Genomic DNA, 57,217 nt, shown 5'->3' with positions numbered 1-57,217 from the left:
AAAAATTGTTTTTTGCGGCTCCAGATTTTACCGAAGACCATTTTGGCCCGGGCTGGGCTTGGGGAGATTACAACTGGTATTATTCTGTAGAAAGAGGTGCCTTTCCAATGTATGGGAATTATGTGAATTTCACTTTTACACCGGAAGATTCCGTTCCTCTGGTATATCCCGGCTACTTTCAGGAGAAGATAGAGTTTGCAAAGGATCTTAAGACAAAACGTTCGGGAGCTACACGAAATCTTTCTGAAAATATTTTTGTTCTGAAACATAATCCTGGAAACCCCCAACGAGAACAATCGGTACCTTTTAAGTATTCTTCAGAAATAATTGTAGCACTGCTGAATGATACGCTGCCAAAAAATGTGCAATTGATTGAAGAAATTCCTTCTTCCTTTAAGGATTTTAAAACTCTGTACAGCATCCCTGCAGATAGTCTGTACAGGAGAATGCTTCAGGTAAGCGATAACTTTATCGCTGAACAGATCCTGTTACTGAGTGCGAATGAGATTTCTGACACTCTCAAATCTTCCATAGCCATAGATCACATAAAATCTGAATATTTTCAGGATCTGCCAGATGAAATTCAATGGGTGGACGGTTCAGGCTTATCAAGATACAATCTTTTCACCCCAAGAAGCGTAGTAAAAATCCTGGAAAAAATACAACAGGAAGTACCACAACCACGTTTATTCAGTCTAATGGCCGCAGGCGGCGAATCGGGCACCATTAAAAATCTGTATAAAGGAGAAGAAGAACCTTATATTTATGCAAAAACAGGAACGCTGAACAATAATCACAGCCTTAGCGGCTTTCTTAAAACACAGTCGGGAAGGGTGTTGATTTTCAGCTTTATGAACAGCAATTATACAGTTCCCACTTCGATGATCAAAGAAGAAATGGAACATATTCTAAAAGAAATCTACCTGAAATATTAATTAACAGGGAAAAGAAAATATACTATGGAAAGAAGAAAATTTCTTAAAAATATGGGTTTAGGAAGCATCATACTTCCTTTTGCACCAGCTTTAACGGGCTTTGAAAAAGATATTTTTAGCAACAATAATTCCGCAGTGCTTCCAAAAGCTTTAAAACCAGGAGATACCATTGGAATAGTAAGCCCTTCGAGTGCAATTTTTGAAACCGAACCTTATGAAATTGCAGTAGAATCTATGGAAGCCATGGGTCTGAAAGTAAAATTAGGGGCACATGTAAAAAACAGGTATGGTCATTTAGCAGGGTTGGATGAAGAAAGAGCTCAGGAATTTAATGACATGTTCAGGGATCCTTCCGTGAATGCTGTAATTGCACTTAGAGGAGGATCGGGTGCTGCGAGAATTATCGATAAGCTGGATTATGAGGCCATTGCAGCTAATCCTAAAATTTTTATTGGATACAGCGATATCACCGCACTGCATATGGCTATTTATGAAAAGACAGGCCTGATAACTTTTCACGGACCCTTAGCGACCTCCACCTGGAATGGCTTTGCCGTAGACCATTTTAAACGACTGCTTTTTGATAAGGAAGCTCTTTTCTTGCAAAATCCTTCTGAAAAAGGGGGACTCTTAACTCAGGTGAAAAACCGTACAAGAACAATGACCCCGGGCACAGCAACAGGAAACCTCCTTGGCGGAAATCTTTCTGTTCTCACCGGAATTATGGGTTCTGAATATTTCCCTTCAGACTGGAACAACAAGATCCTGTACCTTGAAGATGTAGGAGAAGCAATTTATGCCGTAGACCGAATGATGTCACAGCTCCAGCTGGGAGGGGTACTGGATAGTATTAGCGGTTTCGTTTTCGGAAAATGTACCAACTGTGACCCTGGAAATGGTTATGGCTCCCTTACCCTGGAAGAGGTGCTGGACCATTACATAAAGCCCCTTGGAATTCCGGCTTTTTCGGGAACCATGATAGGTCACATAAATGATAATTTCACCATTCCAAACGGAATAGAAGCCGAAATAAATGCCGAAAAGGGCACCATCAGGCTCAAAAGTCCTGCTGTCACCTAGAATTTATCAGGATCTTTTTCGTTTGTAAAATATTTATTGGTTGAGGTTTATGGTTTTTAAGGATTTTCAGAAGTAAATAATACCAAATCCGTGAAACTTCTTCCATTCAGTTCATTATTTTTACCTTCCATTAATTTCAGAAAATTTTAAAATCCATATAATTTCTTTTCACGTTATGAAAAAAGCATCCTTTTTAATTCTCATTGCACTGCTGTGCTTTACCTCATGTGACAAAGACGAAGACCCTCACCTAATAGACAAGGACCGGGTAGGACTTTTAAAGAAAAGTACACGCGTTTATGAGCTGGATTCGATTTTTGCCAATGATTCAGTGGTAAGACAAATGAGTGAAGGAGATTTGTTCAGGAACAGTAATGAAATAAAGATCTACGACCAAAGCGGAAAACAGTTGCTGCTTCTTGAGCCGGTACAGGCTTTTGATACTACCAGTACTATTGGGTACATCCAGGTCATGGATCCCAGGTTTGAAACAGCCAAAGGCCTAAGTACTGCCAGCACCTTTAAAGACATTGTAGAAAATTACAACATATCCAGAATTGAAAACACGTTATCTGCTGCGGTGATTTTTATTGACGACATCAATACCTATATAACAATTAGTAAAAAGGAGCTCCCCGCAGAACTTCGTTACGACACCCAAACCCGCATCCAGGCTTCCCAAATTCCCGATGAAGCGAAGATCAAGTATTTCATGATTGGTTGGGATTGATCTTAAATAATTTTTGAAAAACAACATTTCCATGTCTTCTGAAAATCTTACCAGACTCAACAAATATTTAAGCGAAGCAGGTTATTGCTCCCGCCGGAAAGCCGATGAACTGATTGACCAGGGAAGAGTAACCATTAACGGAACTGTTCCTGAAATGGGAACCAAAGTATCTCCTGAAGATGTTGTACGTGTAGATGATGTTGTCATAGATTCCAGGAAAAAAAAGAATGTTTACCTGGCTTTCAATAAGCCTGTGGGAATTGTTTGCACCACCAATCCCGAGGAAAAGAAAAATATTGTGGATTACATCAATTTTCCCACGCGCATTTTTCCTGTAGGCCGCCTAGATAAACCTAGCGAGGGCCTTATCATCATGACCGATGACGGAGATATTGTGAACAAAATTTTACGGGCCCGCAACAATCACGAAAAGGAATATATTGTAACAGTAAACAGGTTGATCAACACCGATTTTATTGAACGTATGGGCAATGGAATACCTATTCTGGATACGGTAACAAAAAAATGTGAAGTAGAACAGCTTAGCAAATATTCCTTCAGGATCATACTAACCCAGGGACTTAACCGGCAAATAAGGCGGATGTGTGAATATCTCGGATATGAAGTAGTAAAGCTGAAGCGCATAAGGATCATGAATATCAAACTGGATGTTCCGGTAGGGAAATATCGCGATATCACTCCGGAAGAGCTGGAAACCCTTGACAAATTAACCGGGGATTCAACCAAAACCGAAGAAGCCTCTCTTCCACCGAAGGAAAAAAAGCATTCACAAACCAGCAGCGACAGGAATCAGAAATTCGTGGAAAACCGAAAAAAACGGAAGCCCTCCAGTGGTAACCAGCGTTCGGGAAACAGAAACAGAGGCTCAAAATCTTAACAGAGCATTAGGGTTAATTTGCGCTAGTTCTTCCTATTTTTAAAAGAAAAAATGGGAACTAACAGCAACAAAATCAAAAACGAAGACCAATACGAAGCACTTCGGGATAAAGGTGCCAGTAAAGAAAAAGCCGCAAGGATTGCCAATACATCAAACTCTGGCAAGAAAGGTGGCAAAGCTGATACCTACGAAGAAAGAAGTAAAGACGACCTTTACAAAAAAGCAAAGGAAGTTGGTATTGAAGGACGTTCCAATATGAGTAAGGATGAACTTATCAATGCCTTAAGAAATCACTAATAAATTATATGCAACACGTAGTACGACCATTTCATTTAGCCGTTCCAGTAGACAACCTTGAAGCGGCAAGAAAATTTTACCGCGATACCTTGAACTGTGAAGAAGGCAGAAGCAGCGATCATTGGGTAGATTTTAATTTTTTCGGACATCAGTTTGTAATTCATTACAAAGAGAATTCAGGTACAGATTCTGTTAAAGGCAGTAATCCTGTAGACGGAAAAGAGGTTCCTGTTCCACATTTTGGGGTAGTTCTCGAATGGGATACCTTTCATCAATTTGCTGAAGATCTAAAGAAGAAAAAGATCAATTTTGTGATCGAGCCTTATATACGTTTTGGAGGAAAAGTAGGAGAACAGGCGACGATGTTCTTCAAAGATCCTTGTGGAAATGCTCTTGAATTCAAGGCTTTTAAAGACGAAAGCCAGTTATTTGCCAAATAGTCTTAATTAAAGATCTTTCATGGATAAACTAAAACCTTCCCTGGTACGACAGTTGTTCGTGCTGTTACTCATACTATTTCTACTGGTTTTAATTTTCCGTGAGATAATTCCTTACCTCACCGGAGTCTTAGGAGCAATAACTTTACATGTCATCCTGCGAAAATGGATGGACCGCCTGGTGAACAAAGGATGGAAGGAATCCATTGCAGCAGGTTTTCTCATCTTTCTTTCTTTTATAGGAATACTGGTTCCTATATCTCTAACGATCTTAATGCTCTCCTCAAAAATCGGGAAGGCAGTGGCAAACTCAGAAAGAGTGGTGGCTGCCATAAAAACCCAGGTTCGGGAAGCAGAAGCCTATATAGGCTACGATCTCAACAACACCATTGATTCTTCCCGAGTGACCAACTGGATCTCCAGCAATCTCCAGGATCTGGGTGTGGGTACTTTCAATGCATTTATTGCTATTGGGATCATGTATTTCATGTTGTACTATATGCTGATTAACCGCAACAAATTAAAATGGATCCTCATTTCTTATATTCCTATTGGGGAAGAAAACCTGCAGATCATTGGGCACGAAGGTGATGAATCTGTAAAATCCAACGCTCTTGGAATCCCTTTAGTTGCTTTTTTCCAGGGGGTTATTGCCCTGGTAGGATATTTAATTGTTGGAGTTCCCGATCCCTTCTTCTGGTTTGTCATTACCGCCATTGGTGCAATGGTACCATTTGTAGGAACCACCCTTGGTATATTACCAGTGGCTATTCTGCTTTTTTCAATGGATATGGACTGGCAGGCTATCTTTATTTTGATCTACGGAGTAACCATTGTAGGCTTAACCGATAACATTTTAAGGTTATACATCCTGCAAAAATTATCAAGTGTACACCCTCTCATAACGCTTTTTGGGGTCGTAGTGGGAGTACCCTTATTCGGATTTATCGGACTTATTTTTGGTCCGCTGCTTATCTCCTTATTTTTACTTATCTTAAAGATATACAAGCATGAATACGGAAATGAACAGGACCGACTTTAATTATTAACTAAAAAAAACAAGAAATGCTGAAGAATGTGAAAAAGAAAATCAATGATGAATATGTAAACAGCGAGATCTCCAAAATTGATGAAGGAGACCTTGATCTTGTCATGGATAACTCCAAAGAGATCAATCAAAAGATCTCTAACGCAGGTTCCCTGAAGAAATTTACGGAACTGGGAAAACTTATGTTTGGTTTACTGAGTGATTTCAGAAAGGGAGATTATACTAAAATACCCTGGTTTTCTGTAGCCGCTATAGGAATGGCGCTTTTATATGTTTTTAATCCGTTAGACATCGTCCCGGATTTTTTACCAGGAGTAGGCTATGTAGATGATTTCTTAATTCTCACCGTAGTCCTGCGTTTTATTGAAACAGATCTGCATGAATACCTGGACTGGAAAATTGCAAAGAAAGAAGCTTAAACAGCATACCTTAAAACTGAAAAAGCAGGTTTGAACATTCAAGCCTGCTTTTTTTGTATATGGTTAATTTACCTGTTGCCTCGGTGGTTTTCCCTTGCCAGAAGGGTATTCTTAAGAAGCATTGCAATAGTCATGGGCCCTACTCCACCGGGAACCGGTGTAATATAAGACACCTTCTTGCTCACATTCTCAAAATCCACATCTCCGGAAATATAATATCCTCTTTCCTCAGATTCATCCGGAACTCTTGTGATACCAACATCAATGATCACGGCATCATCCTTCACCATTTCGGCTTTCAGGAAATTCGGAATTCCGACGGCTATAATTATAATGTCTGCCTGGGAGGTGATCTGAGTAATATTTTTGGTAAACTCGTGGGTTAATGTAACCGTAGAATTTCCTGGGAACCCCTGGCGTCCCATCAGGATGCTCATTGGCCGCCCTACGATATAGCTTCTTCCAATCACCACGGTATGCTTTCCTTTTGTCGGGATATTATAACGCTCCAGCAATTCCAAAATTCCAAATGGTGTGGCCGGAATAAAAGATGTCATATCCAGTGACATTTTTCCAAAGTTGGTAGGGTGAAATCCGTCTACATCTTTGTTGGGATCTACCGCTAAAAGCACCTTTTGAGTATCGATTTGCGGAGGCAGTGGCAACTGAACAATGAATCCGTCGATGTCGTCATTGTTGTTCAGTTCGTCAATTTTTTTCAGGAGTTCAAGCTCACTGGTAGTGGAAGACATTCGGTACAAAGAAGATTCGAAGCCTACTCTTTCACAGGCCTTCACTTTACTGGAAACATACGTAAGGCTGGCGCCGTCACTTCCTACAATTATTGCCGCTAAATGGGGAACTTTCTCCCCACGGCTTTTCATTTTTTTTACTTCTAAGGCTATTTCATCCTTAATCTCGTTACTTAGTTTTTTACCGTCGAGGATTGTCATTTCAGTGAGCAGTTTATTAGTTGGCAGCTGGCAGTCCTTCTAAACTCCAAACTTACCCGGATTATTGATCATATAGTTGAGAAGCTTTCCTGCTTCTTCACTTTGATGCTGTAAATTTAGTTGTTCTTTTTCTGAAATTTAATTACACGCCAGGGCAAAATCCAGCCATAGTTGAGTTTCAAAATTTTCTCTCTGCATCCGTCATCTTACTTTAAAAGTGTTTTTTCATATTTCCTTTTCTGTAAGCCTCAGCACCTGCAAAAAATTCCCCTGGATGATCTAATGATTTGAGAAGTCAAAGCAAATTTTTCTTCAGCAGGAAAAGTTTGAGATCTGAAATACCTTCACTGCCAAATCAAAAGCTTTCTGGTAAGCAAGTAAAGTTTTAAAATCCATATTTTTTACTCAAGACTGAAAACTGAACCACTGAAAACTTTATTGCATTCCCTTCATCATCTGCATCATCTTGCGGCCGCCGCCTCCCTGCATCATTTTCATCATCTTGCTCATCTGGCTGAACTGCTTCAGCAACTGATTTACCTGCTGAACGGAAGTACCAGATCCCTTTCCGATCCTTTTCTTCCTGCTGGCGTTAATAAGTGAGGGTTTTGATCTTTCTTCCGGGGTCATGGAGTGAATAATGGCTTCGATGTGCTTAAAAGCATCATCATCAATATCCACATCTTTCAGCATTTTTCCGGCTCCCGGGATCATGCCCATAAGGTCCTTCATGGACCCCATTTTCTTTATTTGCTGTAACTGATTCAGGAAATCATCAAATCCGAATTCATTTTTGGCGATTTTCTTCTGGAGTTTTCTTGCCTCTTCTTCATCATACTGCTCCTGGGCTCTTTCCACAAGGGAAACAACATCCCCCATCCCGAGGATCCTGTCTGCCATACGGGAAGGATAGAAAACATCAATGGCATCCATTTTCTCACCGGTACCAATAAACTTGATCGGTTTATTGACTACAGATTTAATGGAAATTGCAGCTCCACCACGAGTATCACCATCCAATTTAGTAAGGATCACCCCGTCAAAATTCAGGCGCTCGTTAAAGGCTTTTGCGGTATTCACCGCATCCTGACCAGTCATGGAATCCACTACAAAAAGTGTTTCCTGAGGCTCGATAGCCTGACGGATATTGGCAATCTCTGTCATCATCGCCTCATCTATAGCTAAACGACCTGCGGTATCTATAATAACAACATTGTGTCCGTTTTCCTTTGCGTGGGCAATAGCGGCCCTGGCAATAGCCACCGGATCCTGGTTTCCTTCATCGCTGAAAACCTCAACCCCAACCTGATCTCCAACCACGTGAAGCTGATTGATCGCTGCCGGACGATACACGTCACAGGCTACCAATAATGGTTTTTTGGTCTTTTTTGTTTTAAGATAATTTGCGAGTTTTCCGGAGAATGTGGTTTTACCACTTCCCTGTAGCCCGGACATTAAAATTACAGAAGGATTTCCGGAAAGGTTGATCCCTTCAGCATCGCCACCCATTAGCTCTGTCAACTCGTCCTTTACCAGTTTCACCATTAACTGGCCCGGTTTCAGAGCGTTTAAAACATCCTGCCCCAAAGCCTTTTCCTTCACCACATTGGTAAATTCCTTGGCAATCTTGTAGTTAACATCTGCATCTACCAATGCCCTTCTCACCTCTTTTAAAGTCTCGGCTACGTTGATTTCCGTAATTTGTCCGTGACCCTTAAGTACGTGTAAGGCACTATCTAACTTATCGCTTAAACTATCAAACATACTCTTCTGTTGTTTATTAAAATCCTGCCGTTCAACCCGGCAGTTGCAAATTTAATGATTTGAAGCCGAAGTGAAAATTTTTATTTCATCTATGCTTCCGAAAAATCAGGGACTGGAAAAAGCGACAAATGCACGAATTTTTAATGTTAATGATACCTTTAGGTATCAATCTGAATTCGAACTTTATGCTTCTATCTTCATCCTTCGAATTACATCCTCTCCGGCACCTGGATTCCAAGCAAAGCAAAAGAAGATTTTATTACTTCTCCCACCATTTTCGCCAGTTGCACCCTGAATTTTTTTTCGGTTTCATCTTCGGTTCCCAATATGGTCACATTCTGATAAAATGAATTAAATTCCTTTACCAGATCATACGTATAATTGGCAATCACCGCCGGGCTATGAGCATCGGCTGCTGTGGAAACTACTTCAGGATACAACTCCAGCTGCTTGATCAGCTCTTTTTCTTTGTCATTCAGTGTATACTCAGAAATTTGCTCTTCATAATCAAATTCTGCCTTGCGCAGAATTGATTGGATCCTTGCATAGGTATACTGAATAAATGGACCTGTATTTCCCTGGAAATCCACCGATTCTTCAGGATTGAACAGGATTCGTTTTCTTGGATCCACTTTCAGGATGTAATATTTCAAAGCTCCAAGCCCTATGATTCGGTATAATTCTTCTTTTTCTTCCTTAGAATAACCGTCCAGCTTTCCAAGTTCTTCAGAAATTTTTCGCGCCGTACCGGTCATCTCCTCGATAAGATCATCGGCATCCACTACCGTTCCTTCACGACTTTTCATTTTTCCGCTGGGAAGGTCTACCATTCCGTAACTGAGGTGGTAAAGGTTATCTGCCCATACATATCCCAGTTTCTTCAGGATCAAAAAGAGTACTTTAAAGTGGTAATCCTGTTCATTCCCTACAGTGTACACCATCCCGTTGATCGCAAAATCCTGAACCCGCTGAATCGCAGTTCCAATGTCCTGCGTCATATAAACGGCCGTACCATCGCTTCTCAGGACAATTTTTTCGTCCAGACCTTCATCTGTCAGGTCAATCCATACACTGCCGTCTTCTTTCCTGAAGAAAACCCCTTTTTCAAGACCTTCAGCAACAACATTTTTTCCTAAAAGATATGTTTCACTTTCGTAGTAATTTTTATCAAAATCAACTCCGAGTTTTTCATAAGTTTTTTCGAATCCGTCGTACACCCATCGGTTCATCGTAGACCACAGCTTCACTACCTCTTCATCGCCGGCTTCCCATTTTCTTAACATATCCTGAGCCTCCAGTAAAACTGGAGCCTGGGTTTTTGCTTCTTCTTCAGTTTTCCCCTGTGCTATGAGATCAGCGATTTCCTGCTTATAAACCTGATCGAATTTCACGTAATAATTTCCAACCAGCTTATCGCCTTTTAAGCCCGTCGATTGCGGAGTCTCTCCATTTCCATAGCGTTTCCACGCCAGCATGGATTTGCAAATGTGAATTCCACGGTCATTGATGATCTGGGTTTTATAAACCTTTTTCCCAGAAGCCTTCAGGATTTCGGCCACCGAATACCCTAAAAGGTTGTTCCTGATATGTCCCAAATGCAACGGCTTATTGGTATTGGGTGAAGAATATTCCACCATGACCGCTTTTTCTTCCGGAGCAATTTTTCCATAATCTGGATCATTTTTTGCATTTCCGAAGAAATCGAGGTAGTAACGATCATCCAGAACAATGTTCAGAAATCCCTGCACCACATTGAACTTGCTAACCGCACGGTTTTTCTCCACCAGGTAAGCACCAATGGTCTCTCCCAGTTGCACCGGATTGGTTTTCACCTGGCGCAGCATAGGAAAAGTCACTAATGTAATGTCACCCTCAAAATCTTTGCGGGTAGGCTGAAACTCTATCTGGTCAATTTCAACATCGTATTTATTTTTCACAGCTTCTTTTACGCCTGCTGAAAGTATGCTTAGGATGGACATTTATTCCTGGATTTTAAATTAAAAATTCTAATGCCTGCAAAGATAATAGAAATAAGGCTTTTGGCTATCTGGAATAAAACCAAATCGCGTACTACTTGAAAAAAATAAGGGATTATCTTCTTTTAAAAGCCAGGCCTGCGAGAATAAGCAGTACCCCAAATATTACCATAGCGTAGGCCTGGGTGTGGTCTCCTTGTGCTTTTACCTCCAGAGGGCCTGCTTCCAGGTAAAATTCCGGGGTAAAAATCGTGTAGATGCCGTAAATGCTAAATGCAGCACCAAAGATAATCAGCGCAATTTTAAGGGTATTATTCAACATAAAAGAATCATAAGACTGCCGGAAAGTTACAATTAATTTATACTTTAAAGAAAAATTCTGAATGAGAATATTGCTTACAGGCGCCAATGGCTACATTGGGATGAGATTGCTTCCAGAACTTCTGGAACAGGGGCACGAGGTTGTGTGCGCTGTAAGAAACAGAAACAGGTTATCCCTGGACAAAATGCTTCTGAAACAAGTGGAGATTGTAGAACTGGATTTTTTAAAAGACAGTAAGACACCCGATCTTATTAAGTCCATTGATGTTGCTTATTATCTCATTCATTCCATGTCTGCATCGACCAATGATTTTGACAGCCAGGAAGCTGCTGCTGCAGAGAATTTCAATAAGATCATGCAGGGTACCCGAGTAAAGCAGGTAATTTTTCTTAGCGGGATCATTAACCAGAACGAGCTTTCAAAACACCTGGAATCCAGGAAGAAAGTGGAAAATATTTTATATGAAGGAGATTTTAATCTTACCGTCATACGAGCAGCAATCATTGTAGGATCTGGCAGCTCTTCCTTTGAGATCATTAGAGATCTCTGCGAAAAACTTCCAGTTATGATCACGCCTCAATGGGTAAAAACTAAGTGCCAGCCAATATCCATCAGGGATATTCTTCAATTTCTCACGGGAGTCATCGGGAAAGAGGAATGTTATAATCTTTCTTTCGATGTAGGAGGTCCGGATGTGTTAACCTACCAGCAAATGATGGAGCAATATGCAGAAGTTCGCGGACTCAAAATTGTCATTCTCGGTGTACCCGTTATGTCCCCTAGACTTTCTTCTTATTGGCTGTACTTCGTAACCTCAACGTCTTATAAGCTTGCGCTTAATCTCGTAGACAGCATGAAAATTGAGGTCACTACTAATGACACAAGATTACAAAGCATCCTTGGAATTGAGCCCATCCCCTATAAAAAAGCTATAAAACTTGCCTTTGAAAAGATAGAACAAAATCAGGTAGTTTCCAGCTGGAAAGATTCCCTTAGCAGTGGCCGCTTCAAAAAGGACATCAACAAATACATTCAGGTGCCTACCTACGGCTGCTTAACAGATAAACAGACTGCAGCGCTGGAAAATCCTCAAGAAGCTCTAAACCGGATCTGGGCCATCGGCGGAATGAAAGGCTGGTATTACGGGAACTGGCTATGGAAATTCAGAGGTTATGTAGATAAAATATTTGGGGGCGTGGGATTGCGTCGCGGAAGAACTAATGCAACAGAAATAAATGCCGGGGATTCCCTCGATTTCTGGAGAGTGCTTCTTGCCGACAAAGAAGAAAAACGGCTTTTGCTCTTTGCTGAAATGAGAGTACCGGGGGAAGCATGGCTGGAATTTAGAATTGACGAGAAGAACACCTTACACCAAACAGCTACCTTTAGGCCTAAAGGAATCGCAGGCAGGTTATACTGGTACTCCATGTACCCTTTCCATTATTTCATTTTTGAAGGTATGATCAATAAAATAGCTAAGGGATAAGGAACATGATGTGAAAAGCGGCAGATGATTAAATTTTGAACAAGACATTGAAAAATTTATATGGTTTTATACTCCGGAATTTCATTTTCTTAATTGCCGCTGCTGTTCTGGTGATATTTTCCCTCTTCATCTTTATTGCTACAGATTTTTTTTACGAACTTATTGACAACGGATCCATCTGGGTACGCGAATTTTTTGGCGGCTTCTATTTATGGCTGGGATTTAGCTGTGTTCTTTTCTTACTCTTTATCGCCTTCTCCAGGTTCGGAAGAATTCGCCTGGGGAATTCCCCGCCGCAATTTAACCGACTATCCTGGATCGCCATGCTTTACAGTGCAGGAATGGGAGCGGGAATCCTGCTTAGGGCAGTTCAGGAGCCGGTATTTATGTTTATAAATCCTCCCCTGGAAACAGGAAATCCCCCGGAAATTATTGCACTGGAATACACCTTTTATCACTGGGGATTCACGGCATGGGGTTTTTATGGAATTTTTGCCCTTTTGATCGCGTACTCCCTGTTTGTCAAAAAGAATACCATCACCTTAGGCACCAGTTTACCCCAATTCAGAAAAATTAAATTCCTGCCACAGGCAATAAACCTCCTTACCATTCTTACCACGGTTTTTGGTCTTGTGGCCGCAATTGGCCTCGGCACAACCCAAATTGAAGGAGGAATAAGTCACCTTACCTCCACCCACCCGGGAAATACTGAACTAACTCTTTTTCTTGTACTCCTAATCTGCCTTCTTGCCTTCCTTTCTGCATGGGCCGGTGTCGAGAAAGGCATCAAAAAAATATCTGACTGGAATATAATGGTCACAATCATCATCCTGATGTTCGTTTTTACTCAAGCAGATATATCTGCAGTTTTTAAAGAATTCCTTCAGTCCCTGTTTTATTACCTGAGAGATTTCATTCCAATGAGTCTGGCGCTGGGAAATTACGATCCGGGTAAAATTTTTCTCACAGACTGGACCTACTACTACTGGGCTTTCTGGCTGGCCTGGGCTCCTTTTACGGGAATTTTCATTGCACGCATTTCCAGAGGACGAACTATAAGAGAAATGGTCCTGGGACTTTTATTGATCCCTTCGCTGGGAAGCTTTTTCTGGTTCAGTGTTTTTGGATCGACTTCTTTTGATCTTATAGATCAATGGGGAAGTTACCATGGTGAATTTGATAATGTCTTCACCTCCATTTTCATGTTTTTTGAAACTCTGCCCTTTTCAGGAGCAAGCAACTTCATCATTGTACTTCTCCTAATAGGATTTCTTGTTACATCTGTAGATTCAGCTATTTATGTACTAAGTATGTTCAGTGACAAAGGAAGAGGAAACCCTCAGAAGAAATTCAGGCTTGTATGGGCACTGGTAATCCTTATATTTTCAGAAGCTATTATTGTATTGGGCAATATAAAACCGGAAAGCGATGTACTCACCGCCATGCAAAAGCTGCTCATCATCAGCTCCCTTCCATTTGCATTTCTGACCGCGGTCATGATGCTTCTGCTTCTGAGAGATCTCATAAAAACTCAAAAACAGGCCGCAGGAAAACAATTTTAACTGCATTTTCTTATCTTTATAAAAAAGCAAAAATGCTCCTGAATATTTCCCACGACTACTCTTCAAAAAAACCTGTAATAGACGCTGAAGTTGGCAAGACCTTTACCTTAGCGCAACGCCAGGAATGGAAGGGAATTAGTCACCAGAACATAAACATCACTGCTGCCAGTCTGGATATCTACAACCTGCTCACTGCCAACGGAAAAGAGAATACCTGCAATATTGAAATGCGCCCCAATGGGATTATTATTAGTTTTAGAAGTATGCAGGAAACCTATGCGCTGGTAATTGCCAATTATAAGCTCAAGGTGTACAAAGGGAAAGCCGAAGAATATTCTTTTTACAAGGATCAACATTTTATTAAGATCTGGGCAGGATCAAACGACCCTGAGATCCATCAGTTTGTCAAAAAGATCATTAAAAACAAATCCGATAATGCGCCTACGCGTGTAGATGATCTATAACATCAGAATCAATTTACTGCTATTCCCTCTACCTCACGGGTTTTAAGCAGTAGACATGCTTTTAACTAATCCCCGAAAGGTGTTAAATTTGAAGTGTTTTCCTACAAATACATTTTTATTTATCTATTTTAGCATCCCTACTCAGCAAAATGTAAAACGTTTTTGACATTTTAGTGAACTATTTATACCCACTACTGTTACTTTTATCCATTTCTGCCTGCACCTCTCATCAGGAATCTGAGGAGGAAGAACTGCATGGTTATTTCCAGGGAACCTTTAATTCTAAAGAGCAGTCGCAACAGGACAGCACTTACTATGATATCACGATTAACATTGTTCCAATATGGGAGGAGAGTGAGGACTATTGGGTTTATGCAGAGCAGGCACTGAGTAACTCGGTCGAAAATCCTTACACGCAGAAGATCTACCGAATTGATAGGGATGAAGAAGAAGGATTGATCATGGAGTCTTTCGAAATTGACAACCCAAAGGAATACCACGGTGGCTGGAAAGCTTCGGAAATTTTTGATTCTCTCTCACCGGAAGATCTGATTCCTATGCCGGGCTGTACCATCTATTTCCGGAAAAAAGATGATAAATTTCTGGGAGAGACCAGGGGAAAGGAATGTATATCCCTATCCACCAGCTCCCACTATTCTACCGTGCAACTTATAATTTCTGAAGATAAATTAATTAGCTGGGGCCGTGGATACAATGTGGAAGAACAGCAGGTTTGGGGAAAGCTTGAAGAAGGCTATCACCTGAAAAAAATACCATAGAAAAAGCCCGCTTTTTTGAAGAGGGCTTTTGATTATTTTCGAAAATTTGAAACTATTTCTTCTTTGGAAGAAAAACCTCTGCCATCATACATCTGGCACTACCTCCGCCACAGGTTTCAATGGTTTCGAGATCACTGCTCAATATTTCGCAATGTTTTTCAATGGAAGCTATTTGCGCCGAAGTTAAACTCTGGCGGGCATCTTCACTCATCACAAGATATTTTTTTCCATTTCCTCCCTGCACCTGCAGCATGTTCCCTGCATAATGATGTAGCTGGGTTTCGGTAATTTCGATAATTTCTTTCCCGTCTTGTTTTAAATGTTTCAATACATTTTTTCGTTCTTTGGGATCATCAATACTGGCAAGACAAATAACCGCAAAATTCTCTGCCAAGCACATCATCACGTTGGTATGATATACAGGTAACCTTTTTCCATCCACATCCTGGTAAGCGGTAAAAATTACCGGAATAAAATGAAAATCTTCACAGAACTCAATAAGCAGCTCTTCATCTGCACGGGCAGACAAGGCACAATAAGCTTTTTCATTTACCCGGTCCAGCAACAGACTTCCTGTTGATTCCAGAAAAACTTCTTCCTCTTCGGCATCTGTATAATCAATCACATTTTCAATATGAAAGCCCTCCTCTTCTATCTTCTCAAAGATCTCAGCCCGACGTTCCCTTCTTCGGTTTTCGGCGAAAATAGGGTAAATAGCCGCTGTGGCATCTTCGTGGAAAGAAACCCAGTTATTTGGAAAAATGGAATCTGGTGTGTCCAGGCTTTTATCATCATCCACGACAATCACATACACACCAACAGCCCTCAACTTTTCTACAAAGGCATCAAATTCTTCCTGAGCCTTCAGGTTGATCTGCTCATTTTCCAGCTGTAAGCCTTCCTGAAAAAAGTTGTTGACCGCGGTTTGCTCATTCATTCTGAAAGCCACGGGGCGCACCATTAATATTGTATCTGTAATTTGTTTCATGTATTTCTTTTTCAATCTCTTATTAAAGGCAGCGTTGAGCACCTCAACAAACCTTCCTGTTTGGCAATTTCGGCGTAAGGAACTTCCTCTACCGTAATACCGTTTTCTCTTAACCAGTTATTCAGCCTTACAAACTTCTTTTCAGATATGACCACTTCTTCAGAAATAGAAAAAACATTAGAATACATGTTATACATTTCTTCCCGCTCTATCTCAAAAATGTTTTGTTTTCCGAAGTGATCTACCAGCCATTGATACTCTTTTTCGTCCAGAAATCCGCCTTTATAAATAATGGCTTTGTCTTTACCTACCGGCTGAAAACAACAATCCAGATGCAGGGCATTGTCGCGTGGCTCTGTATTAGATTTCCGAAGATCAAAAGTCTTTACGGTTTTGTGTGGAAATAAAGCTGTAATTGCTTCTACTGCTTTTAAATTCGTGCGGGCCGTAACATATTCTGGATAATCCTCGCCGTAGTAAGTCCCAATGAAGATATGATCGTTATGCACCATAACATCCCCTCCTTCGGCATGTGCTTCTTCGGGAAGAGTGATGACATTTTCTGCCGGGATCTGGTCTATTACATGTCGTATGGCTTCTATCTCTTTCTCCCTGTCTGGCAGAATATTGGCTTTTATAAACTTATCTTCAATCACAAAGGCTATGTCACGAGTAAAAATCTGGTTATAATCTTCAAGCACCTTAGGCCGAAAAACCTTCACCCCATACTTCTCCAAAACCTTGCCAACTGCCTCAATTTCGGTAATCATGTCCTCCTCTTTGGGATAGGTCCCGGCAATTATATGTTCCCTGGATTTAGGATCGTAAGCTTCCGAAAGATCTGGGATCCCTCCTGTACTTTCTGCAGTACCAAGAACCACAGCCCTAAGCCGGGAAGTTTCATTTTTCACATTAAGCTTCATAGCAGTCTAAATTTTTGCAAATATAAAAAAAGCTTCATAGGATGTATGAAGCTTTTAATGAGGTTAAAAAGAATTATTTATCTATTCTCGATTTCCTTGAATTTTCTATGGTTTTCACCAATGTAAACCTGTCTTGGACGTCCAATTGGTTCTTTGCGCAGGCGCATTTCCCTCCATTGTGCGATCCATCCCGGTAAACGTCCCACTGCAAACATTACAGTAAACATTTCAGTAGGGATTCCCATTGCACGATAAATAATACCGGAATAAAAATCTACGTTTGGATAAAGTTTTCTTTCAATGAAGTATTCATCTTCAAGAGCGGCTTTTTCAAGTCCTTTTGCAATTTCAAGAATTGGATCTTCAACACCTAGCTGTTCAAGAACTTCATCGGCTGCTTTCTTGATGATCTTAGCACGTGGATCAAAGTTTTTATAAACCCTGTGTCCAAAGCCCATTAATCTGAAAGGATCATCTTTATCTTTTGCTTTTGCAATAAATTTTGAAGTATCACCACCATCGGCTTTAATTTCCTCCAGCATCTCGATCACTGCCTGGTTTGCACCTCCGTGAAGTGGCCCCCACAGAGCAGAAACCCCTGCAGAGATAGAAGCAAAAAGTCCGGCGTGAGAAGAACCTACAATTCTTACCGTGGAGGTAGAACAGTTTTGTTCATGGTCTGCATGCAGGATCAATAATTTATCCAGTGCATTTACAACTTTTTTGTTCAGCTTATACGTTTTTCCTTCCTGGAACATCATTTTAAGAAGACTCTCCACATAGCCAATATTCATATCTTTATTGTAGAGCGCCTGGCTTTTCTTTTGACGAAGTGTCCATGCCGCAAGCACAGGGAATTTAGCAAGGATCTTAACAATAGCACGGTACATATCCTCTTCAGACTCTACATTAACAGATTTTGGGTTGAAGGCAGTCAAAGCACTTGTTAAAGATGACAGAACACCCATTGGATGCGCAGATTCAGGAAAACCATTGAGCACGGTTTTCATATCTTCATTTACAATGCTTTGGTCAAGAATATCTGTATTGAATTTTTGCAGCTGAGATTTATTTGGAAGCTCCCCAAAGATAAGCAGGTAACATACTTCAAGGAAATCGGCTTTTTCTGCCAGTTCTTCTATGGAGTATCCTCTGTACCTTAGAATACCTTTTTCTCCATCAAGGAAGGTGATCGCACTTTCACATGCTCCGGTATTTTTATACCCTGGGTCCAGGGTAATAGCACCCGTTTGACCTCTTAATTGCTTAATATCAATGGCCAGTTCATTTTCGGTTCCAACAACAACGGGAAATTCATATTTTTTCCCATCTATCTCTATAGTAGCTACTTTTGACATATTTTATATAACTTTTCGTGAATATTTTATCGGATTGCTAATTTACGAAATTCTCCCTTAATTTCCCGTTAACAGAAGGATTCCTTTGGTTGAATCAAGACATTTTCACAATAAAATACCATTTAAAATAAAAAATCCCCTAAAGAACATTTTCAATAGGGGATTCCGTTTAAGATATTACAATCTATTTCTTCAGTTTAAAGGCTTTTTCCTGAGGGTAATAGGCTACAGAACCAAGCTCTTCCTCGATCCTAAGCAATTGATTGTATTTCGCCATCCTGTCACTTCTGGAAGCAGAACCGGTTTTGATCTGGCCTGTGTTCAATGCCACTGCAAGATCGGCAATGGTATTATCTTCAGTTTCACCAGAACGGTGAGACATTACAGAAGTATAGCCTGCATTGTGCGCCATATTTACGGCAGCAATAGTTTCGGTTAGAGTACCAATCTGGTTTACTTTGATCAAAATAGAATTGGCGATGTTATTCTCAATTCCTTTTGAAAGCCTTTCCACGTTGGTAACAAATAAATCGTCTCCTACCAACTGCACCTTATTTTTTGTTTTTTCGGTAAGATATTTCCAACCATCCCAGTCGTTTTCATCCATTCCGTCTTCGATAGAAATAATAGGATATTTTTCAGCAAGACTGGCAAGATAATCTGCCTGTTCTTCACTGCTTCTCACCTTTCCTTTATCACCTTCGAACTTGGTATAGTCATATTTCCCATCTTCATAGAATTCGGCCGCAGCACAATCCAGAGCGATCATCACCTCTTCTCCCGGTTTGTACCCGGCGTTCTTGATAGACTGCAGGATGGTATCCAGTGCATCCTCTGTACCATCTAAGGTAGGCGCAAAACCACCTTCATCACCCACAGCGGTACTAAGACCTCTTTTGTGCAACACCTTTTTAAGGTTGTGGAAAATTTCCGTCCCCATCTTTAATGCTTCGGAAAAATTCTTAGCCTTAACAGGCATTACCATGAATTCCTGAAATGCAATAGGTGCATCACTATGCGATCCGCCGTTGATGATGTTCATCATTGGCACCGGAAGAGTGTTTGCACTCACGCCACCAATGTAACGGTAAAGCGGCATATTCAATTCGTTTGCAGCAGCTTTTGCCACTGCAAGAGAAACACCTAAAATGGCATTTGCACCTAATTTTGATTTATTTGGAGTACCATCGAGCTCAATCATTGTTTGATCGATCAGATTCTGATCAAAAACTGAAGAACCTAACAATTCTTCTGCAATGATGTCATTTACATTTTCGACTGCTTTAGAAACACCTTTTCCCATGTAGTCACTTCCACCATCTCTTAATTCGACAGCTTCATGTTCTCCCGTTGATGCTCCCGAAGGTACTGCTGCCCTACCCAGGACTCCGTTTTCGGTAATTACATCTACTTCTACTGTTGGGTTTCCTCTGGAGTCAAAAATTTGACGTGCGTGAATGTTGATTATGATACTCATAGTAACTTTTATTGATTAAATTATACGAATAGCAATATACGAATACAAGGCGAAAAAAACGAGGAAAAGCAGGTGTTTTAAGGCATTTATTAGCAAAAATTCACTTAATCGTTTGCGGGAGGAAAAGAATTTAAATAGAACCTCACCCCGAATCCTATAGTATTGCTATGGCCCATTGAAAACCTGCACCTAATCATCTGAAAATTCCATTTGCCGAAAAGCTTCTCTGGTATCCATGCGTGTATAATTAAAAAATAAGGGGGAACCAGTACTTCTCAGTTTGAACTGAAAACCTTCAAATCCCAGTGAAAAATTCCAAAAGGAAATCCCAGCAGATTTCTTTGCCTTTCCGTAAATCCATAAGTTTCGTTTCCTGTATTATAAATATAACACCAACCTCTTGCACTTAATTTTCCGTTATGATATGTTGGACTAAATGAAATAAAAGCATCTTCCTTTCCTATTTTGATTTTGGTTATTAGCGTATAAACCACCGCAAAAAAGCACTCTTAAACAAGGCGTTTGAAAACCGACCCAAATCCACCGGGTTTTAGCATCCAGTAAATATCGTGATCCCGAATGCTTCCATAATAGGTTTCCACACCCAATTCCGGAGCAAGGAACTTCCAATGGTAAAGTTGAACTCCGGCAATTAATTTTCCGAAGTAATGATTATCAAATTGAGTTTGATGTTAATTATCAAAACCTGCATTGAGAACAGGATTTCTCAGCGCATATACCTGCGGGAATCCGGCGATAAAAAAGAGCAGAAAAGCTCCTAATTGAAGAGGAGCCATCCTAACCTGAAGCTTATTAACGAAGAAAACCCTGAATTTCCAAGGTCGTTGAAGGAGTAGCCAAGCCCCAGATGCAGATCTAATTTAAACCCACTTTTATAGACCCTCTGTATCCCCCAAACCGGTCCAATTTCTGCACCGTAATTCATATTGTATTCAATTTCACCTATAAGAGGCTTCCCCCCATATAAGCCACCATTAAGCGCAAAATAATTTCCACTGTTGTTACTGGTATTTTTTCCTTTGTCAGCACGTTTTTCAAAGTTGTAATAATAACGATACTGGGTATGAAAATTGGGGTAAATTCCGAATTGCGTCCCGATTGATTTTCCCATAGCAAAGGTAAAACCGGTCCCAACTCTAAAATCAATGGTGGTTTTATCAGAAAGAACTGTTTCATATTCCAGCCCCGGAAGTAAAAAAGACACAGAAAACTGGTTTTGTGTCTTTCCAGGATTATGTTGTGCGCTAATAGAAAAAGAAAGTAAAAATACTAAAAGTAGTAGTAGGTTTTTCACACTAGTAATTTAGCCCGCTAAACTAATAGATTTACACAGATTAAAAAGAAAAAAGCCTAAATTTCTCATTTTAGGCTTTTTACACTTCTTATGCTTTTTCTTTGATAAGATTATGAATGAACTCATCAAATAAATAATGAGCATCATTAGGCCCCGGACTCGCCTCTGGGTGATACTGCACTGAAAAGCAATTTTTATTCTTCATCCTTATTCCTGCAACTGTATGATCATTCAGGTGCGTGTGCGTGATACTTACTTCAGGATGAGATTCTGTCTCTTCTTTGTTAACAGAAAACCCGTGGTTTTGGGAAGTTATTTCTCCTTTTCCGGTTTCCAGGTTCAGGATTGGATGGTTGATTCCCCTATGCCCGTGGTGCATTTTGTAGGTTGAAATTCCGTTAGCCAAAGCAATGATCTGATGTCCTAAACATATTCCGAAGAGAGGTTTATCCTCTTCCATTATATCTTTAGCTAATTGAATGGCATTTACTAGTGGCGCAGGGTCTCCAGGCCCGTTAGATAGAAGATAACCATGAGGGTTCCACTCCTTCATTTCCTGATAAGAGGTATTGTATGGAAAAACCTTGCAGTATACGTTCCTTTTTGCCAGGTGCTTCAGGATATTTCTTTTCACTCCAACATCCAGAACGGCCACTTTATAATCAGCTTCTTCACTTCCGAAGAAATAAGGTTCTTTGGTAGAAACTTTAGAAGCCAGTTCCAGTCCATCCATGTCAGGAACTTCTGCAAGTTCTCTTTTCAGTTGTTCAATATTATCAACCTCTGTGGTGATCACAGCATTCATAGCTCCATTTTCACGAATATAGGTAACCAGTGCCCTGGTATCTACATCCGAAATGGCAAACAGGTTACTTTTTCCCAGGAAATCCTGCAAAGACATATCGGCACCAGGCCTAGAATGATAGTAACTGAAGTTTTTACAAATTAGCCCGGAAATCTGGGCAGTATCTGCTTCCTCTTCATTTTCGTTGGTGCCATAATTTCCAATATGTGCATTGGTGGTCACCATGAGCTGGCCAAAGTAGGAAGGATCTGTAAAGATCTCCTGATAGCCGGTCATTCCCGTGTTAAAACATACTTCTCCAAAGGCTTTACCTTCTTTGTCGCCCACAGCTCTCCCATGAAAGATAGTTCCATCTGCCAACAGGACAATTGCTTTTTTTCTGGTTTGATACTTCATATGATTATTATACCGAATTATTCTATTTTAAACTCCTGGGTTTTTGACCTTCCCAGATACAAAACAACTTAAAAAAATGATATAAAAAAAAGGATAAGCTACAAATGCTTATCCTTTTTAAAATATCTAGAAAATTTCATTTCTATTCTTCTTTACCTTCATCTGATTTTTTTTCAGAAGCTTCAGGTGCCGGAGCAGCCTGTGCAGTATCGGTAGCTTTCTTTCTACCAGCTCTACGAGTAGATTTTTTCTTCTCTGGCTTGTTCACGTTGTAGATCTCGTTGTAATCTACCAGTTCAATAAGTGCCATATCAGCATTATCTCCTAAACGGTTACCAAGCTTAATGATTCTTGTATAACCTCCGGGACGATCTCCTACTTTGGGCGCTACTTCACGAAATAGTTCAGAAAGTGCATTTTTGTCACGCAGTTTACTGAAAACGATTCTTCTGTTGTGAGTAGTATCCTCTTTAGATTTAGTCACTAAAGGCTCTACGAACTGTTTAAGGGCTTTCGCCTTTGCTACAGTTGTATTAATACGTTTATGTTCAATTAGGGAACAGGCCATATTGGCTAACATAGCCGAACGGTGTGCTGTTTTTCTTCCTAAGTGATTTATTTTTTTTCCGTGTCTCATGACATTTTTTGTTTCATCATCTTGCTACTACCCTTTTTGAGGAGCAAACTATGATGGTTATTATATAAGATATATTGACTTTTGCTAAATAAAAGCAACTAGTCTTTATCAAGTTTATATTTCGAAAGATCCATTCCAAAGTTCAATCCTTTGTTGTTAACCAACTCTTCAAGTTCGGTTAACGATTTCTTACCAAAGTTTCTGAACTTCATCAAATCATTCTTGTTGTAGGATACCAGGTCTCCAAGAGTATCAACTTCGGCTGCTTTTAAACAGTTCAAAGCTCTTACAGAAAGATCCATATCTACCAGTTTGGTTTTAAGCAACTGGCGCATATGAAGTGATTCCTCATCATACGTTTCTGTTTGGGCAATCTCATCGGCCTCCAGCGTAATGCGTTCATCAGAGAACAACATAAAGTGGTGGATCAAAGTTTTTGCCGCTTCAGTAAGCGCATCTTTTGGATGAATAGAACCATCTGTACTGATCTCAAAAACCAGTTTTTCATAGTCTGTTTTCTGTTCAACACGGTAGTTTTCTATACTGTACTTTACATTCTTTATTGGAGTGTAAATAGAATCTGTATAGATTGTTCCTAATGGAGCATTGGCTTTCTTGTTCTCTTCTGCAGGAACATACCCTCTACCTTTTTCTACAGTAACTTCCATGTTCAGGTTCACCTTCTTATCCATGTTGCAAATCACCAACTCTGGATTAAGGATCTGGAATCCCGAAATAAATTTTTGAAAATGCCCGGCAGTAAGCTGGTCTTCTCCTGTAACAGAAATTGTAACGGCCTCGTTGTCTATTTCATCAATTTGCCTTTTGAACCTGATCTGTTTCAGGTTCAAAATTATTTCTGTTACATCCTCTACAACCCCAGGGATTGTTGAAAATTCGTGATCAACCCCTTCGATACGTACCGATGTGATTGCGAATCCTTCAAGTGAAGATAACAGTACTCTTCTTAAAGCGTTACCAACGGTCAATCCATACCCGGGTTCCAAAGGACGAAATTCAAATTTCCCTTCGAAATCGGTTGAATCAATCATTATAACTTTATCGGGCTTCTGAAAATTTAATATTGCCATATTACGACTTCTGTGAATTATTATTTCGAATATAATTCGACGATGAATTGTTCATTTATATTTTCTGGAATCTGAACTCTTCCAGGTACAGAAACATATGTTCCTTGTTTGGTCTCATTGTTCCAGGTAATCCATTCATATACACTGCTACTGTTGGAAAGTGATTCCTGAATAGCAGTCAAAGATTTTGACTTTTCTCTTACACCTACAACATCACCCGCTTTTAGCTGGTAAGATGGGATATTTACCAATTCACCATTTACAGTAATATGTCTGTGAGAAACCAATTGTCTTGCTCCTCTTCTGGAAGGTGCAATACCCATTCTGTAAACTACGTTGTCTAAACGAGATTCACACAATTGTAAAAGCACTTCCCCGGTAATACCCTGAGCACTCGTTGCTTTTTCGAACATGTTTCTGAATTGACGCTCCAAAATACCATAGGTATATTTTGCTTTTTGCTTTTCCATTAACTGGATAGCATATTCAGATTTTTTACCACGACGACGGTTGTTACCGTGTTGTCCCGGAGGATAATTTCTTTTCTCAAAAGATTTATCGTCTCCGAAAATAGCTTCTCCAAACTTACGAGCTATTTTAGTCTTAGGACCAGTATATCTTGCCATTTAAAATTTGATTATTAAGAAAGCGATCAGGAATTAAGGTCACTGTCCTTCGCAGATCTTTTTGCTTTCTTTGTTATACTTATTAATTAATTAAACTCTACGTCTTTTAGGAGGACGACATCCGTTGTGTGGTAGTGGAGTAACATCGATGATCTCGGTTACTTCAATTCCTGCATTGTGAAGGGAACGAATAGCAGATTCTCTACCATTTCCAGGACCTTTCACATATACTTTAACTTTGCGCAAACCAGCTTCGTGAGCTACTTTAGACGCATCTTCTGCTGCTAACTGTGCAGCATAAGGAGTGTTCTTCTTAGATCCTCTAAAGCCCATTTTACCGGCAGAAGACCAGGAGATAACATCACCTTTCTTATTTGTTAATGAAACGATAATGTTGTTGAAAGAAGCAGTAACATGCGCCTCTCCAATAGACTCAACATTAACCTTACGTTTCTTTTGAGTTGCTTTTGCTTTTGCTTTTGCCATCCTACTTATTATTTAGTTGCTTTCTTCTTGTTGGCAACTGTTTTTCTTCTTCCTTTTCTGGTTCTGGAGTTGTTTTTGGTTCTTTGCCCTCTCAACGGTAATCCCGCTCTGTGACGAATCCCTCTGTAACTTCCAATATCCATTAAACGTTTAATGCTCAACTGAACTTCTGAACGTAGTTCACCTTCAATCTTATAGCCACCAACAGCTTCACGGATTCTCCCGATTTCATCATCGTTCCAATCTGAAACTTTTTTGCCTTCCTCAACATTGGCTTCCTGAAGGATCTCTTGCGCCCTGCTTTTTCCAATTCCGAAGATATAGGTCAACGCTATAACGCCTCGCTTTTGTTTTGGTATATCAACACCTGCAATTCTAGCCATAACTACCCTTGTCTTTGTTTAAATTTTGGATTCTTTTTGTTTATCACGTACAGTCTGCCTTTTCTTCGTACAATTTTGCAGTCGGCACTTCTCTTTTTAATTGATGCTCTAACCTTCATAGTTATTAGTATCTGTAAGTTATTCGAGCCTTAGATAAATCATAAGGACTCATTTCTAATTTCACTTTGTCCCCAGGTAACAACTTAATGTAATGCATACGCATCTTACCTGAAATATGTGCAGTCACAATGTGACCATTTTCTAATTCTACCCGGAACATTGCGTTAGACAATGCTTCAACAATTGTTCCGTCCTGTTCTATCGCCGGTTGTTTTGCCATTATGCTACTGCTTTTCTGTTTTTACCGGTTTTCATCAATCCATCATAGTGTCTATTTAACAGATAAGAATTCACCTGTTGCATAGTATCTATTGCAACTCCAACCATAATTAATAACGAAGTACCTCCAAAGAACAACGCCCAACCTTGCTGTACACCCAACAAGGAAACAATAATAGCAGGGAACACTGCAATTAATGCCAGGAATATTGACCCGGGAAGGGTAATTTGAGACATAATCCTATCTAAAAAGTCGGCTGTTTCAGACCCTGGACGAATCCCTGGAATAAAACCACCACTTCGTTTTAAATCATCTGCCATTTTATTGGTAGGTACTGTAATCGCGGTGTAAAAGTACGTAAAAATTATAATTAACAACGCAAACACTAAATTGTACCAAAATCCGAAGATATCACTGAAGGCAGCAGTTACTCCTTGTGCAGTTTCAGACTCAGAAAGTCCGGCAACCGCTGCAGGTATAAACATTATTGCCTGTGCAAAAATAATCGGCATCACCCCTGAAGCATTAAGCTTTAAAGGAATGTATTGTCTTGATCCAAAAACATTCTTCTCATATCCTCCCGAAGCTGTTCTTCTGGCATATTGTACAGGTATACGTCGTACAGCCATCACTAACATTACAGAAGCGAGAATAATTGCAAACCAAATCACCAATTCAATAAGGATCATGATAGCTCCTCCATTTGATTCGAACACTCTGGAAGCAAATTCCTGAATGAAGGCCTGTGGCAAAGTGGCTATAATACCCACCATAATCAATAAAGAGATACCGTTTCCAATTCCCTTATCAGTGATCTTTTCACCCAACCACATCGCGAAGATGGTACCGGTTGCAAGTATGATCACCGAAGAAACAACAAAAGTCACTTCATTTCCAAGCAGGAATGCACTTGAAGGAAGTGTAGCAAAAAGGTTGTAAATGTATCCGGGACCCTGTACAAGCGTAATGGCAATGGTTAACCATCGGGTGATCTGGTTGATCTTTCTCCTGCCGCTCTCTCCTTCTTTTTGTAACTTCTGAAGGTAAGGAACAGCAATACCCATTAACTGGACCACAATAGAAGCAGAGATATAAGGCATAATTCCCAACGCAAAAACAGAAGCATTCGAAAATGCTCCTCCTGTAAATGCATTAAGAAGCCCCAAGAGCCCCCCATCTGTTTGATTGGCCAGATTGGATAATTGAGATGCATCGATTCCTGGAAGCACAACCTGTGCTCCAAACCGATACACCAACAACAAACCAAGGGTTACTAAAATTCTGTTTTTTAGTTCCTCAATTTTCCAGATATTCTTTATTGTATTGATGAATTTCATTGTTTATCTATTATAAAGTAACAGCTTCACCACCAGCCGCTTCAATAGCTTGCTTTGCTGAGGCAGTAAATTTATGAACAGATATCTTCAACTTAGCCTTTAATTCCCCTCTACCTAATATCTTAACTAATTCGTTTTTACGGGCTAATCCGTTTTCAACCAACACATCCATATCAACAGTATCGGTAATTCGACCTTCATCAACCATCGATTGAAGAACATCTAAATTTACCCCCTGATACTCCTTACGGTTTATATTAGTGAAGCCAAATTTTGGAACCCGTCTTTGAAGTGGCATCTGCCCTCCTTCAAATCCAATTTTCCTGGAGTAACCAGAACGTGATTTGGCACCTTTGTGACCACGGGTGGCAGTACCGCCTTTCCCTGATCCTTCTCCACGCCCAACACGCTTACTGTTACTTTGAACTGAACCTTTTGCAGGTTTTAAGTTACTTAAATCCATGTGAATTTATTATTTTGTTTCCTCTGCGGAAACCAAGTGTTTAACTTTATTTACCATACCAAGGATGTTTGGCGTATTCTCGTGCTCCACAACCTGTCCTATTTTCTTAAGGCCAAGTGCTTCCAAAGTACGTTTTTGGTTTTGAGTGCGTTTAATAGCACTTTTTACCTGAGTAACTTTTATCTTTCCCATTTTTCCCTGTATTATCCTTTAAAAACTTTTTCAAGAGAAATCCCTCGTTGCTTGGCAACAGTTTGAGCACTTCTCAACTTTAGTAAAGCATCAAAAGTAGCTTTTACCACGTTGTGTGGGTTTGAAGATCCCTGGTTCTTTGAAAGTACATCATGTACACCAACAGACTCCAATACCGCACGAATCGCACCACCGGCAATAACTCCGGTACCAGCTGCAGCCGGAAGTAACATTACTCTGGCTCCACCATACTTACCTTTTTGCTCGTGTGGCAATGTACCCTTATTCAAAGGGATACGTACCAAGTTTTTCTTAGCGTCCTCAACAGCCTTAGAAATAGCATCTGCAACTTCTTTAGACTTTCCTAACCCCTGGCCTACAACACCATTTTCATCACCAACCACTACAATAGCAGAAAAACCAAATGCTCTACCACCCTTTGTAACTTTAGTAACACGTTGTACACCTACCAAACGATCTTTTAATTCAAGTCCGCCCGGCTTTACAAGTTCTACGTTTTTATAATCCTGATACATATCTTCTAGAATTTAAGTCCTCCTTCGCGAGCACCTTCTGCTAATGATTTAACTCTTCCGTGGTATAGGTAACCGCTTCTGTCGAAAGAAATGGTTTCTATTCCGGCTTTCAAAGCTTTTTCAGCAATAGCTTTTCCAACTAATGCTGCCTGCTCTCTCTTATTTCCTTCTTCCGAAGTAACATCTTTATCTCTTGAGGAAGCAGATACTAATGTTTTACCATCCACATCATTCACTATCTGAGCATAAATCTCTTTATTACTTCTAAATACTGATAATCTTGGACGCACATCAGTTCCGGTGATATCCCTACGGATTCTCTTCCTGATCTTATTTCTTCTATCTTGTTTTGATACTGACATAATCTAAACTTATTAAGCTGATTTACCTGCTTTTCTTCTTAATTGCTCTCCTCTAAACTTGATTCCTTTTCCTTTGTAAGGTTCAGGAGCACGGAAAGACCGAATTTTCGCAGCAACCTGGCCTACCAACTGCTTATCATATGAAGTCAATTTCACGATAGGGTTTTTACCTTTATCAGAAATTGTTTCCACCTTAATTTCAGGGGCCAAATCTAATACAATGTTATGAGAGAACCCAATTGCAAGGTCTAATTTTTGACCCTGGTTAGAAGCTCTGTATCCAACACCTACTAATTCCAGCTCTTTCGTGAAGCCATTAGCTACACCTTCAATCATATTACTGATTAAAGAACGGTATAAACCGTGCTTAGCTTTAAGATCTTTTTTATCTGAAGAACGCTCAAAGGTAATCACTCCGTCTTCGATTTTAACATCGATATCTTCGATCTTTTGAGTAAGTTCTCCTAATTTTCCTTTTACCGTAACAACTCCGTCTTTAAGGTCTACTGTAACACCTTCAGGAATTGTGATTGGATTTTTACCTATTCTTGACATTTCTTTTCGTCTTTAAATATTAGTAAACGTAGCACAATACCTCGCCACCAACTTTTTCCTGCTGTGCCTGTTTCCCTGTCATCACACCGTGAGAAGTAGAAACGATAGCGATTCCTAAACCATTTAGGATCCTTGGAAGCTCGTTGGCACCGGCATACTTACGCAAACCAGGTTTACTTATTCGTTGAATTTTCTTGATTACAGACTCTTTAGTAGTTCTATCATACTTAAGAGCTATCTTGATAGTTCCCTGAGCGGTAGTATCTTCGAATTTGTAACTAAGAATATATCCCTGATCGAATAAAATTTTAGTGATTTCCTTTTTAAGATTAGAAGCCGGGATCTCAACAACTCTATGGCTGGCAGCAACGGCATTTCTAATTCTTGTTAAATAATCTGCAATAGGATCTGTATTCATCTATTTGAATTTGCGAAAGTGGTTTTCGTTATTACACGAACCTTCCTCCAATTTATAATTTTACCAACTAGCCTTTCTAACACCAGGAATTAATCCATTGTTAGCCATTTCCCTGAAAGTAACACGGGAAAGACCAAACTGTCTCATATACCCACGAGGTCTTCCGGTTAATTTGCAACGATTGTGCAAACGTACCGGTGATGAGTTTTTTGGAAGTTTTTGTAATGCTTCGTAATCGCCGGCTTCTTTAAGAGCCTTGCGCTTCTCTGCATACTTTTCTACCAATTTTTGTCTCTTCACCTCACGGGCTTTCATTGATTCTTTAGCCATAATTAATTCTTTTTAAAAGGTAATCCTAGTTCAGTTAACAATGATTTTGCTTCTTTATCGGTACTGGCAGTGGTTACGAATGTAATATCCATCCCGTTGATACGGTTCACTTTGTCAATATCAATCTCAGGGAAAATAATTTGTTCTGTTACACCCAAATTATAATTTCCTCTTCCGTCAAAACCTGTCGCCTTGATCCCGTTAAAATCACGTACACGTGGAAGTGCCGAAGTGATCAAACGATCCAAAAATTCGTACATTCTTTCTCCACGTAAAGTAACTTTTGCGCCAATTGGCATTCCTTTACGAAGCTTGAAAGAAGCAACATCCTTTTTAGATATGGTCGCTATCGCCTTTTGACCTGTAATTGCAGTCAATTCATCTACTGCATGATCAATAAGTTTCTTATCTGCAACAGCTGCACCAACGCCACGGCTCAAAACTATTTTTTCAAGTTTTGGGACCTCCATTACGTTAGAGTAGCTGAATTCTTCTGTTAGAGCAGAGATTACTCTCTCCTTATACTCTTGTTTAAGTCTTGGTACGTACGCCATAACTAAATTACTTCATTGGATTTTTTGGAATACCTTACTTTCTTATCGTTCTCTTCTCTATATCCAACTCTGGTAGTGTCACCATTTTTATCAATCAATGACAAGTTAGAAATATGGATAGGTGCTTCCTTCTTTTTTATTCCTCCCTGTGGATTTGCTGCACTTGGCTTCTCATGTTTGGAAACCTGGTTTACACCTTCCACAATGGCTTTGTTTTTATCCAGAAGAACCTGTTGCACTTTACCTTCCTGACCTTTGTGGTCTCCGGCAATAACACGTACGGTATCTCCTGTTTTTATCTTAAGCTTTCTCATTTTTTCTCTGTATTAAAGCACTTCAGGCGCTAATGATACAATCTTCATGAACTGCTTATCACGAAGCTCACGTGCTACAGGACCAAAAACACGAGTTCCTCTCATCTCCCCGGTAGGGTTCAAAAGGACACATGCATTATCGTCAAAACGGATGTAAGATCCGTCTGGTCTGCGCACTTCTTTCTTGGTACGAACAACAACTGCTGTTGAAACTGCACCTTTTTTAACATTCCCGTTAGGTGTAGCTTCTTTAACGCTGACAACTATTTTGTCTCCAACAGAAGCGTATCTTCTATTTGTACCGCCCAATACACGAATCACTAAAACTTCTTTAGCTCCGGTATTGTCTGCTACTCTTAATCTAGACTCTTGTTGTACCATTTTTACTTCGCTCTTTCAATTATTTCTACTAATCTCCAACACTTAGATTTACTCATAGGTCTTGTTTCCATGATCCTTACAGTATCTCCTTCGTTGCAGTCATTTGTTTCGTCGTGTGCCACATATTTTTTCGTTTTCAAAACGAATTTTCCATACATGGGGTGTTTTACTTTTTTAGTTTCAGAAACCACTATTGATTTCGTCATCTTATTACTGGTAACAACACCTATACGTTCTTTTCTTAAGTTTCTTTTTTCCATTTTCAGCAGAATAACACTTATTGTTGTTCTCTTTTAGTTAACTCTGTAGCAATACGCGCTATAGATCTTCTTACAGCTCTAAGCTGTATTGGGTTCTCTAATGGCGATACTGCGTGAGCCATTTTCAAATCGGAATATGCTTTCCTTGATTTTCCAAGTTCTTCCTGTAATTCTGCTACAGACAATTCTCTTACTTCTGATTGTTTCATAACGTCTCTTATTAAGCTTGATAATCTCTAGCTACGATGAACTTAGTTTTTACAGGTAATTTTTGTGCTGCAAGACGCAATGCCTCTTTTGCAACATCAAATGGAACCCCTCCTATTTCGAAAAGAATTCTTCCTGGCTTCACAACTGCTGCCCAATATTCTACGGCACCTTTACCTTTACCCATACGTACTTCAAGAGGTTTCTTTGTGATAGGTTTGTCTGGAAATATCTTAATCCATAATGAACCTTCTCTTTTCATATAACGGGTAGCAGCAATACGCGCAGCTTCTATTTGTCTTGCAGTCACAAAACTCGAATCTAAAGACTTGATTCCAAAAGTTCCGTTAGAAAGTCTATGCCCTCTTTGAGCATTTCCTTTCATGCGGCCCTTTTGCATTTTGCGATATTTTGTTCTTTTAGGCTGTAACATTTTTCTTTACTTTAAAAAATTACTTTCTACGACGTGATTTGTTTGCACCACCTCGTCCGGCTCCGGTTTTTCCTCCTTGTTTTTTGGCCATGCCAACAAGTGGAGAAAGTTCTCTTTTACCGTAAACCTCACCTTTCATGATCCATACTTTAACACCTAGTCTACCATAGGTAGTGTGTGCCTCAACCAAAGCATAGTCAATATCGGCTCTAAAAGTTGACAATGGAATACGACCATCTTTGTATCCTTCAGAACGCGCCATCTCAGCACCGTTTAAACGGCCTGAAATTTGAACTTTAATTCCTTCAGCATTCATTCTCATTGCAGCCGCAATAGCCATCTTAATTGCACGACGGTAAGAGATACGATTCTCTATTTGTCTTGCAATACTTGATCCTACTAAATGAGCATCAAGTTCTGGTCTTTTGATTTCAAAGATATTGATCTGAACTTCCTTGTCGGTAATCTTCTTAAGCTCTTCTTTCAACTTGTCTACCTCCTGTCCACCTTTCCCAATAATAATACCAGGACGGGCAGTGGTGATAGTAACGGTTACAAGTTTAAGCGTACGCTCAATAATTACCCTTGATACACTCGCTTTAGATAAACGAGCATGGATGTATTTTCTAATCTTATCGTCTTCGGCTAATTTATCGCCGTAGTCATTTCCTCCGTACCAGTTGGATTCCCATCCTCTAATGATACCAAGGCGATTCCCGATTGGATTTGTTTTTTGTCCCATACTCTTACTTAGCTTTGTGTATTATTGTTCTCTCCAAGCACTATTGTAACGTGATTGGAACGTTTTCTAATTCTGTGTGCGCGACCCTGCGGTGCAGGACGTAGTCTTTTTAACATACTTCCTCCATCTACACGAATCTCTTTTACAAACAATTCTGCATCTTCGATACTCGCATCCTCATTCTTAGCCTGCCAATTAGCAATAGCCGACAATAATAGCTTTTCTATGCTTTTAGATGCATCCTTAGAATTGAATTTCAAAATATGAAGCGCTCTTTCTACTTTTTCACCACGAACTAAATCTGCAACTAAGCGCATTTTTCTTGGTGAAGTAGGGCAGTTATTCAGTTTAGCGAAAGCTACTTGCTTCTTAGCTTCTTTTACCTGCTCTGCTCTTTCTCTTTTACGAACTCCCATAGCTTCAATTATTTTTTACCTTTATTTTTAGCACCAGCATGACCTCTAAAAGATCTTGTTGGCGAAAATTCACCTAATTTGTGACCTACCATGTTCTCGGTAACATACACAGGAACGAATTGACGTCCGTTATGTACTGCAATAGTTTGCCCAACAAAATCTGGAGTGATCATAGAGGCTCTAGACCAAGTCTTGATAACCGTTTTCTTTCCAGACTCAGTGTTCTGAGCTACTTTTTGCTCTAACTTATAGTGAACGTAAGGTCCTTTTTTTAATGAACGTGCCATATCTTATTATTTCTTTCTACGTTCTACAATATATTTATTACTCGATTTCGTTTTAGAACGGGTTCTAAATCCTTTAGCAGGAATACCTTTTCTAGAACGAGGGTGACCTCCAGAAGAACGGCCTTCCCCACCACCCATTGGGTGATCTACTGGGTTCATAACTACCGGTCTTGTTCTTGGTCTTCTACCCAACCATCTATGTCTACCAGCTTTACCTGATACTAACAACTGGTGATCACTGTTAGATACAGCGCCAATTGTAGCAATACAGGAAGCCAATACCCTACGAATCTCTCCTGAAGGTAATTTAATGGTTGCATACTTCCCTTCTCTTGCCATTAATTGAGCAAAAGCACCGGCACTACGAGCCATTACAGCTCCCTGTCCGGGTCTTAACTCGATACAAGAGACAATAGTACCCAATGGAATGTTCGCCAAAGGCATTGCATTTCCAATTTCCGGAGCAACTGCTTCGGCACCAGATACTATATTCTGCCCAACCTGAAGTCCATTTTGAGCAATAATATATCGTTTTTCGCCATCCTGATAATTCAATAGCGCGATAAAAGCAGTTCTGTTAGGATCGTATTCTATAGTAGCGACAGTAGCCGGAATCCCGTGCTTGTCCCTTTTAAAATCGATAATTCTGTAACGCTTTTTATGACCACCACCAATATAGCGCATGGTCATTTTTCCCTGACTGTTTCTACCACCTGATCTTTTGTTCGGAGCTAATAAACTCTTCTCCGGCTTATCAGTAGTAATCGCGTCAAATCCGTTTACTACTCTAAATCGCTGACCAGGGGTGATTGGTTTTAATTTTCTAACTGACATTTTTTAATCTTAGAGATTACTGTACAAATCAATAGTTTCACCTTCCGCCACCTGTACTAGTGCTTTTTTATAAGCACTGGTTTTACCAGTAACAACACCCGTTTTTGTATAACGGGATTTTCTGTCTGGACGGACATTTATCGTACGAACTTTAGTAACTGAAACACCATAAGCAGACTCAACTGCGTCTTTTATTTCAATCTTATTCGCCCGATTACTTACCACAAAAGCAAAGCGATTATTAAGTTCGCTATCTGCAGTGGCTTTTTCTGTAATAATAGGTTTTATTAAGATACTCATAATGCTTATTTACTTAAATTCGACTCAATTCCTTCTAGAGAGCCCTCTAAAAACACAAGATTACTTGCATTTAGTATTTTGTAAGTACTTAATTCTGAAGCACTTACAACCTCAGAAGTCTTTAAATTGCGTGAGGACAAATATACGTTTTTATTTGAGTCACCCAACACTATCAAAGATTTTTTATTGTCTAGTCCTAAGGCCTTTAAAACCTCTGTGAAGTTCTTGGTCTTTGGAGTATCGAATGAAAAATCTTCCACAACTACAATAGAGTTGTCATTGGCTTTAATCGACAGAGCCGATTTACGAGCCAATCTTTTAAGGTTCTTATTCAATTTGAAAGAATAGCTTCTTGGTCTTGGACCAAAAACTCTACCTCCACCTTTGAAAATTGGAGACTTGATACTTCCCGCACGGGCAGTACCTGTACCTTTTTGTTTCTTGATCTTACGGGTTGAACCTGCAATCTCTGCACGTTCTTTCGCCTTATGTGTTCCCTGACGTTGGTTAGCCAGGTATTGTTTTACATCAAGATAAACAGCATGGTTATTAGGCTCAATCGCAAAAACAGCGTCAGAAAGGTTTGCCTTTCTACCTGTTTCTTTTCCTTTTATATCTAAAACTGCTATTTCCATTACTTCTGAATGATTACATAAGAGTTCTTATGTCCCGGTACGGCTCCACTTATAACAAGTAGATTCTTATCGGCTATTACTTTAAGAATTCTCAGGTTTTCTACTTTTACTTTATCACCACCCATTCTACCGGCCATTCTCATTCCCTTGAAAACTCTTGCAGGATATGAAGCGGCACCAATAGAACCAGGAGCTCTTAAACGGTTATGTTGACCGTGAGTAGCTTGTCCTACACCGCCAAATCCATGACGCTTTACAACACCCTGGAAACCTTTACCTTTACTAATACCGGAAACGTCTACAAATTCGCCTTCAGTAAAATGCTCAACGGTGATACTATCACCTAGTTTGTGCTCTCCTTCAAATCCCTTGAATTCAACGACTTTGCGCATTGCTGCGGCTCCGGCTTTTTTAGCGTGCCCTTCAGCAGCTTTATTAGCAGTCTTTTTGTCATCGAAACCAAGTTGAAGAGCTGTGTACCCGTCAACCTCCTCGGTTCTGACTTGGGTAATTACGCATGGTCCTGCTTCAATAACGGTACAGGGAATGTTTTTTCCGTTCTCGTCAAAAATGCTGGTCATGCCAATCTTTTTTCCTATTAACCCAGACATAGTTTAATTATTAATTAATATTACTTATTTAAAAATATTCAGGATTGAAAATACTTCCAATCCTGAATGTATTTTTCTCCGTTTTTCCCTCGCCAACAAGCTCAGGACATGTTAGACATCCCTTTGAAAGGATGCAGCATCATCACACTTTGATCTCCACTTCTACTCCACTTGGCAATTCAAGTTTCATAAGAGCATCAATCGTTTTGGATGAAGAACTGTATATATCAAGTAACCTTTTATAAGAGCTTAACTGAAATTGTTCCCTGGACTTTTTATTAACGTGCGGAGAACGCAATACGGTAAAGATCTTTTTATGTGTTGGCAACGGAATTGGACCCGTTACTACAGCACCCGTACTTTTTACGGTTTTTACAATCTTCTCGGCAGATTTATCTACCAGGTTATGATCGTAAGATTTTAGTTTTATTCTGATTTTCTGACTCATTTTCCTGATAATTATTCGTTAGCGGTTCCCTTTTCTGCCTTCATGATCGCTTCTGAAATATTAGAAGGAGTTTCAGCATAGTGAGAGAATTCCATAGTAGAGGTTGCACGTCCCGAAGATAGGGTACGCAAAGTAGTTACATATCCAAACATCTCAGATAATGGCACTTCAGCTTTGATCACTTTTGCACCAGACCTGTCTGACATGTTGTTTACCTGTCCACGACGTCTGTTCAAATCTCCTACTATATCACCCATATTCTCTTCCGGGGTAACCACTTCTACTTTCATGATTGGCTCAAGGATTACAGCACCGGCTTTTTTAGCCGCCTCTTTATATCCCATTTTTGCAGCCAACTCAAAAGAAAGTTGATCGGAATCCACAGGGTGGAAAGAACCATCCAAAAGATTTACTTTTAAAGTATCCATGGTGAAACCTGCCATAGGACCGGTTTTCATCGCCTCTCTAAATCCTTTTTCCACTGAAGGAATAAATTCTTTAGGAATACGACCACCTTTAATCTCATCAACAAATTGAAGACCAGGACCTTTAAAGTCTTCGTCTGCAGGTCCAAGTTTGAATACAATGTCACCAAACTTACCACGACCCCCAGACTGCTTTTTGTAAACCTCTCTATGATCTGCTACTTTTGTAACTGTTTCCTTGTACTCAACACGAGGCTGACCTTCATTTACTTCAACCTTAAATTCTCTTTTCAAACGATCTACCAGGATCTCAAGGTGAAGCTCACCCATTCCTGAAATAATTGTTTGTCCGGAAACTTCATCAGTTTTAACCTGGAAAGTTGGATCCTCTTCAGCTAGTTTTGCCAAAGCCATACCCATTTTATCCACATCTGCCTTTGTTTTAGGCTCCACAGAAATACCAATTACAGGCTCAGGGAAAGACATTGACTCCAATACGATTGGATGTTTCTCATCTGTTAAGGTATCTCCTGTTTTAATATCTTTAAACCCAACAGCCGCACCAATATCTCCAGCCTCAATTCTATCAATTGGCTGTTGTTTGTTTGCGTGCATCTGGTAGATACGTGAAATACGTTCTTTTTTCCCGGAACGGTTGTTCTGAACATAAGATCCAGCATCCAACGCTCCCGAATAAACTCTAAAGAAAGCCAAACGACCTACGAAAGGATCTGTAGCAATTTTAAAAGCTAAAGCTGAAAATGGAGAATCTACGTTAGGCTTACGTTTTTCCTCTTCTTCTGTATCTGGATTTACACCAACAATGGCTTCAACATCTACAGGTGAAGGAAGGTAACGCATTACTGCATCCAACATAGCCTGAACCCCTTTATTCTTAAAAGAAGACCCACACATCATCGGGATAATAGACATGTCTATTGTCGCAGCCCTAAGCGCGGCAATAATTTCATCTTCAGTAATAGAGTCCTCATCTTCGAAGAACTTCTCCATAAGAGCCTCATCATATTCGGCAACTGCCTCTACAAGTTCCGCTCTGTATTTATTTACGTCTTCCATTAATTCCTCAGGAATATCAATGGTTTCGTAAGTCATTCCAAAATCTTCCTCGTTCCAGATGATTGCTTTCTTAGAGATAAGATCAACAACCCCTTTAAAGTCAACTTCGTCACCAATTGGTACCTGCAAAGGAACTGGGTTCCCTCCAAGCATTTCCCTAACCTGGTTACATACTTTAAAGAAATCTGCACCCTGACGGTCCATCTTATTCACGAATCCAAGTCTTGGAACTTTATATTTGTCTGCCTGTCTCCAAACAGTTTCAGATTGTGGCTCAACACCATCAACCGCACTGAAAAGAGCAACCATCCCATCAAGCACACGTAAAGAACGCTCCACCTCAACAGTAAAGTCAACGTGACCAGGAGTATCAATGATATTCACTGTAAATTCCTGATCGCGGTACATCCACTTACAGTGAGTCGCTGCAGAAGTAATGGTGATACCCCTCTCCTGCTCTTGCTCCATCCAGTCCATGGTTGCAGCTCCATCGTGAACTTCACCAATCTTATGGCTAATCCCCGTGTAGAACAGAATACGCTCTGTCGTTGTAGTTTTACCCGCATCAATGTGCGCAGCAATACCTATATTTCTTGTAAATTTTAAATCTCTTTGTGCCATGTTCTAGAATCTAAAGTGAGAGAATGCTTTGTTAGCTTCAGCCATTTTATGAGTATCAACCCTTTTCTTAACAGCCGCACCTTCTTCCTTAGCCGCAGCAAGAACTTCAGCAGCCAGTCTTTGCGCCATAGATTTCTCGTTTCTTTTACGAGAATAGCTAATCAACCATTTCATTGCAGTTGATACTTTACGATCTGGTCTGATTTGCATCGGGATTTGAAAAGTAGCACCTCCAACTCTACGACTACGTACTTCTACGTGAGGCATAACGTTAGATAAAGCATCTTTCCATAATTCCAGGGCAGTCTTTTCGTCATCTTGTTTCTTCTCTTCCACAATTGCAATTGCATCGTAGAAAACCTTGAAGGCAACCGATTTTTTACCATCCCACATCATCATGTTAACAAACCTTGTTACTAACTGATCGTTGAATTTTGGATCCGGTAAAAGTGGCCTTTTCTTTGCCTGTCTTTTTCTCATTTCTTTACATTAAAAGTTTTTAATTACTTCTTAGGTCGCTTTGCACCATACTTAGATCTACGCTGCGTTCTACCTTCAACACCAGCGGTGTCTAAAGCTCCACGCACGATATGATACCTAACTCCAGGCAAATCTTTAACCCTTCCGCCTCTAACCAATACTATCGAGTGCTCTTGCAGGTTGTGCCCTTCTCCGGGAATGTAAGCGTTCACCTCTTTACCGTTAGTCAACCTTACCCTTGCAACTTTACGCATTGCAGAGTTAGGCTTCTTAGGTGTAGTGGTGTAAACACGTGTACAAACCCCTCTTCTTTGAGGGCACGAATCCAAAGCAGCCGATTTACTCTTCTTGGTAATCTGCGCTCTTCCTTTTCGTACTAATTGTGAAATTGTTGGCATAATTTCTTTTACACTATTATTTAATAAATATAATCTCCCATTTTTTAGGGTTTGCAAAGGTAGAATTAAAAACCAAATATTCAAATCTTAATTCATTAATTTTCAGAGGTATTATTTTAAAGAGGGTTTTTTCTGAACTAAATCAAACAAAAAAAGATCTTTCTCACATCCGGCATTGCATTACATATTATATAGGTGTGTTTCTTTTATAATAAAATCCACTCCCCACCAAAGACTATTATATCCTAAAGCTCTCTCCTTTTACACCCTATTCACCCCGGAAATTACGTTTCCAGCAGAAGTTAGCTATTAAAAGACTTATCTATTCCTGAAGATTTGGCAAATTAATCTGAAATAAAAAGAAAATAATATTAAAAATCAGTTCACCTGAAGAAGTACGAGGACAGGAGCGGCGAAAGCAGCGATAGACTGGCACGAGGGAGGATCCAGCAACACATCAAAAGCGTTAAAAAAAGCCTAAATAACATAAACTAAATGCAATAAACGTGAAGTTTAACTGAAAAAAAGTTGTTCGGTTAACAATTAATTATCAAATTTGGCACTGGCTAATTCAAACAAATTTAAAAAATGAGAACAAAGTTTAGTGGAATTCTAACGCTATTACTGGCGTTAGTCGTGCAAATAACTTTTGCGCAGGAAAGCATGACGGTATCGGGGACGGTGACCGACGGAAATGGAATGCCTCTCCCGGGGGTAAACGTACTTATTAAAGGTACGACCAGGGGTGAACAAACCGATTTTGACGGAAATTACTCTATCCAGGCAGAGCAGGGCGATGTGCTGGTATTCTCTTATCTGGGAATGCAGACCGTTGAGTATCCTGTTACCAACGTAAATACCATCGACGTGGTACTGGAACAGGACGCTGCCCAACTTGAAGAGGTAGTAGTAACTGCCTTAGGTATTTCCAGGGAAAAAAGATCTCTTGGATATGCTACTGAAGAAGTTTCAGGAGCAGAAGTAAACACTGCAAAAGAAGGAAACTTCATTAACTCCTTATCAGGTAAAGTATCTGGTTTGGATATTAAGAAGAGTAGTACCCTTGGTGGATCTTCAAACATCATCATTCGTGGGTATACTTCTTTGACTGGTAACAACCAGCCACTTTTCGTAGTGGACGGAGTGCCAATTAGTAACCAGAACACCAACACATCTGACCAAACCAGTGGTAGAGGAGGATATGATTATGGAAACGCTGCTATGGATATCAATCCAGATGATGTTGCTTCTGTAAACGTCCTTAAAGGTGCTGCGGCATCTGCTCTTTATGGTTCTCGTGCTGCAAACGGGGTGATTCTTATCACTACCAAAACAGGACGTAAAAATGAAGATATTGGTGTGACCATCTCTTCAGGTATTACCTTCTCTCAAATGGATGATGATACTTTTGTTGAGTATCAGAAAGAGTACGGTGCAGGTTACGGACCTTTTTATGGTCCAAACGAAGATGCTTACTTTAATGAATGGGATGTAGATGGTGATGGCAACGACGATTTAGTAGTTCCATTTACCGAAGATGCTTCCTTTGGAGGAAGATTTGATCCAAGCTTAATGGTTTTCCAGTGGGATGCTTTTTATCCTGAATCTCCAAATTACCTGCAGGCTACTCCATGGACAGCTGCAGAAAACGGACCTGAATCTGTATTCAGAACAGGAGTTACTTATAACCACAGTATCTCACTTGACGGAGGTACAGATCAAAGTACTTACCGTTTAGGTTACACCTTATTCGACCAGGAAGGGATCCTCCCAAACAGTAACATCAAAAGAAATACAGTAGATGTTAAAGCTACTCATGATTTCACCGACAAACTTTCTGCCGGGGTTACTGCTACCTACACAAATACAGATGGTAAAGGACGTTATGGTACTGGGTATAGTGGAACCAACATTTTCCAGTCTATGCGTCAGTGGAACCAGAACAACGTAGATTTTGAAGCTCAAAAGGATGCTTATTTCACAACCGGAAGAAACATCACCTGGAACTATGCAAATGCAGAAGCAGGAAATTTCAGCCCAATCTATACAGATAACCCATACTGGCAGCTATATGAAAACTACCAGACAGACGTAAGAGACCGTTTATATGGTAATTTCAATCTTAACTATGAATTTACCGACTGGTTTTCAGCCACAGGACGGGTGTCTATGGATACTTATAATGACCTAAGGGAAGAGCGAAGAAATGTAGGTAGCAATGGTGTTTCTGCATATCAGAGATATGATGCAAGCTATACTGAGCTGAACTACGATTTACTTTTAAACTTCGATTATGACCTTTCCGAAGACCTTAACCTTTCAGGATTATTAGGTGCTACTGCGAGAAGACAAACATTCCGCGAAATGAGAGCCAGTACTACTGGTGGATTGGTAATTCCGGGGCTGTATTCTCTATCAAATTCACAGAACTTACTTGTACCTCCAACCGAAAATTTTGAGGAACTACATACAAACGGTTATTTTGCAAGTGCCTCTTTTGGATATAGAAACACTTTTTTCCTGGATGCAACTGCAAGGGTTGACGAATCTTCTTCTCTTCCAGAAAGTGATAATACTTATTTTTATCCTTCAGTTTCCACAAGTATTGTTTTCTCAGAATTGTTTAACAACGACTGGATGTCCTTTGGAAAACTTAGGGCGAACTATGCAGAAGTAGGTAATTATGCACCACCACTATCGGTTCAAAACGTTTATTCAAATCCTACCAACTTCAGGACTCCGCTTTACTCTGTAAACAGTACAGCTAATAACCCAGACCTTAAAAACGAAACAACGAAGAGTTGGGAAGTTGGTTTGGAGATGGAGTTCTTTAACAGACGCTTAGGGTTTGACCTGGCTGCATACCAATCTAATTCTATTGACCAGTTAATGCCTGTTACTGTTACGGCTGCAACCGGATACACAAGAAGATGGGTAAATGCCGGAGAAGTTGAAAACAAAGGTATTGAGGCAAGTTTACATGTAAGCCCAGTAAGAACAGATGATTTTGAATGGAGGATCAATGCCAACTGGTTTACTAACGAAAGTGAAGTTTTATCCCTTTACGGAGATAACCAAAACCTTCAGATAGCATCTCTTCAGGGAGGTATTTCAGTTAATGCTACAGTGGGACAACCTTATGGTACTATCTGGGGAACTAATTATACTTATTTAGAAGATGGAAGTGGACCTGTGATCAATCCAGATAACGGAAGATTTGTTGTAGATGGTACTCCACAACCAATTGGTGATATTAATCCAGACTGGAAAGCCGGTATTAGCAATACTTTGTCCTACAAAGCTGTTTCTTTTAGCTTCCTAATTGATATTCAAAAAGGTGGAGATATATTCTCCCTTGATACATGGTACGGTTACGCAACAGGGGTAACAGCAAACACAGCCGGACTTAATGAACTTGGAAATCCTGTAAGGGATCCTATTTCTGAAGGTGGTGGTTTACTTCTTGAAGGAGTTAATCCTGATGGTTCTGCAAACACTACCAGAACCCAAATGGGGAACTATGCAAATGCGATTGGGTATGGATATGCTCCAAATGCATACCACACCTATGATGGAAGTTTCGTTAAACTAAGAGAGGCTACATTATCCTATTCTCTACCAACCACTTTAGCTGAAAGACTTTCATTAACTAACGTCACTCTTTCTGCAGTAGGTAGAAACCTATGGATCATCGACAAGAACATTCCTTACTCAGATCCTGAAGCAGGATTAAGTTCAGGAAACATCCAGGGAATCCAGTCAGGAGCAATCCCAACTGCAAGAGAATATGGATTTAACGTAAGACTACAATTCTAAAAAAAAAATCATGAAGAAACTATTTTTAATTATTTTACTGGCTGCAGGGGTTGTGGCGTGTTCTGATGACTTATCAGACGTCAACGTAGACACCAAAAGCCCCACAGAAGTACCGGCAGATGTACTTTTCTCAAATGCAACCAAAGGTTTGGTTGACCAGATGGTCAGCACAAATGTTAACAGAGGTATTTTTAAGCTTGTGGCCCAGTACTGGACAGAAACAACTTATACCGATGAAGCGAACTATAATCTGGTTGAAAGAAACATTAACGGTGCACAATGGACTATTTTATATCGTGATGTATTAAAAGACCTGGACGAAGCTGCTATGATCTTATCTGAAAATCCCGATGCTTCCCTTTCTGAAGCTCAAATTCAGAATCAGCTTGCGATGATCGAAGTACTACAGGTTTTCACCTGGCACGTATTGGTAGATACCTTTGGAGACATACCTTATACCGAAGCTCTGGATCTTGAAAATGGTACTCCGGTTTATGATGATGACGCTGCCATCTATGCTGATCTTGTGAACAGACTGGATGGTGCCATTGCACAACTTGATGCAGGTTCCGCAGGATTTACCGGAGGAGCTGACTATCTTTATAATGGTGATGCTGGTCAATGGTCTAAATTTGCCAACTCTTTGAAGTTACGTTTAGCTTTAAGATATGCTAACGTAGATGATGCAAAAGCGTCTCAAATGGCAACTGAAGCTATTGAAGCAGGAGTCTTTGAATCTCATGCAGACAATGCTGCTATGCAGTACGAAGCATCAGCTCCAAACACCAACCCTATCTGGACAGATCTTGTACAATCAGGTCGGGCAGATTTCGTTGCAGCAAATACTATTGTTGACGCAATGAATGAACGTGATGATCCGAGAAGGGACGATTATTTCGCAGAGAATCTTGGAGAAGGAGTATACGAAGGAGGAACTTATGGTGCCACCGGAAATACTCAATCAAACAGCACTATCTACAGTGAGCGTTTAGAAGATCCAACTCTAGAAGGTGTATTATTAGATTATACTGAAGTTGAATTCCTTATTGCTGAAGCTGCTGCAAGAGGTTATGTTTCTGAAGACGCAGAAGCTCATTATAATGAGGCTGTTACTTCTTCCATCATATACTGGGGAGGAACAGAAGCTGAAGCCGATACATATCTTGCACAACCTGAAGTTGCTTATGATGAAGCTAACTGGGTAGAAAGAATCGGGGTTCAGAAATGGATCGCTCTTTACAACCGTGGATTTGAAGCATGGTCAACCTGGAGAAAACTGGATGTTCCGGAATTGCCAAATGCGGCACAATCTGGTCTACCTGTACCTTTAAGGTTCACATATCCTGCAAGTGAAGCTACTTTGAACAGTGACAACTGGGCTGCAGCATCAAGTGCAATTGGTGGTGATGAGCAACAAACTCCTGTATTCTGGGATGTAAACTAATCATTAGCAGATAAAGCTTTCTTAAGCTACATTATAAGAAACCGTCTGAAAAATTTTTAGACGGTTTTTTTATGCAATGATTCTATTTATTAAATAAACCATAACATTTAATTCAAAATTTTAAAATTAATGCTTCACTTCTCTTGTTAATTCCCGAAAAATTTTACATTTACATAATAAATGTATGTATAGGCTTTAACTCTTTTACTATTCTACAAGCAAAAATCCTGATGATGAAAAACTCTGGAACGACCGTACTTTTCGGAGTCATTTTTTTACTTTATGGAACTACTGGATTTTCCCAGTCCTCCGTTAGGTCTGCCTATGAATCCTTTGACACTGCAATTCATGTTCAGAATACAGGACTTGCAAATGGCACCGAATATGTCGAACAACATATTGTCAAAAACAATAAGCACAAATATCTGGATACTCCGGAATATAGAACGGGAACCGTTGTTTATGACGGCCAGCCATATTATAACGTTGATTTAAAATATAATGTTTACGATGATCTACTTCTCGTAAGGATACCCACCACCGGTGGAACTGCAGCTTTTGAGTTGCACAAAGAAAAAGTGAATTCTTTTGAAATAAATAACTCGAGTTTTATTTCTGTAAAAGAGAATCCCGAGAACAAATCTCAATTTTTTGAAATTTTGATTGACGGCAGCCATTTTCTCTTGTTAAAAAAACATTTGAAAAAGGCTAGAAAACATCTGGACCAGAATTTTACCTATTTCGAATTTGAAAAAGATTCTCCGGAATATCTTCTTTCGTTTAATGGTGAGTATTATGAAGTGAATTCCAGAAGATCCATTCGCAGATTATTTCCCAATCAGGAAGAACAAATAAGAGATTTTTACAGATCCAATTCATCCCTACAAAAATCAGATCCCGATACATTTCTAACCCTTCTATTTAAAGATCTGGCATCATCAAATTCAGAATTAAAAATTAAGTAGATTGAAAAAACTTTTTACTCTGGTTTTCCTCCTGTCATTGCACTGCATCATAGCTCAGGAAAACCTACCTACAGTCACCTTTTCTCTGGAAAATGGCACTTTGGAAGATGTTATTCAGAAAATTGAACAAGAGACAGATTTACATTTTTTCTACGTGGAAGACTGGATGAAACAGTCAAAGGTTACTGTAAACTTTAAAAACACACCTGTTGATACAGTATTGGAACAGGTTTTTGAAGAAACCCTGCTCAATTTTCACTTGCTGGACAATAGCAGAATCGTGATTACCCGAAGCAACATCATTTATGATCGTTTGCCTCAGGGATTCTTTCCTGATACCACAGGAGTAGCTGTTGAACAACCCACGGCAAGCACAAAATACAATCCTGTGTTCTACAACAAGGAAACCCGTTCCAATACAACGACCGAAACGGTTTATATCGGAAAAGAAACCCAGGCTACCGGCTCGGGCTATTTCAACCTAAGCGGCAGGGTTACCACTCACGAAACAGGTGAGCCCATTTCGAACCTGGCCGTGCTTATTAAGGGCACCGAAATAGGCACCGTAACAGATCAAAATGGTCAATACAGCTTAAGGTTACCGGCAGGAGAACATCTTCTTGAAACAAGATCTTTTGGAAATGAGGATATTTTAACCCGAGTGGTCATTTATAACGATGGGGTCTACAACCTAAAACTTCGTGAAGACTACGAGCTTCTGGGAGAGGTACTCGTAGATTCAGATCAGGCTCAGAATGTAGAGGATGCGATTGGCGGGACCGAAAATATCAATGTAGAGGAAATTAAAAATATTCCGTTGATTCTTGGAGAGAGAGATGTGATGAAAGTTGCAGTAACGCTCCCCGGAATCTCCACCACGGGAGAAGGATCTGCCGGATTCAATGTAAGAGGCGGCAAAACCGATCAAAACCTTATCCTGATCGATGATGCTGTCATATATAATCCTGCACATTTCTTCGGAATCTTTTCTGCCATTAATCCTTTTACCACCGGGGATATCACCATCTATAAAGGCAATATTCCGGCTCAATTTGGAGGAAGGTTATCATCAGTCTTTGACATTACCTCCAAAGATGCGAATACCGAAAAGTTTGCCGGGGAAGTATCTGTAGGACCCGTTACCAGTAATGTAGCTCTGGAAATACCTGTCATCAAAGAAAAATCTGGATTATTGATCGGAGGAAGAAGTACTTATTCAGACTGGATCCTGAAAAACCTGGACGACGAATCTCTTAAAGATAGCAAGGCATCCTTTTATGATGTCATTGCAAAATACCATCACAATTTTAACGACAAAACCAGTTTACGAACTACCGGATATTATAGCCGGGATAATTTCAGCATTACTTCAGATTCTTTGTTCAACTATCAAAATCTGCTGTTTTCAATGAAACTGAATCACAAGCTAAACGAAAAAAATGACGGTAGCCTTATCGTCTCCAACAGCAACTATAATTTCGATATAGATTATGAAAGTGATTTTAACGACAACTTTACTTCCGGTTATAAAATAAACGAAACTGAAATTAAACTGAATATGCGCTACCTTCACAGTGCAGCACATAAGTTTGATTACGGGATTTCCACAAAACTGTATAATGTCCATCCTGGAGAATTGGAGCCTCTGGGTAGTGAATCAATAGTAGAACCCCTCCAGATTCCGAAGGAAAAAGGTTTAGAATCTGCCATTTACATCGCCGACAATTTCAAGGTCAATGACAAGCTGCTCCTTAGTGCGGGTCTTCGCTATTCACATTATGCTGCCCTGGGCGAGAAAACTCAGAAAATTTATGAAGAAGGCCTTCCACAATCTGAGGCTACAGTTATCGATTCAATACAATACGGAAAAAATGAAGTCATTGAAACCTATGGCGGACCTGAAGTACGACTATCTGCCCGATACTTCCTGCTACCCGATCTTTCTCTAAAGCTTAGCTACAATAATGCTTACCAGTACATTCATACGTTATCCAATAATACTACCGTCTCCCCCACCGACACCTACAAATTAACCGATAAGAACATAAAACCTCAACGAGCGGACCAATATTCCCTGGGGCTCTATAAGAATTTCGATAACAACATGTATGAGGTAAGTCTGGAGGGTTATTATAAAAAATCAGAAAATATCCTGGATTACAAGGTGGGCGCACAACTTTTCCTTAATGAAAATATTGAAACTGAAGTGTTACAGGGAGAAGGTCGTTCATTTGGTGCAGAATTTCTGCTGAAAAAAACAGAAGGCCGGCTTAACGGCTGGTTGGGATACACCTACTCCCGATCTGAACTAAAACTGGATGGAAATTACCGGGAGCAAATCGTAAACAGCGGAGAATATTTTCCTGCCAATTACGATAAACCACATGACTTGAGTGTGGTAGCCAATTACAAAGTCACACAGCGTTTCAGTTTCTCAGCCAATTTCGTATACCAAACCGGAAGACCGGTCACCTACCCCACCGGAAAATATATGCAAAACGGAATTGAATATGTGCTGTACAGTGATCGTAATCAATTCAGGATTCCTGATTATTACCGCCTGGATCTAAGTTTTAATGTAGAAGGAAACCACAAGATCAAAAAGTTTGCACACAGTTTCTGGAATATTTCCGTGTACAACGTGTTGGGTAGAAACAATCCATACTCGGTATTTTTCGTCACAGAGCAAGGGGAAGTAAAAGCATATAAAAGTTCTATTTTCTCGATACCTGTACCTACCATTACCTATAACTTCAGATTTTAAACGGAAAGGATATGAGATCAACAAACATCAAAATTATAGTCCGTTTTTTTCTAATGCTGGTTTCTGCAACAGCTATAAATTCCTGTGTGGAACCTTATGAATTTGAAACGGAGACCTTCGAAGACATGCTGGTGGTAGAAGCCCTCATTACAGATGAAGTTAAACGGCAGGAAATCATCCTTTCCCGAACCTATAGACTCGAAGAGGAAGTGCCTGCTGCCGAGAGGAATGCTTCTGTTTCTATTACAGATGATACCGGGAACGAATTTACTTTCTTTGAAACAGTAACACCGGGAGTATATGCATCCAATATGATATTTGGTCTACAACCCAACCGCAGTTATCAGCTGCACATCCAGACGCAGGATGGAAGATCCTATGAATCGGATACTGCAGCATTCTTACCCGGGGCTGAAATAGATGAACTCTATGCCGAACGCACTTTTCTTAATGGTGAAGATGGTGTTGCCCTTATGGTCGACAGTGAAAGTTCCTCTGCAGCTTCTAATTTTGCTCTTTATGAGTATGAGGAGACCTACAAGATTGTCTCTCCATACACGGTACGCAACACCATAGAGTTTGAAGGAAATAACTGGAGCATTGTCCCAAATACCCGTAATGAGACCGTTTGCTACAACACCATTCCTTCCAATGAGATCATACTCTCAAATACAAGTTCCCTAAGTGAAAATAACCTCAAGTCTTTTGTGGTGCGTTTCTTAACGAAGGACAATCCCGTTCTCGCCCATCGTTACAGTATCCTGGTAAAGCAATATTCCCTAACTCCCGAAGCTTATTCTTACTATTCTACCTTAAAAAAGATCTCCGGATCTGAAAGCGTACTTTCTGACAACCAGCCGGGCTTTGTGAACGGCAATATATATTCGCAGGAAAATGAAGATGACAAGGTGATCGGATTTTTCACCCTTTCTGCTACATCTACCGAAAGGATCTATTTTAATTATTATGACTATTTTGGATTTGATGAATCCAGACCACAATTTCCCGAATCCTGCATGATCTTTCGCCCGGGAGAAAATTTTGATACTCCAATTGGAATGATCCAAGGTGGAACAGTTCGATATTACGGCCTCGCCGGTTCGCCTGTGGAAGGAGAACTGGGGGATGGGCCTATGAGAGTGATAGCTACAGAATGCGTGGACTGCACTGTGTATGGCACGAATGAACCACCTGAATTCTGGATAGAAGAATAAAGATATGAGAAAGATACTATTTTTGATCATTTGCCTGTTGGTTTCTGCTGGAACGTTATCGGCACAAGCGATTAGTTCTTCCGAAACTTCAGAATTCAGAGGAGGAATTCCGCAGGAAAAAATGTTTGTGCACTACAACACTTCCCTTTTGTTTTCGGGAGAGTATTTGTATTACAAAGCGTACACTGTAAATTCTGAAACAGAAAAACCCAGCAATATAAGTAAAACAGGCTATGTGGAGCTCATTGCAAAGGACGGAACCTCTGTTTTCAAACACAAACTAAGCCTGAAAAATGGATTGGGGGCGGGAGATTTCTTTATCCCTACCACGATCCCATCAGGAACATATAAACTTTTAGGGTATACCAACTGGATGAGGAACTCCGGTAATTTCTTTGCGGGGGATATCGTCATTATAAACCCTTATCGGGGAGATCAATCTGCACTTACTCCCGACTCCACAAGACGAACTGATAGTGTGAAGGCTGCTCCTGCGTCTTTTTCTTCTGAAAATCCCACTACAGCAGCTCCGGAACACGCGATTCAGTTAAGCACTCATAAAATGAGATTCGGTACCAGAGATCAGGTTTTACTAACGTTAAGTGGAGATATATCCGGAAGGTATTCTGTTTCGGTAAGAAAAAAAGACAGCATTCCATTCCCTGAAAAAGTTTCAGCAAAAACCTACACCCGGTTATTTGAAAAGAACCACTCACCACAGGATTCCGTTTATATACCGGAACTTCGTGGAAATCTAATTTCCGGAAAGCTTTTATCTACTTCTTCAGAAGGTATCAACCCTGCCGGTAAAAAAGTCGCATTTTCCATTCCAGGAGAAGATTATATTTTCAAGATCGCTACTGCAGATGAAAAAGGAAGGTTTTATCTGAATCTTGATGAGGAGTTTTCAACTTCCGAAGCCATAATGCAGGTTCTGGGCGAAGCAAGAAAAGATCTTTCCATCCAACTGGATCCCGAACCTGCAGTTAATCCGGCTAACACAAAATTTACCGGATTCCATATTACTCCACAAATGGAAGAATGGATCCTCGACCGTAGTGTGTACAATCAAATAGAAAATGCATACTACAGCGTGAAACCTGATACGCTTAAACAACAGCAGGAAATCGAGCCATTTTATCAAAAATCTCCCACACTCTATGATCTCGATGCTTACACCAGGTTTGCTACTATTAAAGAAACCTTTGTTGAGATCATCATGTATTCATATCTTTCCAGAGATAAAGAAGGAAACAGGATTATTGTCGTGAGACAACCCGAAGGAGCCACCAACTACAACCTGCCAACTTTGCTGCTCGTAGACGGGATCATGGTGCAGGATCACAGCAGATTTATTGATTATCCTGCAAAAAGAGTAAAGAGCATCGGAATCTTGAAAGACAATGTGTTTCTAGGGTCACACATTTTTGCAGGAGTGATCGATGTAAAAACTATTGAAGGTGATTTCTGGAGAACAAATCCCGATGAAGCTGCCACTACTGTAAACATCAAATTAGCAGAGCCTCAGAAAAACTATTTTCATCAAACCTACGGTGACAGCAATGAAACCACTGCCAGAATCCCCGATTTCAGAACCCAATTACTCTGGAAACCTGATGTAAACTTTAATAAGGAAGAAACCGTTCTGGAATTTTACACCTCAGACATCAGTGGAGTTTTTGAGATCGAATTACAGGGATTTACAGAAGACGGGAAACCTGTTACGGTAAAAAGAACAATTACAGTGGAAGATGAACTGAAGTAATTTTAAACACCTTTCAATAGCTTCTAAATATATCTATATTTGCACCTATGGAAGAAACTACAAAAATATTTGGCTTAAGGGCGGTCATAGAGGCTATTCAAACCGATAAGACCATTGATAAGATTTTTATTCAAAAAGGTCTCTCAGGGCATTTATACCAGGAATTGCAACAGCACATGTCCTCACGGGAATACAATGTTTCTTATGTACCCATTGAAAAATTAAACAGACTAGTAAAGGGAAATCACCAGGGAATCGTTGCGACGATCTCTCCTATTAAATTTGTTGCGCTGGAGGATCTTGTTTCTTCTGTTTCAGAAAAAGAATCTACACCTCTTTTCCTTTTACTCGACCAGCTCGATGACGTGAGGAATTTTGGAGCCATTATAAGAACTGCGGAATGTAGTGGAGTGGACGGGATCATTATTCAGAAAAAGGGAGGTGCGCCTGTCACTGCCGATACGGTAAAAACTTCTGCGGGTGCTATTTTTAAGGTTCCCATTTGCAAAGTAGACCATATTAAAGATGCTATTTATTACATGCAATCTTCAGGTATCAAAGTCATCGCAGCTACCGAAAAAACTGATGATCTCCTGTATGATAAAGATTTTTCCCAGCCCGTAGCTCTTGTAATGGGCAATGAAGGAAAAGGAATTTCTTCTTCGGTATTAAAAATTGTTGATGAAAAAGCAAAATTACCCATGAAAGGAACTATTGGTTCTCTGAATGTTTCAGTAGCCTGCGGAGCTTTTCTTTATGAAGTGGTAAGGCAGCGGTTGTAGAGCGGTGCCTGGGGAAATGAGTTGTGGAGACGCGTAATAATTTTCAAATCTAAGTGGATACATATTAATTGTGCGTCCTTACGTAATCCAATGAATGAGATCTATTCTTCTTCCATCTCTGTATTTGCACTTTTATAGTGATAGATATATTCTGTCTCCTCCCCATCTGGATTTTCTATAAAATTTCCATCTTTATCAAAATGCTTCATAAAGGGGTCGTCTTCCTCTTTATAGGTTTCTTTTTCCCACTCGTATTTTGGTGGAGTGGCAATATTCTTTCGATAAATGAGGGAGAATATAAAGCCCGTAACAAGGCCAGAAAGGTGACCCTCCCAGGAAATCTTTGGATCTACAGGAGTAACGTACCACAACAAGCCGCCGTACAAAAAGACCACGATCAATGACAAGGCAACGAGCCTGTAATGTTTTGAAAATATCCCCTTAAAAAACAAAAATCCTGCCAGTAAATATATAATTCCGCTGCCACCAATGTGGTAGGCAGGCCTTCCAATGAGCCAGGTTAACAACCCCGAGATGAGCAAACCGTAAACTAAGATCTTCCAGCTTAAATTTCTGTAGAAATAGAAAAGGGAGAGAGTTAGCACAAAAAGCGGAATGGTATTATTAAAAAGATGTTTTATGTTGCTGTGTATAAATGGGGAGAAAATAATTCCCCTTAAACCTTTCAGGGTTTGTGGATAAACCCCGAATCGGGTAAAATCAAAACCAAAACGTATTTCCATCCAGAAAACGATCCAGATAGCCAGCACGAATGCTATAGGATACCCCACAACTCCCGGGGTAAAAACGAATGGCTCTTTTTGTTTCAAATCAGCTTATTTGCGTCTACTAATAATACAAAAAAACAACCAAAGTACTTCTTCCTGCTACTTTGTCATTTTCACCTCCACCTGTCTGAAAAGGAAAAAAGTTAACCCGGAAATAATCCTATTTTTAATACCAGCTGCTCCATCCTTTTTTCCTGAATCTTATAATTAGTATTTTTACAGCATGAACAAACCATTGGCAGAAAGGTTAAGACCTCAAAAACTCGATGACTATTTGAGTCAGCAGCATCTTATTGGTGAAACCGGAGCACTTCGCGGACAAATCAAACAGGGCATAGTACCCAGCATGATCTTCTGGGGCCCTCCCGGCGTAGGAAAAACGACGCTGGCCAATATTATCGCCAATGAATCGGGGAGGCCTTTTTTCACCCTCAGCGCCATTAGCAGCGGAGTGAAAGATGTTCGGGAAGTTATTGAAAAAGCCAAAAAAAGCGACGGATTATTTACCACAAAAAATCCTATTCTGTTCATTGATGAGATCCACAGGTTCAGCAAATCTCAGCAGGATTCATTGTTGGGTGCGGTAGAGAAAGGCTGGGTAACCCTGATGGGCGCCACAACAGAAAATCCGAGTTTTGAAGTCATTCCGGCATTGCTGTCCCGCTGTCAGGTATACGTTTTGAATCCGTTTTCAAAAGAAGATCTTGTAGCATTGTTAAAACGAGCTATGCGGGAAGACAAAATAATGGCCGAAAAGCAGGTAGAACTTGTCGAAACCGAAGCTTTACTCAGGCTTAGTGGCGGTGATGCCCGCAAGCTTCTGAATATTTTTGAACTTCTGGTAACTTCAGAAGAAAATAAAGAGGTGAAGATCACCAATAAGATGGTGCTGGACAAGGTGCAGCAAAACACCGTACTGTATGACAAAACGGGAGAACAACACTATGACATCATTTCCGCATTTATAAAATCTATTAGGGGAAGCGACCCCAATGCCGCTGTTTACTGGCTCGCAAGAATGATAGAAGGAGGAGAAGATGTAAAATTCATTGCCAGGCGACTTCTCATTTTAGCGAGTGAAGACATTGGAAATGCTAATCCTACTGCTTTGATCATGGCTAACAACACATTCCAGGCTGTTTCCACTATTGGGCATCCCGAATCCCGTATTATTCTGAGTCAGTGCACCACGTATCTTGCTACTTCTCCAAAAAGTAATGCTTCCTATAAAGCGATCAATACGGCACAACAACTGGTAAAGAAAACAGGCAACCTGCCAGTGCCTTTAGCCATAAGAAATGCTCCTACCAAGCTAATGAAGGATCTTGGGTACGGTGATAATTACAAATACGCCCACAATTATGAAGGAAATTTTTCGGAAGCAGAATTTCTTCCGGAGGAGATCTCCAATACCACCTTGTATGAACCCGGAAACAATCAGCGGGAACAGGCTCAGAGGGAGTTCCTAAAAAAACGGTGGAAAACTAAATACAATTATTAATCCTGAAGTTCATAATTAACTGAAACGAGTTGGCCGGTATTGACATCTACATATTCAACGATCAGGTTTCCTGCAGCATCGAAAAATGCACTCCCCTGAAGGTTTTTGGAACTGTAAATATAATTTGAGCCACTTCCGGATTTTATAAGGCTACCAAACTTTTCTTCCTCTCCTTCTCTAAACAAGGAGTATCCTGAAGAATCCTGCTTAAGTTGATATACCTGCCCTCCATTTCTCAAAGTTTTATCTCTGGAAAGCTCTTTAGAAGTAATGGTAATCCCTACTTGTTGCGGCTCCTCACCCGAAGTGTCCTTAATTTGAACTGAAGACTCCTCAGTTACAGAAGATTCAGATATGTTTTGGGCATGCCCGGGCATTTCAGCAGTAAAATTCTCCAAAGATTGAAATGCTTCCCGAAGAGCTTCATGATAGGAAGTTTTATAGTCTTTTTCCCTGCTCATGCCTTCTTCCGAAGTGAATACCACCCGCTGATTGCAATCCTCAAGGTTTACCTGCAATTTCGTTCTGAAAAGTCCGGATTTATTTTCTACATTGGCATGTAAAATCTCACAGGGGTCTACTCCTGCAGGCGTCTTTTCTTTGTAAATTGCCTCAAAGCCATATTTTTCAAAAAGAAAAGCAGTAAGTGCATTTACCTGGAATTTATTCTCTTCCTTAAGGAATTCAAACTTTTCAGGAACCTTCACGTATTTATAGGTCATTTCCTGTGCCTGGCTCACGGCCATCTGACTTAAAAACAATATTAAAAATACTTTTTTCATTCTCTGTTAAATATTAATTGCAAGCCCAATTGAACGGATACGTTGTTTGCATTCGCCAAATTCGGGTAACTCAATAAGTTATCTGCAGCAAGATAAAAATTAAATTTGTTTAATCTTGTAGAAACCATCAATCCCACATTAGAATATGAAAATGAATCTACCGTATAAGAAACCTTCCCACTAATATTATCGTTTATCTTTTTATCATATGCAACCGTTAGGGCATGAACAAAACCTTTAGGCCTGCGTATGGCAAACCACTGAAATCCCAGATGCTGCAAATACCTTCTCCTTCCGGTAGGTTTCCGGCAGTTACAGGGTTCAGCATCCTCATTAAAACCAAAATCCACAGATGCATTGAGTTTTACCGGCCGCCAGGTAAGATAGGAGTCATAATAAGTTTCATCCTGAAGGTTTTCATCCAGGTGGTCTTCCCAGTCATCCCAGTATGAGGGCCGCTCCTCCCCCGGACCCGGAAATAAAATCTCAATTCCATCTGTATAGTAATTCCCGTAATAACGGTAATTTTCAACATCCTTTTTTTGATTTATAAATCCTAAATCCAGGATGCTTCCGGTTATTTTGGTCTTATCATTTAAGTAATAGGAAAATCCCAGGTCAACCCCCAGTCCAAGATTTCCTCCCAAAAATGCTTTTTTCCCAAGGCTGTTCATGGTTTGCATGCCAGTCATGTCCTCATCGGTCAAAGATGCCCATCCCGAAGTATAGATATTAGCATCCAGTCCATTTACAAAGTGCCGGTAAACATTATTATCTTCAGGTGTGGGAACGGTTCTGAAAACGCCGCGGTTATTGATACTTTGCGCATTAAATATTCCGGAATAAAGCTTTGCCCTCACTCCGTAATTAAGATCTTCAGAATAAAAATTTGTGAATCCGAAGTGGAAAACATTCACCACTTCAGCTGTAAAAGCCGCATCAGCAAATTTGAACGACTTGTTCATATGAGATTTGTTGCCTTCGTAGGCAAGAATGGCAAGGTCCTTTGGAAAATATAGAAAGGCGTCCAGCTCCTGATATATTCCTGCTGAAAAGTACCTCTTCCGTTGATCTCTCCAGCCAAGGAATATAAGTTCCATTTGTTGATTAACTGTAAAGAAATCTCTGTTTGATAAATCTGAAAGAGATTCTCTTATCCTGTCATTTATAGTTCCATCATCTACTTTGAAAAGATCATACATCGTGATGCCGGTAGAACCAGCCGAAACAGAAATCTGGGAAAAAAACGGCAACCCAACATGCATGTCAAAAGAAGTTTCTGCACCGGGATTGGCCATTAAATTTTGAGGTAAACTCTCAAAATTGTACAGCAGTTGTTTGTTTTGCCCAAAAGCAACGGAACTCAAAAAAATCAATAAAAGGAAGATCCTTACATCCATCTATTTAAATTCAAACTTGTAAAATGCTTTGGACTTTAATTGCAGCTCTCCTTCAAAAGCTTCTCCATTTGGCACCATCTCAATTTCAACAAACATTTTTATAGATTCCCTTATCGCCTTGATCTCGTCTACATTGATTATCTCGGTATAATCAATGGTAGCCGGGGAGGCCGAACTTCCTGCAGGTATAACAAAATTCACACGGTACTTTACCAGATTATTTTCAGATAAAAAGGTGAATTTTGCATTAAAGGTTTGTGTGAAGGAATTTTCAAAAATAAAATTGTAATCAGCTCTCATCAAGCCATCCCTTATATAATCATCATCCAGAAATTCCAACCGCACTTCATCCCTGGCCACTAAAGGGCCTGAAGCCCCGGCAGAAAAAAAGTCAGAAGAATCTAT

At 40.0% G+C, this 57,217-nt stretch carries 66 protein-coding genes (2 of these 66 only partly in view); 20 read left to right on the top strand and 46 right to left on the bottom strand.

Annotation, left to right across the window (positions count from 1 at the left end; translation table 11 throughout):
- The 8 genes from IE056_RS11970 to IE056_RS11935 form a co-directional block, all read left to right on the top strand.
- Window positions 1–935: the 3' portion of a D-alanyl-D-alanine carboxypeptidase/D-alanyl-D-alanine-endopeptidase gene (locus IE056_RS11970; RefSeq protein WP_229793744.1), read on the top strand. Its footprint begins 412 nt before the window's first position; only the last 935 of its 1,347 coding nucleotides appear in the window; the start codon falls outside the window, past its left edge; it ends in the stop codon at window positions 933–935.
- A gap of 24 nt (window positions 936–959) precedes the next feature.
- Window positions 960–2,015, top strand: a complete 1,056-nt coding sequence (locus IE056_RS11965) for a S66 peptidase family protein (RefSeq protein ID WP_189604946.1) — start codon at window positions 960–962, stop codon at window positions 2,013–2,015.
- A gap of 175 nt (window positions 2,016–2,190) precedes the next feature.
- The gene (locus IE056_RS11960) at window positions 2,191–2,745 is read left to right on the top strand and encodes a hypothetical protein (protein ID WP_189604945.1); all 555 of its coding nucleotides are present in this window, start codon (window positions 2,191–2,193) and stop codon (window positions 2,743–2,745) included.
- A 31-nt stretch (window positions 2,746–2,776) separates the two neighbouring features.
- Complete coding sequence (rluF, locus tag IE056_RS11955; RefSeq protein WP_189604966.1) at window positions 2,777–3,643, top strand: 23S rRNA pseudouridine(2604) synthase RluF; 867 nt, start codon at window positions 2,777–2,779, stop codon at window positions 3,641–3,643.
- A gap of 51 nt (window positions 3,644–3,694) precedes the next feature.
- Entirely contained in the window at window positions 3,695–3,940 is a 246-nt protein-coding gene (locus IE056_RS11950; RefSeq protein ID WP_189604944.1) for a DUF7218 family protein, read from the top strand.
- 8 nt (window positions 3,941–3,948) lie between these two features.
- On the top strand, window positions 3,949–4,380 hold the full coding sequence (locus tag IE056_RS11945; RefSeq protein WP_189604943.1) for a VOC family protein: 432 nt from the start codon (window positions 3,949–3,951) through the stop codon (window positions 4,378–4,380).
- Between the two features lie 19 nt (window positions 4,381–4,399).
- Window positions 4,400–5,419: an AI-2E family transporter gene (locus IE056_RS11940; protein WP_189604942.1), complete on the top strand. Its 1,020-nt coding sequence runs from the start codon at window positions 4,400–4,402 to the stop codon at window positions 5,417–5,419.
- 23 nt (window positions 5,420–5,442) lie between these two features.
- Window positions 5,443–5,844, top strand: a complete 402-nt coding sequence (locus IE056_RS11935) for a YkvA family protein (protein ID WP_189604941.1) — start codon at window positions 5,443–5,445, stop codon at window positions 5,842–5,844.
- A 68-nt stretch (window positions 5,845–5,912) separates the two neighbouring features.
- Here IE056_RS11935 and IE056_RS11930 read toward each other — a convergent pair whose 3' ends face one another.
- The 4 genes from IE056_RS11930 to IE056_RS11915 form a co-directional block, all read right to left on the bottom strand.
- On the bottom strand, window positions 5,913–6,797 hold the full coding sequence (locus IE056_RS11930; protein WP_189604940.1) for a bifunctional 5,10-methylenetetrahydrofolate dehydrogenase/5,10-methenyltetrahydrofolate cyclohydrolase: 885 nt from the start codon (window positions 6,795–6,797) through the stop codon (window positions 5,913–5,915).
- 435 nt (window positions 6,798–7,232) lie between these two features.
- On the bottom strand, window positions 7,233–8,561 hold the full coding sequence (ffh, locus tag IE056_RS11925; protein ID WP_189604939.1) for a signal recognition particle protein: 1,329 nt from the start codon (window positions 8,559–8,561) through the stop codon (window positions 7,233–7,235).
- A 209-nt stretch (window positions 8,562–8,770) separates the two neighbouring features.
- On the bottom strand, window positions 8,771–10,540 hold the full coding sequence (gene argS / locus IE056_RS11920) for an arginine--tRNA ligase (protein WP_189604938.1): 1,770 nt from the start codon (window positions 10,538–10,540) through the stop codon (window positions 8,771–8,773).
- 112 nt (window positions 10,541–10,652) lie between these two features.
- Window positions 10,653–10,859, bottom strand: a complete 207-nt coding sequence (locus IE056_RS11915) for a hypothetical protein (RefSeq protein WP_229793743.1) — start codon at window positions 10,857–10,859, stop codon at window positions 10,653–10,655.
- Between the two features lie 61 nt (window positions 10,860–10,920).
- Here IE056_RS11915 and IE056_RS11910 point away from each other — a divergent pair, with 61 nt between their 5' ends.
- From IE056_RS11910 to IE056_RS11895, 4 genes are all read left to right on the top strand, one after another.
- A complete protein-coding gene (locus IE056_RS11910) occupies window positions 10,921–12,345 on the top strand; it encodes an SDR family oxidoreductase (RefSeq protein WP_189604937.1) in 1,425 nt (474 codons plus the stop codon).
- Window positions 12,346–12,380: 35 nt separating this feature from the next.
- On the top strand, window positions 12,381–13,907 hold the full coding sequence (locus tag IE056_RS11905) for a BCCT family transporter (RefSeq protein WP_229793742.1): 1,527 nt from the start codon (window positions 12,381–12,383) through the stop codon (window positions 13,905–13,907).
- Between the two features lie 32 nt (window positions 13,908–13,939).
- The gene (locus tag IE056_RS11900) at window positions 13,940–14,371 is read left to right on the top strand and encodes a hypothetical protein (RefSeq protein ID WP_189604936.1); all 432 of its coding nucleotides are present in this window, start codon (window positions 13,940–13,942) and stop codon (window positions 14,369–14,371) included.
- A 173-nt stretch (window positions 14,372–14,544) separates the two neighbouring features.
- Window positions 14,545–15,150 (top strand): chromophore lyase CpcT/CpeT, encoded by a 606-nt coding sequence (locus tag IE056_RS11895; RefSeq protein WP_189604935.1) that lies wholly within the window; start codon window positions 14,545–14,547, stop codon window positions 15,148–15,150.
- 52 nt (window positions 15,151–15,202) lie between these two features.
- Here the strand turns inward: IE056_RS11895 and ctlX are convergent, their stop codons facing one another.
- The 38 genes from ctlX to rpsL form a co-directional block, all read right to left on the bottom strand.
- A complete protein-coding gene (gene ctlX / locus IE056_RS11890) occupies window positions 15,203–16,138 on the bottom strand; it encodes a citrulline utilization hydrolase CtlX (protein ID WP_189604934.1) in 936 nt (311 codons plus the stop codon).
- Window positions 16,139–16,149: 11 nt separating this feature from the next.
- Window positions 16,150–17,061 carry a dimethylarginine dimethylaminohydrolase family protein gene (locus IE056_RS11885; protein WP_189604933.1) on the bottom strand — a complete coding sequence of 304 codons (912 nt, stop codon included), beginning with the start codon at window positions 17,059–17,061 and terminating at the stop codon, window positions 16,150–16,152.
- A gap of 77 nt (window positions 17,062–17,138) precedes the next feature.
- The gene (locus IE056_RS11880; RefSeq protein ID WP_189604932.1) at window positions 17,139–18,419 is read right to left on the bottom strand and encodes a citrate synthase; all 1,281 of its coding nucleotides are present in this window, start codon (window positions 18,417–18,419) and stop codon (window positions 17,139–17,141) included.
- 184 nt (window positions 18,420–18,603) lie between these two features.
- Window positions 18,604–19,896 (bottom strand): phosphopyruvate hydratase, encoded by a 1,293-nt coding sequence (gene eno / locus IE056_RS11875; RefSeq protein WP_189604931.1) that lies wholly within the window; start codon window positions 19,894–19,896, stop codon window positions 18,604–18,606.
- A 778-nt stretch (window positions 19,897–20,674) separates the two neighbouring features.
- Window positions 20,675–21,211 carry a hypothetical protein gene (locus IE056_RS11870; RefSeq protein WP_189604930.1) on the bottom strand — a complete coding sequence of 179 codons (537 nt, stop codon included), beginning with the start codon at window positions 21,209–21,211 and terminating at the stop codon, window positions 20,675–20,677.
- Window positions 21,212–21,299: 88 nt separating this feature from the next.
- The gene (gene carA / locus IE056_RS11865; protein WP_189604929.1) at window positions 21,300–22,412 is read right to left on the bottom strand and encodes a glutamine-hydrolyzing carbamoyl-phosphate synthase small subunit; all 1,113 of its coding nucleotides are present in this window, start codon (window positions 22,410–22,412) and stop codon (window positions 21,300–21,302) included.
- A 142-nt stretch (window positions 22,413–22,554) separates the two neighbouring features.
- Window positions 22,555–23,049, bottom strand: a complete 495-nt coding sequence (gene rplQ, locus IE056_RS11860) for a 50S ribosomal protein L17 (RefSeq protein WP_189604928.1) — start codon at window positions 23,047–23,049, stop codon at window positions 22,555–22,557.
- 98 nt (window positions 23,050–23,147) lie between these two features.
- Window positions 23,148–24,140: a DNA-directed RNA polymerase subunit alpha gene (locus tag IE056_RS11855; RefSeq protein ID WP_189604927.1), complete on the bottom strand. Its 993-nt coding sequence runs from the start codon at window positions 24,138–24,140 to the stop codon at window positions 23,148–23,150.
- Between the two features lie 20 nt (window positions 24,141–24,160).
- A complete protein-coding gene (gene rpsD / locus IE056_RS11850) occupies window positions 24,161–24,766 on the bottom strand; it encodes a 30S ribosomal protein S4 (RefSeq protein WP_189604926.1) in 606 nt (201 codons plus the stop codon).
- Window positions 24,767–24,856: 90 nt separating this feature from the next.
- Window positions 24,857–25,252, bottom strand: coding sequence for a 30S ribosomal protein S11 (gene rpsK / locus IE056_RS11845; RefSeq protein ID WP_189604925.1), 396 nt, complete (start codon window positions 25,250–25,252; stop codon window positions 24,857–24,859).
- An 8-nt stretch (window positions 25,253–25,260) separates the two neighbouring features.
- Complete coding sequence (gene rpsM, locus IE056_RS11840; protein ID WP_189604924.1) at window positions 25,261–25,635, bottom strand: 30S ribosomal protein S13; 375 nt, start codon at window positions 25,633–25,635, stop codon at window positions 25,261–25,263.
- A 2-nt stretch (window positions 25,636–25,637) separates the two neighbouring features.
- A complete protein-coding gene (gene ykgO, locus IE056_RS11835) occupies window positions 25,638–25,754 on the bottom strand; it encodes a type B 50S ribosomal protein L36 (protein WP_015361145.1) in 117 nt (38 codons plus the stop codon).
- Between the two features lie 5 nt (window positions 25,755–25,759).
- Window positions 25,760–25,975, bottom strand: a complete 216-nt coding sequence (gene infA, locus IE056_RS11830) for a translation initiation factor IF-1 (RefSeq protein WP_111127775.1) — start codon at window positions 25,973–25,975, stop codon at window positions 25,760–25,762.
- Window positions 25,975–27,312: a preprotein translocase subunit SecY gene (gene secY, locus IE056_RS11825; RefSeq protein WP_189604923.1), complete on the bottom strand. Its 1,338-nt coding sequence runs from the start codon at window positions 27,310–27,312 to the stop codon at window positions 25,975–25,977. Before secY ends, infA begins: the two co-directional genes overlap by 1 nt.
- Window positions 27,313–27,322: 10 nt before the next feature.
- Window positions 27,323–27,775 carry a 50S ribosomal protein L15 gene (rplO, locus tag IE056_RS11820; protein WP_189604922.1) on the bottom strand — a complete coding sequence of 151 codons (453 nt, stop codon included), beginning with the start codon at window positions 27,773–27,775 and terminating at the stop codon, window positions 27,323–27,325.
- A gap of 9 nt (window positions 27,776–27,784) precedes the next feature.
- Complete coding sequence (gene rpmD / locus IE056_RS11815; RefSeq protein ID WP_189604921.1) at window positions 27,785–27,967, bottom strand: 50S ribosomal protein L30; 183 nt, start codon at window positions 27,965–27,967, stop codon at window positions 27,785–27,787.
- Window positions 27,968–27,978: 11 nt separating this feature from the next.
- Entirely contained in the window at window positions 27,979–28,503 is a 525-nt protein-coding gene (gene rpsE, locus IE056_RS11810; RefSeq protein ID WP_189604920.1) for a 30S ribosomal protein S5, read from the bottom strand.
- A 5-nt stretch (window positions 28,504–28,508) separates the two neighbouring features.
- Window positions 28,509–28,865, bottom strand: coding sequence for a 50S ribosomal protein L18 (gene rplR, locus IE056_RS11805; protein WP_189604919.1), 357 nt, complete (start codon window positions 28,863–28,865; stop codon window positions 28,509–28,511).
- A gap of 12 nt (window positions 28,866–28,877) precedes the next feature.
- A complete protein-coding gene (gene rplF, locus IE056_RS11800; protein ID WP_189604918.1) occupies window positions 28,878–29,420 on the bottom strand; it encodes a 50S ribosomal protein L6 in 543 nt (180 codons plus the stop codon).
- A gap of 19 nt (window positions 29,421–29,439) precedes the next feature.
- Complete coding sequence (gene rpsH / locus IE056_RS11795; RefSeq protein WP_189604917.1) at window positions 29,440–29,838, bottom strand: 30S ribosomal protein S8; 399 nt, start codon at window positions 29,836–29,838, stop codon at window positions 29,440–29,442.
- 60 nt (window positions 29,839–29,898) lie between these two features.
- Window positions 29,899–30,168, bottom strand: a complete 270-nt coding sequence (rpsN, locus tag IE056_RS11790; protein WP_189604916.1) for a 30S ribosomal protein S14 — start codon at window positions 30,166–30,168, stop codon at window positions 29,899–29,901.
- Window positions 30,169–30,170: 2 nt separating this feature from the next.
- Window positions 30,171–30,722, bottom strand: coding sequence for a 50S ribosomal protein L5 (gene rplE, locus IE056_RS11785; RefSeq protein WP_189604915.1), 552 nt, complete (start codon window positions 30,720–30,722; stop codon window positions 30,171–30,173).
- 2 nt (window positions 30,723–30,724) lie between these two features.
- Entirely contained in the window at window positions 30,725–31,036 is a 312-nt protein-coding gene (gene rplX / locus IE056_RS11780; protein ID WP_189604914.1) for a 50S ribosomal protein L24, read from the bottom strand.
- Between the two features lie 12 nt (window positions 31,037–31,048).
- Window positions 31,049–31,417 (bottom strand): 50S ribosomal protein L14, encoded by a 369-nt coding sequence (gene rplN, locus IE056_RS11775; RefSeq protein WP_189604913.1) that lies wholly within the window; start codon window positions 31,415–31,417, stop codon window positions 31,049–31,051.
- 2 nt (window positions 31,418–31,419) lie between these two features.
- Window positions 31,420–31,677, bottom strand: a complete 258-nt coding sequence (gene rpsQ, locus IE056_RS11770; protein WP_189604912.1) for a 30S ribosomal protein S17 — start codon at window positions 31,675–31,677, stop codon at window positions 31,420–31,422.
- A 17-nt stretch (window positions 31,678–31,694) separates the two neighbouring features.
- Window positions 31,695–31,886 (bottom strand): 50S ribosomal protein L29, encoded by a 192-nt coding sequence (gene rpmC, locus IE056_RS11765; protein ID WP_189604911.1) that lies wholly within the window; start codon window positions 31,884–31,886, stop codon window positions 31,695–31,697.
- An 11-nt stretch (window positions 31,887–31,897) separates the two neighbouring features.
- Window positions 31,898–32,317 carry a 50S ribosomal protein L16 gene (gene rplP, locus IE056_RS11760; protein ID WP_189604910.1) on the bottom strand — a complete coding sequence of 140 codons (420 nt, stop codon included), beginning with the start codon at window positions 32,315–32,317 and terminating at the stop codon, window positions 31,898–31,900.
- 19 nt (window positions 32,318–32,336) lie between these two features.
- Window positions 32,337–33,059: a 30S ribosomal protein S3 gene (rpsC, locus tag IE056_RS11755; RefSeq protein WP_189604909.1), complete on the bottom strand. Its 723-nt coding sequence runs from the start codon at window positions 33,057–33,059 to the stop codon at window positions 32,337–32,339.
- An 8-nt stretch (window positions 33,060–33,067) separates the two neighbouring features.
- Window positions 33,068–33,475, bottom strand: coding sequence for a 50S ribosomal protein L22 (rplV, locus tag IE056_RS11750; RefSeq protein WP_189604908.1), 408 nt, complete (start codon window positions 33,473–33,475; stop codon window positions 33,068–33,070).
- 8 nt (window positions 33,476–33,483) lie between these two features.
- The gene (gene rpsS, locus IE056_RS11745) at window positions 33,484–33,762 is read right to left on the bottom strand and encodes a 30S ribosomal protein S19 (RefSeq protein WP_189604907.1); all 279 of its coding nucleotides are present in this window, start codon (window positions 33,760–33,762) and stop codon (window positions 33,484–33,486) included.
- 6 nt (window positions 33,763–33,768) lie between these two features.
- The gene (rplB, locus tag IE056_RS11740; protein WP_189604906.1) at window positions 33,769–34,596 is read right to left on the bottom strand and encodes a 50S ribosomal protein L2; all 828 of its coding nucleotides are present in this window, start codon (window positions 34,594–34,596) and stop codon (window positions 33,769–33,771) included.
- Between the two features lie 9 nt (window positions 34,597–34,605).
- Window positions 34,606–34,896 carry a 50S ribosomal protein L23 gene (gene rplW, locus IE056_RS11735; protein WP_189604905.1) on the bottom strand — a complete coding sequence of 97 codons (291 nt, stop codon included), beginning with the start codon at window positions 34,894–34,896 and terminating at the stop codon, window positions 34,606–34,608.
- Window positions 34,897–34,901: 5 nt separating this feature from the next.
- A complete protein-coding gene (gene rplD / locus IE056_RS11730) occupies window positions 34,902–35,531 on the bottom strand; it encodes a 50S ribosomal protein L4 (protein WP_189604904.1) in 630 nt (209 codons plus the stop codon).
- Window positions 35,531–36,142 carry a 50S ribosomal protein L3 gene (rplC, locus tag IE056_RS11725; RefSeq protein WP_189604903.1) on the bottom strand — a complete coding sequence of 204 codons (612 nt, stop codon included), beginning with the start codon at window positions 36,140–36,142 and terminating at the stop codon, window positions 35,531–35,533. The genes rplD and rplC overlap by 1 nt, the downstream gene beginning before the upstream one ends.
- A gap of 142 nt (window positions 36,143–36,284) precedes the next feature.
- On the bottom strand, window positions 36,285–36,590 hold the full coding sequence (rpsJ, locus tag IE056_RS11720; protein ID WP_010181931.1) for a 30S ribosomal protein S10: 306 nt from the start codon (window positions 36,588–36,590) through the stop codon (window positions 36,285–36,287).
- Window positions 36,591–36,601: 11 nt separating this feature from the next.
- Window positions 36,602–38,713 carry an elongation factor G gene (fusA, locus tag IE056_RS11715; RefSeq protein ID WP_189604902.1) on the bottom strand — a complete coding sequence of 704 codons (2,112 nt, stop codon included), beginning with the start codon at window positions 38,711–38,713 and terminating at the stop codon, window positions 36,602–36,604.
- Between the two features lie 3 nt (window positions 38,714–38,716).
- A complete protein-coding gene (gene rpsG, locus IE056_RS11710; RefSeq protein WP_189604901.1) occupies window positions 38,717–39,193 on the bottom strand; it encodes a 30S ribosomal protein S7 in 477 nt (158 codons plus the stop codon).
- 23 nt (window positions 39,194–39,216) lie between these two features.
- Window positions 39,217–39,591 (bottom strand): 30S ribosomal protein S12, encoded by a 375-nt coding sequence (rpsL, locus tag IE056_RS11705; protein ID WP_189604963.1) that lies wholly within the window; start codon window positions 39,589–39,591, stop codon window positions 39,217–39,219.
- A 588-nt stretch (window positions 39,592–40,179) separates the two neighbouring features.
- Here rpsL and IE056_RS11700 point away from each other — a divergent pair.
- From IE056_RS11700 to rlmB, 7 genes are all read left to right on the top strand, one after another.
- Window positions 40,180–43,407, top strand: coding sequence for a SusC/RagA family TonB-linked outer membrane protein (locus tag IE056_RS11700; protein WP_189604900.1), 3,228 nt, complete (start codon window positions 40,180–40,182; stop codon window positions 43,405–43,407).
- Window positions 43,408–43,417: 10 nt separating this feature from the next.
- Window positions 43,418–44,851, top strand: coding sequence for a SusD/RagB family nutrient-binding outer membrane lipoprotein (locus IE056_RS11695; protein ID WP_189604899.1), 1,434 nt, complete (start codon window positions 43,418–43,420; stop codon window positions 44,849–44,851).
- Window positions 44,852–45,084: 233 nt separating this feature from the next.
- A complete protein-coding gene (locus IE056_RS11690; RefSeq protein WP_189604898.1) occupies window positions 45,085–45,816 on the top strand; it encodes a hypothetical protein in 732 nt (243 codons plus the stop codon).
- A gap of 1 nt (window position 45,817) precedes the next feature.
- Entirely contained in the window at window positions 45,818–48,580 is a 2,763-nt protein-coding gene (locus tag IE056_RS11685; RefSeq protein WP_189604897.1) for a TonB-dependent receptor, read from the top strand.
- Between the two features lie 11 nt (window positions 48,581–48,591).
- Window positions 48,592–49,794, top strand: coding sequence for a DUF4249 domain-containing protein (locus tag IE056_RS11680; protein WP_189604896.1), 1,203 nt, complete (start codon window positions 48,592–48,594; stop codon window positions 49,792–49,794).
- 4 nt (window positions 49,795–49,798) lie between these two features.
- Complete coding sequence (locus IE056_RS11675; RefSeq protein WP_189604895.1) at window positions 49,799–51,559, top strand: hypothetical protein; 1,761 nt, start codon at window positions 49,799–49,801, stop codon at window positions 51,557–51,559.
- 47 nt (window positions 51,560–51,606) lie between these two features.
- Window positions 51,607–52,341 carry a 23S rRNA (guanosine(2251)-2'-O)-methyltransferase RlmB gene (rlmB, locus tag IE056_RS11670; RefSeq protein ID WP_189604894.1) on the top strand — a complete coding sequence of 245 codons (735 nt, stop codon included), beginning with the start codon at window positions 51,607–51,609 and terminating at the stop codon, window positions 52,339–52,341.
- 101 nt (window positions 52,342–52,442) lie between these two features.
- Here rlmB and IE056_RS11665 read toward each other — a convergent pair whose 3' ends face one another.
- On the bottom strand, window positions 52,443–53,171 hold the full coding sequence (locus IE056_RS11665; protein WP_189604893.1) for a rhomboid family intramembrane serine protease: 729 nt from the start codon (window positions 53,169–53,171) through the stop codon (window positions 52,443–52,445).
- Between the two features lie 181 nt (window positions 53,172–53,352).
- Here IE056_RS11665 and IE056_RS11660 point away from each other — a divergent pair, with 181 nt between their 5' ends.
- Window positions 53,353–54,630 (top strand): replication-associated recombination protein A, encoded by a 1,278-nt coding sequence (locus IE056_RS11660; protein ID WP_189604892.1) that lies wholly within the window; start codon window positions 53,353–53,355, stop codon window positions 54,628–54,630.
- Here the strand turns inward: IE056_RS11660 and IE056_RS11655 are convergent.
- The 3 genes in view from IE056_RS11655 to IE056_RS11645 are tightly spaced (each overlapping or abutting the next) and all read right to left on the bottom strand, a layout consistent with a single transcriptional unit that may run on beyond the window.
- Window positions 54,627–55,412, bottom strand: coding sequence for a hypothetical protein (locus IE056_RS11655; protein WP_189604891.1), 786 nt, complete (start codon window positions 55,410–55,412; stop codon window positions 54,627–54,629). The genes IE056_RS11660 and IE056_RS11655 overlap by 4 nt on opposite strands.
- Entirely contained in the window at window positions 55,409–56,812 is a 1,404-nt protein-coding gene (locus IE056_RS11650) for a DUF5723 family protein (RefSeq protein WP_189604890.1), read from the bottom strand. Before IE056_RS11650 ends, IE056_RS11655 begins: the two co-directional genes overlap by 4 nt.
- Window positions 56,813–57,217, bottom strand: the 3' portion of a protein-coding gene (locus tag IE056_RS11645) for a hypothetical protein (protein WP_189604889.1). Its footprint extends 144 nt past the window's final position; 405 of the gene's 549 nt are visible here — the last part of the coding sequence; its start codon lies off the right edge, out of view; its stop codon occupies window positions 56,813–56,815.

Origin of the sequence: Salinimicrobium marinum (assembly GCF_014651535.1) — a bacterium.
Lineage (GTDB): Bacteria > Bacteroidota > Bacteroidia > Flavobacteriales > Flavobacteriaceae > Salinimicrobium > Salinimicrobium marinum.
Note: the sequence above shows the minus strand (reverse complement) of the source record. Positions and strands in the feature narration are given on the sequence as shown.

Bases quoted from the DNA above. Each gene is read 5' to 3' on its own strand.
- secY (WP_189604923.1), bottom strand. From the start codon at position 27,312: ATGAAATTCATCAATACAATAAAGAATATCTGGAAAATTGAGGAACTA.
- rplF (WP_189604918.1), bottom strand. From the start codon at position 29,420: ATGTCAAGAATAGGTAAAAATCCAATCACAATTCCTGAAGGTGTTACA.
- rpsM (WP_189604924.1), bottom strand. From the start codon at position 25,635: ATGGCTAGAATTGCAGGTGTTGATATACCAAAACAAAAGCGAGGCGTT.
- rplX (WP_189604914.1), bottom strand. From the start codon at position 31,036: ATGAGAAAGCTTAAGATAAAAACAGGAGATACCGTACGTGTTATTGCC.
- rluF (WP_189604966.1), top strand. From the start codon at position 2,777: ATGTCTTCTGAAAATCTTACCAGACTCAACAAATATTTAAGCGAAGCA.
- argS (WP_189604938.1), bottom strand. From the start codon at position 10,540: ATGTCCATCCTAAGCATACTTTCAGCAGGCGTAAAAGAAGCTGTGAAA.
- IE056_RS11680 (WP_189604896.1), top strand. From the start codon at position 48,592: ATGAGATCAACAAACATCAAAATTATAGTCCGTTTTTTTCTAATGCTG.
- IE056_RS11675 (WP_189604895.1), top strand. From the start codon at position 49,799: ATGAGAAAGATACTATTTTTGATCATTTGCCTGTTGGTTTCTGCTGGA.
- IE056_RS11910 (WP_189604937.1), top strand. From the start codon at position 10,921: ATGAGAATATTGCTTACAGGCGCCAATGGCTACATTGGGATGAGATTG.
- rplC (WP_189604903.1), bottom strand. From the start codon at position 36,142: ATGTCTGGGTTAATAGGAAAAAAGATTGGCATGACCAGCATTTTTGAC.
- ykgO (WP_015361145.1), bottom strand. From the start codon at position 25,754: ATGAAGGTTAGAGCATCAATTAAAAAGAGAAGTGCCGACTGCAAAATT.
- rplD (WP_189604904.1), bottom strand. From the start codon at position 35,531: ATGGAAATAGCAGTTTTAGATATAAAAGGAAAAGAAACAGGTAGAAAG.
- IE056_RS11650 (WP_189604890.1), bottom strand. From the start codon at position 56,812: ATGGATGTAAGGATCTTCCTTTTATTGATTTTTTTGAGTTCCGTTGCT.
- rpsH (WP_189604917.1), bottom strand. From the start codon at position 29,838: ATGAATACAGATCCTATTGCAGATTATTTAACAAGAATTAGAAATGCC.
- IE056_RS11690 (WP_189604898.1), top strand. From the start codon at position 45,085: ATGAAAAACTCTGGAACGACCGTACTTTTCGGAGTCATTTTTTTACTT.
- rpsQ (WP_189604912.1), bottom strand. From the start codon at position 31,677: ATGGAAAAAAGAAACTTAAGAAAAGAACGTATAGGTGTTGTTACCAGT.
- rpsK (WP_189604925.1), bottom strand. From the start codon at position 25,252: ATGGCAAAAGCAAAAGCAAAAGCAACTCAAAAGAAACGTAAGGTTAAT.
- ffh (WP_189604939.1), bottom strand. From the start codon at position 8,561: ATGTTTGATAGTTTAAGCGATAAGTTAGATAGTGCCTTACACGTACTT.
- IE056_RS11935 (WP_189604941.1), top strand. From the start codon at position 5,443: ATGCTGAAGAATGTGAAAAAGAAAATCAATGATGAATATGTAAACAGC.
- IE056_RS11880 (WP_189604932.1), bottom strand. From the start codon at position 18,419: ATGTCAAAAGTAGCTACTATAGAGATAGATGGGAAAAAATATGAATTT.
- rplN (WP_189604913.1), bottom strand. From the start codon at position 31,417: ATGGTACAACAAGAGTCTAGATTAAGAGTAGCAGACAATACCGGAGCT.
- ctlX (WP_189604934.1), bottom strand. From the start codon at position 16,138: ATGAAACAAATTACAGATACAATATTAATGGTGCGCCCCGTGGCTTTC.
- rplW (WP_189604905.1), bottom strand. From the start codon at position 34,896: ATGAGTATCTTAATAAAACCTATTATTACAGAAAAAGCCACTGCAGAT.
- IE056_RS11945 (WP_189604943.1), top strand. From the start codon at position 3,949: ATGCAACACGTAGTACGACCATTTCATTTAGCCGTTCCAGTAGACAAC.
- IE056_RS11855 (WP_189604927.1), bottom strand. From the start codon at position 24,140: ATGGCAATATTAAATTTTCAGAAGCCCGATAAAGTTATAATGATTGAT.
- rpsL (WP_189604963.1), bottom strand. From the start codon at position 39,591: ATGCCAACAATTTCACAATTAGTACGAAAAGGAAGAGCGCAGATTACC.
- IE056_RS11655 (WP_189604891.1), bottom strand. From the start codon at position 55,412: ATGAAAAAAGTATTTTTAATATTGTTTTTAAGTCAGATGGCCGTGAGC.
- IE056_RS11930 (WP_189604940.1), bottom strand. From the start codon at position 6,797: ATGACAATCCTCGACGGTAAAAAACTAAGTAACGAGATTAAGGATGAA.
- rpsD (WP_189604926.1), bottom strand. From the start codon at position 24,766: ATGGCAAGATATACTGGTCCTAAGACTAAAATAGCTCGTAAGTTTGGA.
- IE056_RS11900 (WP_189604936.1), top strand. From the start codon at position 13,940: ATGCTCCTGAATATTTCCCACGACTACTCTTCAAAAAAACCTGTAATA.
- carA (WP_189604929.1), bottom strand. From the start codon at position 22,412: ATGAAGTATCAAACCAGAAAAAAAGCAATTGTCCTGTTGGCAGATGGA.
- IE056_RS11700 (WP_189604900.1), top strand. From the start codon at position 40,180: ATGAGAACAAAGTTTAGTGGAATTCTAACGCTATTACTGGCGTTAGTC.
- rpsC (WP_189604909.1), bottom strand. From the start codon at position 33,059: ATGGGACAAAAAACAAATCCAATCGGGAATCGCCTTGGTATCATTAGA.
- rpsJ (WP_010181931.1), bottom strand. From the start codon at position 36,590: ATGAGTCAGAAAATCAGAATAAAACTAAAATCTTACGATCATAACCTG.
- IE056_RS11660 (WP_189604892.1), top strand. From the start codon at position 53,353: ATGAACAAACCATTGGCAGAAAGGTTAAGACCTCAAAAACTCGATGAC.
- rlmB (WP_189604894.1), top strand. From the start codon at position 51,607: ATGGAAGAAACTACAAAAATATTTGGCTTAAGGGCGGTCATAGAGGCT.
- rpmC (WP_189604911.1), bottom strand. From the start codon at position 31,886: ATGAAACAATCAGAAGTAAGAGAATTGTCTGTAGCAGAATTACAGGAA.
- rplP (WP_189604910.1), bottom strand. From the start codon at position 32,317: ATGTTACAGCCTAAAAGAACAAAATATCGCAAAATGCAAAAGGGCCGC.
- rplE (WP_189604915.1), bottom strand. From the start codon at position 30,722: ATGGCGTACGTACCAAGACTTAAACAAGAGTATAAGGAGAGAGTAATC.
- eno (WP_189604931.1), bottom strand. From the start codon at position 19,896: ATGAGTATCATAATCAACATTCACGCACGTCAAATTTTTGACTCCAGA.
- rplB (WP_189604906.1), bottom strand. From the start codon at position 34,596: ATGTCAGTTAGAAAATTAAAACCAATCACCCCTGGTCAGCGATTTAGA.
- rpsN (WP_189604916.1), bottom strand. From the start codon at position 30,168: ATGGCTAAAGAATCAATGAAAGCCCGTGAGGTGAAGAGACAAAAATTG.
- IE056_RS11915 (WP_229793743.1), bottom strand. From the start codon at position 10,859: ATGTTGAATAATACCCTTAAAATTGCGCTGATTATCTTTGGTGCTGCA.
- rpmD (WP_189604921.1), bottom strand. From the start codon at position 27,967: ATGGGAAAGATAAAAGTTACTCAGGTAAAAAGTGCTATTAAACGCACT.
- IE056_RS11950 (WP_189604944.1), top strand. From the start codon at position 3,695: ATGGGAACTAACAGCAACAAAATCAAAAACGAAGACCAATACGAAGCA.
- rplV (WP_189604908.1), bottom strand. From the start codon at position 33,475: ATGGGAGTTCGTAAAAGAGAAAGAGCAGAGCAGGTAAAAGAAGCTAAG.
- rplR (WP_189604919.1), bottom strand. From the start codon at position 28,865: ATGTCAGTATCAAAACAAGATAGAAGAAATAAGATCAGGAAGAGAATC.
- fusA (WP_189604902.1), bottom strand. From the start codon at position 38,713: ATGGCACAAAGAGATTTAAAATTTACAAGAAATATAGGTATTGCTGCG.
- IE056_RS11940 (WP_189604942.1), top strand. From the start codon at position 4,400: ATGGATAAACTAAAACCTTCCCTGGTACGACAGTTGTTCGTGCTGTTA.
- IE056_RS11960 (WP_189604945.1), top strand. From the start codon at position 2,191: ATGAAAAAAGCATCCTTTTTAATTCTCATTGCACTGCTGTGCTTTACC.
- infA (WP_111127775.1), bottom strand. From the start codon at position 25,975: ATGGCAAAACAACCGGCGATAGAACAGGACGGAACAATTGTTGAAGCA.
- IE056_RS11885 (WP_189604933.1), bottom strand. From the start codon at position 17,061: ATGAAGCTTAATGTGAAAAATGAAACTTCCCGGCTTAGGGCTGTGGTT.
- rplQ (WP_189604928.1), bottom strand. From the start codon at position 23,049: ATGAGACACGGAAAAAAAATAAATCACTTAGGAAGAAAAACAGCACAC.
- IE056_RS11965 (WP_189604946.1), top strand. From the start codon at position 960: ATGGAAAGAAGAAAATTTCTTAAAAATATGGGTTTAGGAAGCATCATA.
- rpsG (WP_189604901.1), bottom strand. From the start codon at position 39,193: ATGAGAAAAAGACAGGCAAAGAAAAGGCCACTTTTACCGGATCCAAAA.
- rplO (WP_189604922.1), bottom strand. From the start codon at position 27,775: ATGGATTTAAGTAACTTAAAACCTGCAAAAGGTTCAGTTCAAAGTAAC.
- rpsS (WP_189604907.1), bottom strand. From the start codon at position 33,762: ATGGCACGTTCATTAAAAAAAGGACCTTACGTTCACTATAAGTTAGAG.
- rpsE (WP_189604920.1), bottom strand. From the start codon at position 28,503: ATGTATCAGGATTATAAAAACGTAGAACTTGTAAAGCCGGGCGGACTT.
- IE056_RS11695 (WP_189604899.1), top strand. From the start codon at position 43,418: ATGAAGAAACTATTTTTAATTATTTTACTGGCTGCAGGGGTTGTGGCG.